At 41.2% G+C, this 57115-nt stretch carries 57 protein-coding genes and 1 riboswitch (2 of these 58 running past the window's edge); of the genes, 28 read left to right on the forward strand and 29 right to left on the reverse strand.

Features of this window, described 5'->3' with window-relative positions; genetic code table 11:
- Positions 1 to 524: the 3' portion of an amino acid permease gene (locus NSQ70_RS01240; protein WP_008343901.1), read on the forward strand. The gene continues 865 nt to the left of window position 1, outside the view; only the last 524 of its 1389 coding nucleotides appear in the window; its start codon lies off the left edge, out of view; its stop codon occupies positions 522 to 524.
- Between the two features lie 40 nt (positions 525 to 564).
- On the opposite strand, the gene NSQ70_RS01245 is transcribed toward NSQ70_RS01240, so the two are convergent.
- The 4 genes from NSQ70_RS01245 to NSQ70_RS01260 all read right to left on the reverse strand — a co-directional run bounded on the left by NSQ70_RS01245 (position 565) and on the right by NSQ70_RS01260 (position 6078).
- On the reverse strand, positions 565 to 1446 hold the full coding sequence (locus tag NSQ70_RS01245; RefSeq protein ID WP_017358710.1) for a glycerophosphodiester phosphodiesterase: 882 nt from the start codon (positions 1444 to 1446) through the stop codon (positions 565 to 567).
- Positions 1447 to 1538: 92 nt separating this feature from the next.
- The gene (glpT, locus tag NSQ70_RS01250) at positions 1539 to 2873 is read right to left on the reverse strand and encodes a glycerol-3-phosphate transporter (protein WP_008343899.1); all 1335 of its coding nucleotides are present in this window, start codon (positions 2871 to 2873) and stop codon (positions 1539 to 1541) included.
- Between the two features lie 218 nt (positions 2874 to 3091).
- A complete protein-coding gene (locus NSQ70_RS01255; protein WP_008359353.1) occupies positions 3092 to 3862 on the reverse strand; it encodes a SurA N-terminal domain-containing protein in 771 nt (256 codons plus the stop codon).
- A gap of 152 nt (positions 3863 to 4014) precedes the next feature.
- Positions 4015 to 6078, reverse strand: coding sequence for a thioredoxin domain-containing protein (locus tag NSQ70_RS01260; protein ID WP_340958651.1), 2064 nt, complete (start codon positions 6076 to 6078; stop codon positions 4015 to 4017).
- Between the two features lie 573 nt (positions 6079 to 6651).
- Here NSQ70_RS01260 and NSQ70_RS01265 point away from each other — a divergent pair.
- Positions 6652 to 7107 carry a hypothetical protein gene (locus NSQ70_RS01265; protein WP_007498491.1) on the forward strand — a complete coding sequence of 152 codons (456 nt, stop codon included), beginning with the start codon at positions 6652 to 6654 and terminating at the stop codon, positions 7105 to 7107.
- 355 nt (positions 7108 to 7462) lie between these two features.
- On the opposite strand, the gene fabF is transcribed toward NSQ70_RS01265, so the two are convergent.
- On the reverse strand, positions 7463 to 8695 hold the full coding sequence (gene fabF / locus NSQ70_RS01270; RefSeq protein ID WP_178896782.1) for a beta-ketoacyl-ACP synthase II: 1233 nt from the start codon (positions 8693 to 8695) through the stop codon (positions 7463 to 7465).
- A 103-nt stretch (positions 8696 to 8798) separates the two neighbouring features.
- On the opposite strand from fabF, the gene NSQ70_RS01275 reads away from it, so the two are divergent.
- On the forward strand, positions 8799 to 9635 hold the full coding sequence (locus tag NSQ70_RS01275; protein ID WP_008359338.1) for a helix-turn-helix transcriptional regulator: 837 nt from the start codon (positions 8799 to 8801) through the stop codon (positions 9633 to 9635).
- A 322-nt stretch (positions 9636 to 9957) separates the two neighbouring features.
- Here the strand turns inward: NSQ70_RS01275 and NSQ70_RS01280 are convergent, their stop codons facing one another.
- From NSQ70_RS01280 to NSQ70_RS01305, 6 genes are all read right to left on the reverse strand, one after another.
- Complete coding sequence (locus tag NSQ70_RS01280; protein WP_008359336.1) at positions 9958 to 10467, reverse strand: hypothetical protein; 510 nt, start codon at positions 10465 to 10467, stop codon at positions 9958 to 9960.
- Positions 10464 to 11132 carry an ATP-binding cassette domain-containing protein gene (locus NSQ70_RS01285; protein ID WP_008359334.1) on the reverse strand — a complete coding sequence of 223 codons (669 nt, stop codon included), beginning with the start codon at positions 11130 to 11132 and terminating at the stop codon, positions 10464 to 10466. Before NSQ70_RS01285 ends, NSQ70_RS01280 begins: the two co-directional genes overlap by 4 nt.
- 14 nt (positions 11133 to 11146) lie before the next feature.
- Positions 11147 to 11959 (reverse strand): hypothetical protein, encoded by an 813-nt coding sequence (locus NSQ70_RS01290; RefSeq protein ID WP_008359331.1) that lies wholly within the window; start codon positions 11957 to 11959, stop codon positions 11147 to 11149.
- A complete protein-coding gene (locus NSQ70_RS01295; RefSeq protein ID WP_008359329.1) occupies positions 11946 to 12752 on the reverse strand; it encodes a hypothetical protein in 807 nt (268 codons plus the stop codon). The genes NSQ70_RS01290 and NSQ70_RS01295 overlap by 14 nt, the downstream gene beginning before the upstream one ends.
- A gap of 106 nt (positions 12753 to 12858) precedes the next feature.
- Positions 12859 to 13296 carry a hypothetical protein gene (locus tag NSQ70_RS01300; RefSeq protein WP_008359326.1) on the reverse strand — a complete coding sequence of 146 codons (438 nt, stop codon included), beginning with the start codon at positions 13294 to 13296 and terminating at the stop codon, positions 12859 to 12861.
- An 11-nt stretch (positions 13297 to 13307) separates the two neighbouring features.
- Positions 13308 to 13883, reverse strand: coding sequence for a hypothetical protein (locus NSQ70_RS01305; RefSeq protein ID WP_017358716.1), 576 nt, complete (start codon positions 13881 to 13883; stop codon positions 13308 to 13310).
- Between the two features lie 147 nt (positions 13884 to 14030).
- Between NSQ70_RS01305 and NSQ70_RS01310 the strand changes: the two genes are divergently transcribed.
- The 8 genes from NSQ70_RS01310 to NSQ70_RS01345 all read left to right on the forward strand — a co-directional run bounded on the left by NSQ70_RS01310 (position 14031) and on the right by NSQ70_RS01345 (position 19160).
- Positions 14031 to 14864 (forward strand): hypothetical protein, encoded by an 834-nt coding sequence (locus NSQ70_RS01310; protein WP_008359322.1) that lies wholly within the window; start codon positions 14031 to 14033, stop codon positions 14862 to 14864.
- A 200-nt stretch (positions 14865 to 15064) separates the two neighbouring features.
- On the forward strand, positions 15065 to 15325 hold the full coding sequence (locus NSQ70_RS01315; protein ID WP_047946117.1) for a metal-sensitive transcriptional regulator: 261 nt from the start codon (positions 15065 to 15067) through the stop codon (positions 15323 to 15325).
- 125 nt (positions 15326 to 15450) lie between these two features.
- Positions 15451 to 15933 carry a DsrE/DsrF/DrsH-like family protein gene (locus NSQ70_RS01320; protein ID WP_008343885.1) on the forward strand — a complete coding sequence of 161 codons (483 nt, stop codon included), beginning with the start codon at positions 15451 to 15453 and terminating at the stop codon, positions 15931 to 15933.
- A 14-nt stretch (positions 15934 to 15947) separates the two neighbouring features.
- A complete protein-coding gene (locus tag NSQ70_RS01325) occupies positions 15948 to 16304 on the forward strand; it encodes a rhodanese-like domain-containing protein (RefSeq protein ID WP_039169331.1) in 357 nt (118 codons plus the stop codon).
- 52 nt (positions 16305 to 16356) lie between these two features.
- Positions 16357 to 16917 carry a sulfurtransferase TusA family protein gene (locus NSQ70_RS01330; RefSeq protein ID WP_024719146.1) on the forward strand — a complete coding sequence of 187 codons (561 nt, stop codon included), beginning with the start codon at positions 16357 to 16359 and terminating at the stop codon, positions 16915 to 16917.
- 15 nt (positions 16918 to 16932) lie between these two features.
- Positions 16933 to 18060 carry an MBL fold metallo-hydrolase gene (locus NSQ70_RS01335; protein WP_327877911.1) on the forward strand — a complete coding sequence of 376 codons (1128 nt, stop codon included), beginning with the start codon at positions 16933 to 16935 and terminating at the stop codon, positions 18058 to 18060.
- Positions 18061 to 18094: 34 nt separating this feature from the next.
- Entirely contained in the window at positions 18095 to 18325 is a 231-nt protein-coding gene (locus NSQ70_RS01340) for a sulfurtransferase TusA family protein (RefSeq protein ID WP_008343881.1), read from the forward strand.
- 58 nt (positions 18326 to 18383) lie between these two features.
- Positions 18384 to 19160, forward strand: a complete 777-nt coding sequence (locus NSQ70_RS01345) for a sulfite exporter TauE/SafE family protein (protein ID WP_144679753.1) — start codon at positions 18384 to 18386, stop codon at positions 19158 to 19160.
- 52 nt (positions 19161 to 19212) lie between these two features.
- Here the strand turns inward: NSQ70_RS01345 and NSQ70_RS01350 are convergent, their stop codons facing one another.
- Entirely contained in the window at positions 19213 to 19389 is a 177-nt protein-coding gene (locus NSQ70_RS01350) for a hypothetical protein (RefSeq protein WP_017358723.1), read from the reverse strand.
- 290 nt (positions 19390 to 19679) lie between these two features.
- Positions 19680 to 21113, reverse strand: coding sequence for a proline--tRNA ligase (gene proS / locus NSQ70_RS01355; RefSeq protein WP_041091701.1), 1434 nt, complete (start codon positions 21111 to 21113; stop codon positions 19680 to 19682).
- A gap of 400 nt (positions 21114 to 21513) precedes the next feature.
- A riboswitch (purine riboswitch) is annotated at positions 21514 to 21613 on the forward strand.
- A gap of 77 nt (positions 21614 to 21690) precedes the next feature.
- Here proS and NSQ70_RS01360 point away from each other — a divergent pair.
- Entirely contained in the window at positions 21691 to 22863 is a 1173-nt protein-coding gene (locus tag NSQ70_RS01360) for an MFS transporter (protein ID WP_173407706.1), read from the forward strand.
- Between the two features lie 53 nt (positions 22864 to 22916).
- Here NSQ70_RS01360 and NSQ70_RS01365 read toward each other — a convergent pair whose 3' ends face one another.
- A complete protein-coding gene (locus NSQ70_RS01365) occupies positions 22917 to 23294 on the reverse strand; it encodes a hotdog domain-containing protein (RefSeq protein ID WP_008343876.1) in 378 nt (125 codons plus the stop codon).
- 138 nt (positions 23295 to 23432) lie between these two features.
- Entirely contained in the window at positions 23433 to 24200 is a 768-nt protein-coding gene (locus NSQ70_RS01370) for a GNAT family N-acetyltransferase (protein ID WP_342473831.1), read from the reverse strand.
- A 207-nt stretch (positions 24201 to 24407) separates the two neighbouring features.
- Here NSQ70_RS01370 and NSQ70_RS01375 point away from each other — a divergent pair, with 207 nt between their 5' ends.
- The 4 genes from NSQ70_RS01375 (at position 24408) to NSQ70_RS01390 (ending at position 27046) form a co-directional block, all read left to right on the forward strand.
- Positions 24408 to 24866, forward strand: a complete 459-nt coding sequence (locus NSQ70_RS01375) for a MarR family transcriptional regulator (protein WP_024719151.1) — start codon at positions 24408 to 24410, stop codon at positions 24864 to 24866.
- Between the two features lie 348 nt (positions 24867 to 25214).
- Positions 25215 to 25676 carry a DUF523 domain-containing protein gene (locus NSQ70_RS01380; protein WP_342502380.1) on the forward strand — a complete coding sequence of 154 codons (462 nt, stop codon included), beginning with the start codon at positions 25215 to 25217 and terminating at the stop codon, positions 25674 to 25676.
- A gap of 29 nt (positions 25677 to 25705) precedes the next feature.
- A complete protein-coding gene (locus tag NSQ70_RS01385; protein ID WP_045034649.1) occupies positions 25706 to 26122 on the forward strand; it encodes a DUF5301 domain-containing protein in 417 nt (138 codons plus the stop codon).
- A gap of 96 nt (positions 26123 to 26218) precedes the next feature.
- Positions 26219 to 27046: an aldo/keto reductase gene (locus NSQ70_RS01390; protein ID WP_268431218.1), complete on the forward strand. Its 828-nt coding sequence runs from the start codon at positions 26219 to 26221 to the stop codon at positions 27044 to 27046.
- Positions 27047 to 27096: 50 nt separating this feature from the next.
- On the opposite strand, the gene NSQ70_RS01395 is transcribed toward NSQ70_RS01390, so the two are convergent.
- A complete protein-coding gene (locus NSQ70_RS01395; protein WP_342502381.1) occupies positions 27097 to 28179 on the reverse strand; it encodes an iron-containing alcohol dehydrogenase family protein in 1083 nt (360 codons plus the stop codon).
- 199 nt (positions 28180 to 28378) lie between these two features.
- Between NSQ70_RS01395 and NSQ70_RS01400 the strand changes: the two genes are divergently transcribed.
- Together NSQ70_RS01400 and NSQ70_RS01405 are read left to right on the forward strand one after the other, a co-directional pair.
- A complete protein-coding gene (locus NSQ70_RS01400) occupies positions 28379 to 29347 on the forward strand; it encodes a rhodanese-related sulfurtransferase (protein WP_342502382.1) in 969 nt (322 codons plus the stop codon).
- 343 nt (positions 29348 to 29690) lie between these two features.
- Positions 29691 to 31310, forward strand: coding sequence for an APC family permease (locus NSQ70_RS01405; RefSeq protein ID WP_342502383.1), 1620 nt, complete (start codon positions 29691 to 29693; stop codon positions 31308 to 31310).
- 33 nt (positions 31311 to 31343) lie between these two features.
- Here NSQ70_RS01405 and NSQ70_RS01410 read toward each other — a convergent pair whose 3' ends face one another.
- Positions 31344 to 31544, reverse strand: coding sequence for a hypothetical protein (locus NSQ70_RS01410; protein ID WP_024719046.1), 201 nt, complete (start codon positions 31542 to 31544; stop codon positions 31344 to 31346).
- 185 nt (positions 31545 to 31729) lie between these two features.
- On the opposite strand from NSQ70_RS01410, the gene NSQ70_RS01415 reads away from it, so the two are divergent.
- The 3 genes from NSQ70_RS01415 (at position 31730) to NSQ70_RS01425 (ending at position 36102) form a co-directional block, all read left to right on the forward strand.
- Positions 31730 to 32566, forward strand: coding sequence for a PRD domain-containing protein (locus NSQ70_RS01415; RefSeq protein ID WP_008343858.1), 837 nt, complete (start codon positions 31730 to 31732; stop codon positions 32564 to 32566).
- A 236-nt stretch (positions 32567 to 32802) separates the two neighbouring features.
- The gene (locus tag NSQ70_RS01420; protein WP_056703117.1) at positions 32803 to 34662 is read left to right on the forward strand and encodes a beta-glucoside-specific PTS transporter subunit IIABC; all 1860 of its coding nucleotides are present in this window, start codon (positions 32803 to 32805) and stop codon (positions 34660 to 34662) included.
- A gap of 18 nt (positions 34663 to 34680) precedes the next feature.
- Positions 34681 to 36102, forward strand: coding sequence for a glycoside hydrolase family 1 protein (locus NSQ70_RS01425; RefSeq protein ID WP_008343856.1), 1422 nt, complete (start codon positions 34681 to 34683; stop codon positions 36100 to 36102).
- Between the two features lie 21 nt (positions 36103 to 36123).
- On the opposite strand, the gene NSQ70_RS01430 is transcribed toward NSQ70_RS01425, so the two are convergent.
- Positions 36124 to 36441 (reverse strand): hypothetical protein, encoded by a 318-nt coding sequence (locus NSQ70_RS01430; protein ID WP_052320704.1) that lies wholly within the window; start codon positions 36439 to 36441, stop codon positions 36124 to 36126.
- 294 nt (positions 36442 to 36735) lie between these two features.
- Here NSQ70_RS01430 and arr point away from each other — a divergent pair, with 294 nt between their 5' ends.
- Positions 36736 to 37152 (forward strand): NAD(+)--rifampin ADP-ribosyltransferase, encoded by a 417-nt coding sequence (gene arr / locus NSQ70_RS01435; protein WP_268383263.1) that lies wholly within the window; start codon positions 36736 to 36738, stop codon positions 37150 to 37152.
- 61 nt (positions 37153 to 37213) lie between these two features.
- Here the strand turns inward: arr and NSQ70_RS01440 are convergent, their stop codons facing one another.
- Genes NSQ70_RS01440 through NSQ70_RS01465 form a run of 6 tightly spaced genes read right to left on the reverse strand, consistent with a single transcriptional unit; the run spans position 37214 to position 44703 of the window.
- Positions 37214 to 39133 carry a BglG family transcription antiterminator gene (locus NSQ70_RS01440; protein WP_319078371.1) on the reverse strand — a complete coding sequence of 640 codons (1920 nt, stop codon included), beginning with the start codon at positions 39131 to 39133 and terminating at the stop codon, positions 37214 to 37216.
- Positions 39130 to 40014: an ROK family protein gene (locus NSQ70_RS01445; RefSeq protein ID WP_024719038.1), complete on the reverse strand. Its 885-nt coding sequence runs from the start codon at positions 40012 to 40014 to the stop codon at positions 39130 to 39132. The genes NSQ70_RS01440 and NSQ70_RS01445 overlap by 4 nt, the downstream gene beginning before the upstream one ends.
- Positions 40015 to 40071: 57 nt before the next feature.
- Positions 40072 to 42735: a mannosylglycerate hydrolase gene (gene mngB, locus NSQ70_RS01450; RefSeq protein WP_342502384.1), complete on the reverse strand. Its 2664-nt coding sequence runs from the start codon at positions 42733 to 42735 to the stop codon at positions 40072 to 40074.
- Between the two features lie 28 nt (positions 42736 to 42763).
- On the reverse strand, positions 42764 to 43882 hold the full coding sequence (locus NSQ70_RS01455; protein WP_342502385.1) for a PTS fructose transporter subunit IIC: 1119 nt from the start codon (positions 43880 to 43882) through the stop codon (positions 42764 to 42766).
- Between the two features lie 36 nt (positions 43883 to 43918).
- A complete protein-coding gene (locus NSQ70_RS01460; RefSeq protein ID WP_007498438.1) occupies positions 43919 to 44248 on the reverse strand; it encodes a fructose PTS transporter subunit IIB in 330 nt (109 codons plus the stop codon).
- Positions 44245 to 44703, reverse strand: coding sequence for a PTS sugar transporter subunit IIA (locus NSQ70_RS01465; RefSeq protein ID WP_024719036.1), 459 nt, complete (start codon positions 44701 to 44703; stop codon positions 44245 to 44247). Before NSQ70_RS01465 ends, NSQ70_RS01460 begins: the two co-directional genes overlap by 4 nt.
- Before the next feature lie 242 nt (positions 44704 to 44945).
- Between NSQ70_RS01465 and NSQ70_RS01470 the strand changes: the two genes are divergently transcribed.
- Positions 44946 to 47612: a S8 family serine peptidase gene (locus NSQ70_RS01470; protein WP_342502386.1), complete on the forward strand. Its 2667-nt coding sequence runs from the start codon at positions 44946 to 44948 to the stop codon at positions 47610 to 47612.
- Between the two features lie 108 nt (positions 47613 to 47720).
- Positions 47721 to 48203 carry a hypothetical protein gene (locus NSQ70_RS01475; RefSeq protein ID WP_007498435.1) on the forward strand — a complete coding sequence of 161 codons (483 nt, stop codon included), beginning with the start codon at positions 47721 to 47723 and terminating at the stop codon, positions 48201 to 48203.
- Between the two features lie 346 nt (positions 48204 to 48549).
- Here the strand turns inward: NSQ70_RS01475 and NSQ70_RS01480 are convergent, their stop codons facing one another.
- The 3 genes from NSQ70_RS01480 to mmuM form a co-directional block, all read right to left on the reverse strand.
- The gene (locus tag NSQ70_RS01480) at positions 48550 to 49170 is read right to left on the reverse strand and encodes a hypothetical protein (RefSeq protein WP_017360397.1); all 621 of its coding nucleotides are present in this window, start codon (positions 49168 to 49170) and stop codon (positions 48550 to 48552) included.
- A 112-nt stretch (positions 49171 to 49282) separates the two neighbouring features.
- On the reverse strand, positions 49283 to 50686 hold the full coding sequence (mmuP, locus tag NSQ70_RS01485; RefSeq protein ID WP_045034642.1) for an S-methylmethionine permease: 1404 nt from the start codon (positions 50684 to 50686) through the stop codon (positions 49283 to 49285).
- 46 nt (positions 50687 to 50732) lie between these two features.
- A complete protein-coding gene (gene mmuM / locus NSQ70_RS01490; RefSeq protein WP_268432003.1) occupies positions 50733 to 51671 on the reverse strand; it encodes a homocysteine S-methyltransferase in 939 nt (312 codons plus the stop codon).
- A 336-nt stretch (positions 51672 to 52007) separates the two neighbouring features.
- Here mmuM and NSQ70_RS01495 point away from each other — a divergent pair, with 336 nt between their 5' ends.
- From NSQ70_RS01495 to NSQ70_RS01510, 4 genes are all read left to right on the forward strand, one after another.
- Complete coding sequence (locus NSQ70_RS01495) at positions 52008 to 52838, forward strand: YitT family protein (protein ID WP_025206673.1); 831 nt, start codon at positions 52008 to 52010, stop codon at positions 52836 to 52838.
- A gap of 689 nt (positions 52839 to 53527) precedes the next feature.
- Positions 53528 to 53845, forward strand: coding sequence for a PadR family transcriptional regulator (locus tag NSQ70_RS01500; RefSeq protein ID WP_025206674.1), 318 nt, complete (start codon positions 53528 to 53530; stop codon positions 53843 to 53845).
- Positions 53838 to 54425 (forward strand): DUF1700 domain-containing protein, encoded by a 588-nt coding sequence (locus NSQ70_RS01505; protein WP_256688970.1) that lies wholly within the window; start codon positions 53838 to 53840, stop codon positions 54423 to 54425. The genes NSQ70_RS01500 and NSQ70_RS01505 overlap by 8 nt, the downstream gene beginning before the upstream one ends.
- Complete coding sequence (locus tag NSQ70_RS01510) at positions 54422 to 54592, forward strand: hypothetical protein (protein WP_170861584.1); 171 nt, start codon at positions 54422 to 54424, stop codon at positions 54590 to 54592. Before NSQ70_RS01505 ends, NSQ70_RS01510 begins: the two co-directional genes overlap by 4 nt.
- Positions 54593 to 54695: 103 nt before the next feature.
- Here the strand turns inward: NSQ70_RS01510 and NSQ70_RS01515 are convergent, their stop codons facing one another.
- Together NSQ70_RS01515 and NSQ70_RS01520 are read right to left on the reverse strand one after the other, a co-directional pair.
- Positions 54696 to 56051 (reverse strand): IS1182 family transposase, encoded by a 1356-nt coding sequence (locus tag NSQ70_RS01515; protein WP_047947312.1) that lies wholly within the window; start codon positions 56049 to 56051, stop codon positions 54696 to 54698.
- A gap of 79 nt (positions 56052 to 56130) precedes the next feature.
- A protein-coding gene (locus NSQ70_RS01520; RefSeq protein WP_024719029.1) for a multidrug effflux MFS transporter crosses the window boundary here: on the reverse strand, positions 56131 to 57115 show its 3' portion. 233 nt of this gene lie beyond the right edge of the window; 985 of the gene's 1218 nt are visible here — the last part of the coding sequence; its start codon lies beyond the right edge, outside the window — the gene reads right to left on this strand; its stop codon occupies positions 56131 to 56133.

The following is a 57115-nucleotide window of genomic DNA, read 5'->3' on the forward strand; positions in this document are numbered from 1 at the left end:
TCATTACAGCAGCGATGTCCGGCTGTAATAGTGGAATCTTCAGTGCGGGACGTATGCTTTATACATTAGGTGTGAATGGACAGGCACCTGCTTTCTTCACAAAAATTTCGAAGAATGGTGTACCGTATTTTGGGACATTTGCTGTGCTGATTGGTTTAGCGGTTGGGGTGGTCTTAAATTATGTTTCTCCGCCAAACATTTTCGTTTATGTGTATAGTGCGAGTGTCCTTCCTGGTATGGTGCCTTGGTTTGTGATTTTGATTAGTCATATTGGCTTCAGAAAAGCGAAGGGGGCAGCGCTTGATCAGCATCCGTTTAAGCTGCCGCTTGCGCCATTTTCTAACTATTTGACAATCGGATTCTTGCTGATGGTGCTTGTGTTTATGCTGATTAATCAGGATACACGAATTTCTCTCATTGTGGCAATTGGGTTCTTGATTTTAGTGGCGCTTAGCTTTTTTGTATTTGGAATTGGTAAACGAAAACCGATTGAAACAGCTTCTTCTGATCAAACGGTGAAATAATCAAAAGCCTTGCGGAGTGGACCCGCAAGGCTTTTGTCGTTTACAGAGAAGCTTTGACACGCTGAAAGACATCTGGAAAGTTGGTGAAAAGACCGGTGACACCGTATTGCAGAAGACGTGTCATGTCTGCTTCGCTGTTTACCGTATATGGGTGAAGGAGGAGTCCGTGGCTTCTGACCTGCTGTACATTTTCAAGTGTCAACGCTCTAAAATTCGGTCCGACCCCCACTGCATACGATTTGATGAAGTCGAGCTGATCATCTGTAATAGACGTCATTTGCGCTCTATCTAATAGCTGTACTTTTGGAAGCCGAGGGGCGAGTTTCTGCAATTTTAATAGACTTTCTTGGCTGAAAGATTGGATGATGACCTGCCCTTTTCTCGTATGTTTTCCAAGAAGATGATGTTTCTTTAAGACAGCCAATAGCTTTTCTTCCATTTGTGGATAGATGTCTGGTTTTTTGGTTTCAATATAATAATTTTCTCGTTTACCGAAGTAGCGTAATACCTCATCTAATGTGAGGACTTGCTGTCCAATAAAGTGGGCATTTTGTTTGTCGGGGTTGGCTTCGTTAAACCATGCACCGGCATCAAGCTGTTTGATTTCGGCAAGTGTGAGGTCTTTGACCCAGCCTGTTCCGTTTGTCGTCCGGTCAACCGTTTCATCGTGCATGACGATGAGGTGTCCATCCTTTGTCATTTGAAGGTCGAGTTCGAGGTAATCTGCATTCATCTTTGTGGCGAGCTTGTAGGAAGCTAGGGTATGCTCTGGGGCATACCCTGATGCTCCGCGGTGTGCAACGGTTAAAATGCGATCTGGAGATAAAAGATGTTCATGTGCCGATATGGTGGTCGGCACCCAACCAAAAGACAGTAAAGCAAAAGAGAGTAACACGAAAGCAAGTAATCTACTTTTCTTCATATTTTATCCTCCTTTTACGGTAACTGCCTCCATCATAAGAAATAGATGTAAAGGGCATGTTGGGCGGAGATGAATCTTTTATGTGATTTTCATTAAGCTTGCTCTACGCGCTTTCCTGTATTCCATGTCATGGCGAGGAACACAATCGCAAGGATACAAGAACCAACTAGTAAAATGAAACCTCCTGTCCAGTCATAGTGATCGACGACGACGCCCATCATGGCATTAGCAAAAGCAGAGCCACCAATATATCCAAAGAATCCTGTCAGCCCGGCAGCAGTGCCAGCGGCTTTTTTCGGAGCGAGATCAATGGCTTGCAGTCCAATGAGCATGACAGGTCCGTAAATTAAAAACCCGATGCTGATGAGGGCAATGTTATCAACCATTGGATTGCCAGCAGGGTTTAACCAGTACACAAGAACCGCAATTAATACGCCAATCATAAAGAGTACGCCAGCAGGTGCGCGGCGGCTTCTAAAGAAGCGGTCACTAATCCACCCGCACAATAATGTACCAGGGATGCCTGCATATTCATAAAGGAAATAAGACCAGCGTGAATGCTCTGGTGAGAATCCTTTTGCTTCTGTTAAATAGGTAGGTGCCCAGTCTACGACCCCGTAACGGACAAAGTACACAAAGACGTTGGCAATGGCGATATACCAAAGGAATTTATTGTTGAGTACATATTTAAATAAAATCTCTTTTACGGTTAATTCTTTTTCTTGATCTTCATATTGTTGTGCCGGATAGTCATTTCGGTATTCTTCGATTGGCGGAAGACCAGCGGATTGCGGGGTGTCCCGTACGAGAAGAATGATGACGAAGGAGACGATAATGGCGATGATGGCAGGGAAGAAAAAGATACTTTTCCACGTCGCAAACAAAACAATTCCTAATGTGATAAGCGGTGCAAGAATTCCCCCACCGATATTGTGAGCGACGTTCCAAATGGACATTTTCGTTCCACGTTCACTCACCGAAAACCAATGCGCCATCGTTCGTCCGCATGGCGGCCACCCCATTCCTTGAAACCAGCCGTTTAAGAACATGAATAAAAACATGATCCATACACTGGATGTCACCCATGGAAATGAGACAAATAGAATATTGATAAGAGCTGATAGAAAGAGTCCAGCGGCTAAAAAGTATCTTGGGTTACACCGGTCTGAGATCATCCCCATAATGAATTTACTAAAGCCATAAGCGATTGAAACAGCCGCCAGTACAAAGCCTAATTCACTTTTTGTGAACCCCTCTTCCTGTAAATAAGGGATGGCAAATGCGAAATTTTTGCGCAGCAAATAGTAGCCCGCATATCCGATAAAGATTCCCAAAAAGACTTGCAGCCGCAGCCGTTTATAGGTTTCGTCTGTTTTGGCATCATCGAGCCTGTCGATATGCGGAGCCGGTTTAAACCATTTGAACATAAACATCCTCCTCTTGTAGATATGACTGAAACAAAAGTACGAGGTCTGTCTTTGATCTTGTACTTTTTCAGAGACAAAAGAATTGATAGCGCTTTCTTTTGTACTCCCATCATATCGGATGGAGAAGATGTTTATGATGAGGCTTTTGTCATTATTTTGGAAAAACAGTTCATGAAGTGATGAAAAAAATCCGCACAATGGCGGATTTTTAATAGTGGTTAAATTGATACATCAATTTTTGCAGATTTCTTTAGTTGATCAATTTCTTTTTGTACTTCTTTTTGCTTTTCTTGAGATTCTAACTGCTTCTTGATTTGTGATTTGACGTCTTTGAAATCAGGTGCTTTTTGTTTTTGTTTTTTCATTTGTTCGGCGTATTGGTCATAGTACGCTTTGACGTCTTTTTCAGACACAGAGGCTGATTTAATTTCTTTGTCGACATATTGGCTGTATTTGATGCTGTCGGCAATATCACTTTTCAGCTGATCCATTGTCAGTCCGCTCTTTTTGAGTGCTTCTTCAAATTGAGCATTGTCTTTAAATTGTTTCTTTTCTTCTTTTAGCTGCTTATCGACTTGCTTGTCAGAGGCTTTATAGCCCTTCTTCTCAGCATCTTGCAGGATGAGCTCTTGACCTACGAGCGCATCAATGGTTTGCTTCTTGACAGCTTTTGCGCCTTCTTTAGATGTTGGGTCTTGTCCTGACTGCTGAAGTTGACCTTGAATGGTCGATAGAGCGCTATTGTATTCACTGCCTGTGATTTTATCTTTGTTGACGGTCGCAACGACCTTTTGATCATCAATTTTTTGTGCGTCTAATTTCTTTTGCATCTCTTCCATTTGCTTTTGCTGCTCTTTTTGGTCAGCCTGTGTTGTTTCCTTGCTTTTGGCTGAATCGTTTTGCTTATCCTGTTTCGCATCGTTTGATGAGCAGGCTGCAAGCCCCACTGATAACAGACAAGCAATGAGTGTATATGATACTTTTTTCAATTATTTTCTCTCCCTTCGGTATGAGAACATCTAGTGCGCATTCTAACCGTTTTAGAGGAAAAATAAAACCGTATAGACGAATTGTTAGCGGATTGACATGTTTTTTATCTGTTTGTCCTCATTTTGTCTTCTCATAGTCATCATATGACAGCTCAAGTTTGGAATAATTGTTCCATCGCTTCGTCGAGATTGGTGATCGGCTGGCGGCAGCTGTAGTTTTCACAAATATAGACCGTCGTGCTGTCGTTGATCGTTTTGTAATCTTTTGCAAAAGGTGCGAGCCTTGCTAATTCTTGCCCTGTTTCGGCAGTTAAAATGAGATCAAATGGCATGAATCGTTTTTGCAATGCTTGTAGAAGCTGTTCTTTTTGCGGATCGCCCTTTTTCCCGAGAATAATGATTTCTCGTTTTACGGCATATTGGCTTAATAGTCCTTGTAAAAAGGCGGTATGTCCGCTTGGATAGGAAGAGACATCGACGTAAAAGGCGCTGAACATCTTCTCTAGTGTCTCGATCCAGTCTTGACGTCCGATCATTCTGCTTAGTTTCAGAAGCTGTTGGAGTGCGGTGCTGTTACCAGACGGCATGGCCCCGTCGTATACTTCTTTTTCACGAACAATAAGCGCTTCTGCATCTGAGCCTGAGAAGAAAAAGCCCCCGATTTGCTCATCCCAAAACAGTTCAAACATATTTTCAGCAACGGCTCTTGCTTTTGTCAGCCAATCTAGGTCAAAGGTCGCTTCGTATAAAGACATATAAGCTGTTAGCATGTGCGCATAATCCTCGATAAAGCCTAGATGCTTTACGTCCCCTTCTCTGAAGCGGACCATGAGGCGTCCCTGTTGGATGAGGTGTGTTTCGAGAAAAGACATTGCCTGTTTTGCCATGCGTATGGCTTCTTCTACATAAAAGACACTTCCTGCTTTGGCAAGTGCGGAAATCATCAGCGCATTCCACGAGGTGAGTACTTTGTCATCGATTAGCGGTGCAGGCCGCTGCTGTCTTACAGTGAGTAAGATGTGTCGAGCGGATTGCAGTTTGGAATGAAGGGTTTTGTCGTCGATTGAAAAAGCTGCTTTGATGTCATCAAATGAGGTGGAAATGGTATGAGGGATGTTCTGTCCTTCAAAGTTCCCTTCCTCTGTGATGTGGTAGACCGCACAAAATAAAGTGCCGAGGTCATCGCCTAAATGGGTCATGATCTCCTCTTTTGTCCAAACGTAATATTGCCCTTCCTTTCCTTCTGAATCGGCATCGATTGCCGAATAAAAAGAGCCGTCACGATTCATCATGTCTCGTTTGATAAATTGAATGAGGTCTTGGACAAGCTTTTCGTACTCAGGGTGTTGAGTGATTTGATAGGCTTCGGTGTAGGCATTTATCAGCAAGGCGTTATCATACAGCATCTTTTCAAAATGCGGCACAAGCCATTTTTCATCTGTTGAATATCGAGTAAATCCAGAACCAATATGATCATAAATACCGCCGTTTGCCATGCCGTTTAACGTTTTTGTGACAGCATATAACGCATTTTCTTGCCCTGTCCATTCAAAATAACGCATGAGAAACGTGAGCATATGAGGCGCGGGAAATTTAGGCGCAGAACCGAAGCCGCCATACAGCGTATCAAAGCTGCTCATGAGCTGATAATAGGCTTTGTGAATCGACTCCTGAGTGAGCGTATTCTCTGTCTGTCCTGCTGCCTTGATTCGCAGATTATTTGTTGCCTTTTCTGCCAATGATTCAATATGATCTCGGTCGTTGTGATACGCATCCAGCAATTGCGTCAGTGCTTCAATGAAGCCAGGACGGCCGTAAGCACTTCTTTTTGGAAAATAAGTCCCCGCATAAAACGGCTTTTGATCAGGCGTGACAAACACGTTGAGCGGCCAGCCTCCTTGCCCAGTCATCATCTGACAAACGGACATATACATCGAGTCAATGTCTGGACGCTCCTCACGATCGACTTTGATTGAAATGAAATGCTCGTTTAGGATGTCAGCGACTTGTTGATCTTCAAAGCTTTCGTGTGCCATGACGTGGCACCAGTGGCAAGTGGCATAGCCGATGCTTACCAGCAAAGGCTTGTTTTCTTTTTTTGCTTTATCAAATGCTTCTTTTCCCCATGGATACCAGTTAACTGGGTTATGGGAGTGTTGGAGAAGGTATGGAGATTTTTCAGTGATTAATCTGTTGGGTTTATTGTTAGTAGACATGGAATCTCCTCCTTTCATATTTATTTATCAAATCTTTTTGAGTGTAAAGGGTGATGGGCTTAAGGAATTTCATTTGAATTTAGATAGTACTACTTCAAAAAAGTTACGTAGGATAATAACCGATAGTTCTTTATTTTGAAACTGAGCAAAAATCAAAAAACTATAATTAGGTCAAAGATTTATAGGGACTGCTGTGGAAATTTTAACTTTCGATAGATTTGTTTTCAATTCTTTTATTCACTTCATTAATTATGAAAACCTATATTAATGCCTTTTAAATGGAATTTATTACTATATTTATCTTGTGTGTATTTAATCATTAATAACAAGCTGTTATAATAGCTTTGTGTTTTTATGAAAATATGTGTTAAAAGTGGTGTTGGAAATAAATATATACTATTCATTCTAGTAATCTCTTCGTTTGGTGGAGAGGCACTTTTAGCACATTTAATTTCAATAGGTCTAGCGGTGACTATTACAGGAGTTACTTATGTTGCATAATCTGAGTTTAAGAAGCATAAAAGAACATACATTCAAAAAATCTAAAAAATGGGTATATGAGAAGGTGTAAATATGTTAGTTATTGATCAAAATCCAAAAGGTGAGCAGTACTCCAAATTAATTGATTTGGCTTTCGAAATTTGTGATGAGTTTCATTTAGTTTTAAGAAAAGATATGGGATCTTTAAAATCTTTTAATCCCTTCCTAAAAAAACTTGAAAGTTCATTGAAAGAGATGAAAGAACAATCAGAATGGGCTAGCACAATGCTATTTAACAATACAGCAAAAGTTTATTACTATTATACAGATGAAAATGCGAAGAGTATTCTAAAAGAATTCGCAAATTCTTTATATGAATGGGAGCAACCAAATTTACCAGAAGACTTGTCCTTCTTCAAAAATGGAGAAGAATGGCTGGTTACATCTTCTCATGAAGAAGAAAGTTATATAGATACGGAAAATGATACAGAGATACAAAGGATATTAAGTATACCAGAATTAAAAGTACATATGGAAAAATGGGATTAATGCTATTTAGTATTCAATAATAGTGTATTGATATAAAAGTAAGGAGGTTAATAAGATAGTTTCCTTACTTTTAAAATGTTATGGGCGTTCTCATCTTTATTTCTTAATTAAGATGTATTGTTTGTGTTCCAATAGAAGATTTGAACTTTAAATGTTTCCCAAATTGTTGAGTCTTGAAATTAATAACTAAATCCAAACTCTCATCCTTATCTTCATCCTCAAAACCGTCTAAACAGGAATATAATTAATATATCAAATAGCTGAGGTCCGTGATCAATTGTCTGTGAGGTATTCCCATCATAAAAAACAAGGGCTATAAACCCTTGTTTTGTCATTATTTCACCTTTTCACTACTTCAATCGTAATGTTTTAACAAGATGGCTGAATTATGTCCTCCAAAACCAAAAGAATTGGATAGCCCATATTTCAATGGAAGCTGTCTCGCTTCTAATACAACATCTAAATTGCAATCTGGATCTTGTTTCTCTACATTAATAGTTGGCGGAATCATTCCTCGTCTCAAACTTTCCACTAAAGCAATCGCTTCTACTCCGCCTGCAGCACCAAACATGTGCCCAGTCATTGATTTGTTTGCCGTTGTTGGAATTTCACCTGAACGATCACCAAATAATTTCTTAATGGCTAGAACTTCTGAACGATCACCTACTTGTGTACTTGTTGCATGAGCACTAATAACATCGATTTCACTTGTTGATATATCTGCACTTCTCAATGCTTTCTTCATGGCTAAGTAGGCACCCCTACCTTCTGGGTGTGAAGCGACCATATGATGTGCATCTGAACTAGCCCCGTATCCCACTACTTCACATAATATCGGCGCATCTCTAAGAATTGCGTTGTCTAATGATTCTAATACTAAGATACCTGCGCCTTCACTCATAACAAAGCCATCTCTATCTGTATCGAATGGACGGCTGGCTCGACTTGGGTCTTGGTTTCTAGTAGACAGTGCATGTGCGTTTCCAAAACTAGCCAAAGATATCTGGTTGACGGCAGCTTCTGCTCCACCGGCAAATATAATATCTGCTTCATCATTTCGGATCGCATTGAAAGCTTCGCCAATAGAAGTGTTCCCAATAGAACAAGCTGTGACTGGTGACAATGATGGCCCTTGTGCGCCTAATTTAATGCTGATTTGGGCCGCAGCTGCATTTGAAATCATCATGGGGACAAGGCTAGGGCTTACTCTCGAGGGACCTCGTTTATCTAATACATTCACCTGATCAACAAGCGATTGTATGCCCCCGATTCCTGAACCAACATATACGCCTAAACGTTCAAGATCTACTTGATCTAACTGTAATTGTGAATGTTCTAATGCTTGTTCGGCTGCTGCTAAGGCAAACTGACTAAAACGATCTAATCGTTTTGCTTCTTTTCTCCCTAATATTTCATCTGCATCGAAATCACGAACGATTCCAGCTATTTTTGTTTTATAATCAGTCGTATCAAAAGAATCAATGAGAGATATTCCCGATTGTCCTTGAACTAGTTGATTCCAAAAGCTATCTATATCATTTCCAAGTGGAGAAATAACTCCCATTCCAGTAATGACAACTCTTTTCATGATCATTCCCTCCTTGTTTTTATTAACTTTAGCCATTGTGTTATCCTATTACAAGTTGTTGTTTATCCTAGTATAATGAATAATATTTTAAAAGGAGACCTTAATGAAACCTGAAACAAGACTTCAAGCATTATCAGAATTTCTAAAGAACCAACGTTCAAAAATCACGCCTCAAATGGTTGGTTTACCTGTAGGAACCCGCAGAAGAACACCAGGACTCAGAAGAGAAGAAGTAGCTCAACTAGCCGGTGTGAGTCTTACTTGGTATACATGGTTAGAGCAAGGCAGAGATATAAAAGTATCTACTTCGGTATTAGATGCGATTTCTAGTGCATTACAATTAAATAACGATGAAAGGAGATATTTGTACGCTTTAGCGTTAGAGGAAGGTGTGAAACAATCCTATATCATTGAGAATGAGAAGGAAATCAGTCCGGCTTTAGTGAAAATTTTGCAGGAACTTCGTTATTGCCCAACAATTATATCTGATAGAAGAAGTCAGATTGTTGGGTGGAATCAAGCAGCAGCTAATGTATTTTTGGACTTTGAACAAATCATCCCGGCAGAAAGAAATATCATACGCTTACTATTCGCAAGAAAGGAATTTAAAAGTTTAGCCGTGAATTGGGAGCATTTTGTAAGAGGATATATCGCCATATTTAGAACGTATTATGGACAGTATGTGGCGGATGACTGGTATGAGCAATTTATAGAAGAAATGGAGCAGGCATATCCTGAGTTTCGTAAAATATGGAATGAAAATGAGATCAGTTATGCACCTGAAGTATTAATTGAATTTCGTCATGCTAAGGTAGGGAAAATGTTGTTTAATCTCACTTCATTACAAGTGTATGGGGATACTGATTTAAGATGCAGTGTCTATACTCCAGTTGAGGATACTGAAACGGAGCTTAAGTTGAAACGTTTAATTGAAGGGTAGCTGTTGTTTGGAGAGAAGAATAGGGCTGATTCAAAGAATACTTCTTTAACTTTGTGTAGATTTTAAAAAACAACTAGTATAGTAGCAATTGGTTATTTGTATTTGGATGAAGGCATTGTGTGTGTGCTGTGCTGAAGGAGGTATGGTGATTTTTCAGTGGAGTGGGGTGGATTTTTGATTGTTTGGCATGAATTCATCTGCTTTCATATATTAATTTCCTTCGTACTTTAACTTTAGTAAAACTTCGCCTTTTTATATAAAAAATCCTCTTAAAGTAGAAGAGGACAAAAGGACGTATTTCTTTTGATTTGAATAGTATATGCTACTTGAAGTAATCAATTTTCACAATGAATTTCTCAACTGATATTCCATCACTCCCGATCATATGGAGTTTAGGCGTTTTTAAATTTCCCTCACCATTATTTGCAAATGTAAAGGTGACGGTACCGCTTATATATTGATGAGGCTTAATATCTTTAACTCTTTTGCCTGTTTTATTATTAATAAAGTCTATGGTCTGGGTTTCTTCCTCTCCCCTCATCATTCTATAAAATTCAGGATGTAGGGGAAGTTTATCGTTTGTTTTATTTTTTAATGTAAATGGTATGCGGTATTCAGTTATTTTATTTCTCATTTCATCAATGGTATTAATTTTCTTAGCTTTTTTAAACGTATGACTTATTTTTAGAAATTCAAACGTTTCATTTGTCGTAAGGTTTTTTTCTGTTACTTTATAGTTGGAGTATTCACTATTCACTTGTTGATAGCGGAACATGCTGATTAAGATAAAAATTATAGTCATCACTGAAATTACTATTACTTTTTTTCTCATTTTTCTTTATCCCTATCAACAATCGTTTCTTTTATAATTTCACCAGATTCAATATCATAAATCGTATCTGAAACCTTTTGAAGAGTTTCTTTATCATGGCTAGCGATCAAAATTGTTTTACCTTCATTTTTTAATGTTACGAGTAATTGATGTACTATTTCGACTGCTTTCTCATCTAAAGCATTAGTAGGTTCGTCTAAAATGAGCAAATCCGGTTTTTCCATAATTGCTTGAGCTATTCCCAAACGTTGTTTCATCCCAAGAGAATACTTTTTAAACTTTCTTTTGTCATTTGGATCAAGCCCTACACGAGAAATCACAGCAGAAATTTCGTTATCGTTAATTTTATTCTGAATCATAGAGAGTAATTTTAGGTTAGCAAAACCAGTATATTCTGGGATAAAACCAGGATACTCTATTAATATTCCAACATTTTCGGGAAATGAGATGTCTCTGTGTAATTGTTTCCCACCTACAGTTACTTTTCCATCACTTGGTTTTACTAATCCGGATAATACACGAAACAACATTGTTTTTCCGGATCCATTAGGTCCACGAAAACCATAAATATTCCCCTTTTGTAATGATAAGTTAATATTCTTAAGGACTTGGTTTTTTTTAATAAATTTGTTTAATGCCTCAATTTTAATATATTCTTCTGACATGAGTTTCACCTCGATTAATATTCTTTTTCATGATCATTGCCGTATTCAGTTAAAAAATCTTGTTTGATAAAAATTTTATATGCTAGAAAAGTAAAAAGTAATCCAAAACCACTAAATAAATAAATCATTCTAGAAAATAAACCTGGTATAAGCCAAGATGTCATTTCTAATGACAGTGAGTCATTAATGAAAGAAAAACCAAAATAAATATTAAGCATTTTATCAAGAATCACAGCAGATGAAATGATAATAAAGCTGTATATATAATTTTTACTTAACAAATAGCAAACCACAACAAATAGTCCGATCAGATGGAATACCAATAAACTTGTAATCAGATATCTAATTAACATGATATTAGATGAAAAGTATTCATCTAAAGGTAGTTGATCGCCATATATTAAGTATGGAGCTCCTTTTGTAGACAGCCAAACGTTGTTCCACCTTCCTGACAGGAAGCCACCCAGAAGGAAACCACCGATTAGGTATATGAGAGTGAATATTAGACAGATCCAAAAGACACGTAATAATAACGATAAAAATACTTTTTCTCTTTTTTGATAACGAACAAAACGAGAAGAGTCGAAAAAAGGTACGATTCCAAATGAAAAAAACATTAGAAAAAGGGGTAATACGGGAAAAATAAATGTATAGGAAGAGAAAAATAAATTTAAAGATTGTGGTATTCCCATTATTCCATGTTGCGGTATACTTTCTTTGACTAAATATAAAATACAGAGCAAATAACAAAAAAACCAGATGAATAATCGCACTTTATAACGGCATATGTCGAGTAAAACGATATGTAGTTCTTTAACGAATAACATTCTTTTTAACCCCTAGAATGTATAATGAAAAACTTAACATAAATCCGATAAACAAGTGTAAAACAAGACTTGCTAGACTCACACCATCTGTAGCCTGTTGTTGCAAGAAGCTTGTTGATATCATTTCCTGATGCCCTAGTGTTGAAAGTACCATGTTTATGACATATAAACTTGCAAAAGGTGTAATTAGAACAACAAATGATTTTTTAATAAACATTCCAAATCCCAAAGCTATACTTGCGAACATACCAGAGAAAATACCAATCAATATGACATATAAAAGCATATGAACAAAGGGATGTGTATAATATAGATCTGGTAAGAAAGTATTATCAGAGTCTAAAGGCATCTCATTGTTAATCGCTCTATCAGGTTTTATATTTGGAAGTCTCATGAAAGACAAATAAATATTTAATAATAGGGGAAAGACAGCTGTGAGCATACCTGCTAAAAAGTTTATAAGAAACAAACTAAAGAAATATTGTTTTTGTTTTCCTCTAATAATTAAAAAGCGAAAAAAACCAGTTGACCGATCTCTTGAGTACAGATCTGAAAATGGGAGTGTTGCCAAAATTGGTAATAAGAACATGTAAAGTGCTGGATAATCTGATATTCCACCGATCCCCATCCATTTTGTATAAGGGGTAAAAGAAATTCCTCCTGTAAGTTCTAAATGTTCTTTGAGTGGCATTTCTTCTGTCCAAAAATAAGCAATCGCTAAAATTGCACCAATGGCTAATGATATGTAAAAAGAAGGGCGCTTTATTAATCGTAATATAAGCAAATAAAACATGTTTCTCTCCATTTCGTTTATTTAAAACTAAATATAGAAGCGACTCAGTTAATTCTGAGTCGCTGTGTCACATAGTTCTCTTTTGAATTTAAAGAGCCTAATAGAATCAAGGGCTTTTTGGATCGTAATCGGGACTCCATTTGCCATTAGCATGACCAGCTGCATTCTTCTTAGCACCTATCGAAACAGGCGGATATCCTATTCCCAAGAATGTTTTTTCAACTGCCAAATTGTATAGGAGTTGTACTCCTTTATAATTTTTCTTAATTGTATAATAGTGGCCATCTGAAACATCTTTTCCTTTAGATCTGGCCCAGGCTACATAAGAAGTATTATTCTTTTCACTGTTCATATAATACCAAGATTTAGTAAATTTTGTTCTAGATGTTGTCTCATCATATGGATTTCCTTTTAGAAATCTAAAATTATAATTAGTATCTTTATAGTTGCCACTTGGTTCTCCTGCATAGACATGCACAATTCCTATAGTAGAAAAGGTTACTCCTAGAATTAAAGTTAGGCTAATGATTATTTTGTTTTTCAACTGTCTTCACCTCATTGTTTACTTACAATTAAGTATTTATCTGCGACACCTATGCAATTATTATCTTTATTTAGCCAAATCATTCTTAATGCTATTTCTGCTTTCTGACCTTTGAATGTTGGTAAATTAATTAAATAATCGTGATCTACATCTGATCTATCATAAGGTTGTTCCCATTGATGAGTAACTCCTCTATCATCTTTCAATTTTCCCAAGATTTTTGATGGGGGAGGTTCTTTTTGACTAAAGGTCATCGCTAATTCATAATTTTTAGGAAGTGGTCCAACTTCAATGTCCTCTCCTTTGAAAACATTTTCAATTGCCACATCATTATTCTTTATCTGACCTTGATAATAATGATCCTCTTTCAACTTTTCCCAAAATATAACTTTAAAAAGACTTTGCTTTTGTTCGGTATCAAAATAGAATATTTTAGAATCATCCTTTGTGCTATTATCCAAATCTTCTATACTTACAGAAGGATCTGGAGCTTTGTCTTTTATGGTGTTATTGAAATTATTTGATTGACAAGCACTAATTAAAGATATCATTATTAAAATTAAAAAAAATGTAAATAACTTTTTCACTATTTTCCCCACTAAAACCATAATTTGTACCGGTACGTGAGAATTATACAATAAAATAAAGAAAAATACACCTTTTTTTGTATTTTTTTATTTAAAATGCTATGTTATGCTATGTTCTAGTTAGTTGATAAGAGAGGGCTTTTTTACATGATTGGTTTATTATTACTTTTTAAAAGAGATATGATTCTTGGGTTTCATAGAACTACAAAAACTTTTATCATTATATCTATTCTAGGGTTGTTTAATTTCCTATACTACCTTTATTTTCTGCATATTAGTTTAACTAAAAGTAATGTTGCATTTTGGGATGTTATTGGTAAAACCTTTGCAGGTGTTCCCTTTGAACTTGTCGAACAACAAACAATTGAATTTCCTTTTGGATGGATTATATTTCAATTAAGTGGTGCAATATTGGTCAATACTTTTATAAAAGAAGATCTATTTGCCCATAGTGCCTTTATTAGAGTTAGAACAAAGTCAATATTTAAAATGTGGGTAAGCAAACTATTATTTTGTTGTGCCGCAATATTTATCTTCTACATATTAATATTGTCCCTTACCTGGTTTGTTTGGAAATTGAGTGGGGGGACAGTAAATAACTTGACAGATTACGGCGAAAGTATTTTAAGATATTCGTCCTTTCAATTCTCTTATAGTCAAATTATTGTTTATTCAATTCTCTTAAATATAGCTGGCACATTTCTTTTTACTTTTATCTTTGCTTTTTTAACATTAATTTTTAAAACAATTTATAGTTTCATAATTTGTATCTGTATTTTATTTCTTTCCATTTTCTCAGATAATCCAATGCTACTTGGGAATGAATTTATGCTGATTAGGCATCCTATGTTTGGTTTACCTCCAGTTGTCTCAATTATTATGACACTAATTATAGTTCCTATTCTCTGTATTGTTTTTTCGATAGGTGGGGGAATTTATCTATCTAAGTATGATTTAATAAGTGATATGGAAAAGGAATGAGATTTTATAACCCAATAGTATCCTGTAGATTTTGAAATCTAAATTTACCCGATCTTTGGAAGAATAAAGTACTTAAAATTGAGGAACTGTTGTGATATTTATATCAATAGTTCTTCTTTTTAATACCATCATCATGTTTGACTAAATACCTATCAGGGTATACTATCTGATCATAGGGAAAAGAGAAAGGAGTGTTAAACGTGGAGTATAATCAGCAGATGAAGAATCGTCTTCGCCGGATTGAAGGGCAGATTAAAGGAGTTCTTGCGATGATGGAGCAGGGAAAGGATTGCCGCGAGGTGGTGACGCAGCTATCTGCATCTCGTAATGCGATTGATCGGGCGATGGGTGTGATTGTGAGTACAAACCTTGAAAAGTGTGTCCGTGAAAGTCTTGAGCAAGGCAAGGATACAGAGGGGCTTGTCAAAGAAGCGGTTGAGCTCTTGGTGAAAAGCCGGTAAGAAATTCCTCAGCCTTTGGAGGTTGACGAATTTTTTTACTTGTTATAATATACCCTTACCGGTATGTGTATATATTTTTTTGTTTTAGTATACCCCCATGGGTAATTAAGATAAGGAGGATCATGATGGAGGAACAGAAAAAACGAACGACAATTGTTTTATTTAGTGGAGATTATGATAAAGCGATGGCCGCTTATATTATTGCAAATGGCGCAGCAGCTTATGATCACGAGGTGACTATTTTTCATACTTTTTGGGGGCTGAATGCCTTGCGTAAGGAAGAGATGGTGCCACTGAAGAAGGGATTTTTAGAAAAAATGTTTGGCAAAATGATGCCTCGTGGCGCTGATCGAATGGGGCTGTCAAAGATGAATTTTGCAGGAATGGGACCGAAGATGATCAAGCATGTGATCAACAAACACAATGCCATGACCCTGCCGCAGCTCATTGATATGGCAAAGGAACAAGAGATCAATCTCGTGGCATGTACGATGACGATGGATCTCTTAGGGCTACAGGAGAATGAATTACTAGCAGACATTCAATATGCCGGTGTGGCAGCGTATTTAGCAGAGGCAGAAATCGGGAATGTGAACTTATTTATCTAGGGGGGTGTCCATACATGATTCAAATGCTTTTGCTCATTATTGTGATCGCTTTGCTTGTGAGCCGTTTTCTTCCCGTACGGGGTGTGAAACAAATGGACGCAGCTCATCTGAAACCTAAATTGCATAGTCGGCATCAACAGCTGATAGACGTGCGATCACCTTTAGAGTTTCAAACAAATCATATAAAAGGCTTTCAAAATATCCCCTTACCACAGTTAAGGAATCGATCGCATGAGCTTGAGAAAGACAAAGAAGTGTATGTGATCTGCCAGAGCGGGATGAGAAGTATGCAGGCGGCTAAATTGTTAAAAAAACAGGGATTTACCCACATTACGAATATCAAGGGTGGCATGAATGCTTGGCGATTATAGGTATAAATAGGCTTTAAAATATACCCCCACCCCTATAAAAGGAGGAAAAACAATGCAGCAACCAACAGCAATTCTAGATGCAAAAGGATTGGCATGCCCAATGCCCATTGTCAAAACGAAAAAACAAATGAATGAGCTCTTGCCAGGAGATGTGCTTGAAGTGCAAGCAACCGATAAAGGGTCTACAGCGGATTTAGCAGCTTGGTCAAAAAGCGCCGGTCATGAATTTTTAGGAACAAAAGTAGAAGGACAGGTGCTTCATCATTTGATTCGTAAAGGCGGAGCGAAACAGGAGGAGGAGCAGTCAATGATTTCGGAAATGTCGTTGAACATGTTTCAACAGAAGGTAAAAGAAGATCAGTCATTGTTTATTTTAGATGTACGAGAGCCGGATGAATATGAAGCGGGTCATATTCCAGGAGCTGTTCACATTCCTCTCGGTGAGGTGGAACAACGTGCTGAAGAATTGAACCGAGAGACGCTCATTTACCTCATCTGTCATTCAGGCAGAAGAAGTGAATTAGCCGCACAAAAGTTAAAAGAAAAAGGATTCCATCAATTGATCAATGTAGTGCCAGGCATGAACAGCTGGACAGGAGAGATTGAAAAATAGGAGCTGAATGAACCAATGACTGTAAAAGCAATGACAGCAGAACAGTTAACAAAAAAGATCATTAACAAAGAGCCGATCTTTTTGTTGGATGTACGAAACGAATCAGATGTGCAGGACTGGAAAATTGAAGGGAAAGCCGTTGAATATTTAAATGTGCCTTACTTTGAGCTTCTTGATGGCGTAGAGGATATGGTGGAGAACATACCGGATGACCTAGATGTACTGGTCGTTTGTGCGAAAGAGGGCTCTTCTATTATGGTGGCAGAGATGCTGTCAGAGGCAGGCAGAACGGTCCATTATTTGCAAGGCGGCATGAAGGCATGGAGTGAGCATTTAGAGCCAGTGAAGATCGGTGATTTAACTGGCGGTGGAGAGTTGTACCAATTTGTGCGAATGGGCAAGGGGTGCTTGTCCTATATGATCATGTCGAATGGGGAAGCTGCGATTATTGATGCGGCTAGAATGACGGAGGTCTATACGCAATTTGCTAAAAAACATCAAGTCACAGTGACGCATGTGTTTGATACGCACCTTCATGCGGACCATATATCTGGCGGGAAAAAGCTGTCTGAACAGACTGGTGCTATCTATTGGCTACCGCCAAAAGACGCCGAAGAGGTGACATTTGATTACAATCACCTTGAAGAAGGACAGCGTGTGACGATTGGAGCGACGGAGATTGATATTCATGCTCTTTATTCACCGGGCCATACGATTGGTTCAACCTCTTTTATCGTAGACGGCCGTTATCTCCTTTCAGGTGATATTTTGTTCATTGATTCGATCGGAAGACCTGACCTAGCCGGTATGGCGGAGGACTGGGTAGGTGATTTGAGAGAAACCCTTTATACACGATATACGGCGCTTTCGGCAGAATTGATTGTGCTGCCTGCACATTTTATGATCGTGGATGAGCTGAATGAAGACGGGAGCGTTTGGAAGGAGCTAGGCGCTTTGTTTGAAGAAAATCACGGGCTGAACATTGAAGATGAAGACGTATTTAGACAAATGGTCACGCAGCATCTCCCTGCACAGCCAAACGCTTATCAAGACATTCGGTCTACCAATATGGGGAAGCTGCATCCAGACGAGGAAGCGCAGCGAGACATGGAAATTGGTCCAAACCGTTGTGCGATTCGATAATGTTCAATAAAATAAAGAAGCGAGGGATGATCAGATGACATCAGATCACATTTTAGACGTAACCGGGCTTGCATGCCCGATGCCGATTATTCGGACGAAGAAAAAAATGAACGACTTGGCAGAAGGTCAAGTATTAGAAATACATGCAACAGATAAAGGAGCCAAAGCTGATTTGGCTGCATGGGCTAAGTCAAGCGGACATGAATTGATCACGCAGACGGATGAAGGACATGTGCTGAAGTTCTGGGTGAGAAAAGGGTCCTAAAGGGGAGAGGGGTATCTATGAGGGAGCCCCTTTTCCTTTTGCAAAGGAGGAGACCAGCGTGGATTTTGCATTTTTCATTACTTTATTTATCATCGGATTTATTGGTTCCTTCTTATCAGGAATGGTCGGAATAGGAGGATCGGTGATCAACTATCCCATGCTGCTTTATATCCCGCCTCTTGTCGGAGTGATGGCATTATCGGCACACGAGGTTTCAGGGATTGGTGCCATTCAAGTACTATTTTCGACACTCGGCGGTGTGCTGGCGTATCGAAAAAGCGGATTTTTACATCGACCATTGATTTTATATATGGGGAGCAGTATATTGGCAGGGAGTTTATTAGGCAGCTATTTATCACATTTCCTTCCAGAGAAAGGCATCAATGTAGTCTATGGTCTGCTTGCCATTGTCGCTGTCATTTTAATGCTTGTTCCGAAAAAAGGTCAGCAGGCAGAAGCGGATGGAGAGGTGACCTTTCATAAAGGACTGGCGGCTGGTATTGCCTTTGTGATCGGAAGTGTATCGGGTGTATTAGGTGCAGGCGGTGCCTTTATTTTAGTGCCGGTGATGCTATCGATTCTCAAAATCCCTGTGCGGATGACGATTGCGTCGTCTCTGGCGATTACGTTTCTCTCTGCAATCGGCGCATCGGCTGGGAAAGTGCTGACTGGTCAAGTCATGTTCTTGCCTGCTCTTGTCTTAATGGTAGCCAGTTTGATGGCCGCGCCGATTGGGGCGAAAATTGGCCAGAAAATCAATGCCGTTTATTTGCAATGGGCGCTTGCCGTGATGATTACAGCCACAGCGATCAAAATCTGGGTGGATTTATTATAAGAAAAAGACCAACAACTGAGAGCAAGGGCTCTTTTCCATGTGTTGGTCTTTTTTATTTCATGTCATCGTGCTCGATATACGTTTCAAGTGCAGGGTGGTACTCTTTTTGATAATGAAGATTGGGGCATGTTTTCACGACTTTGCCTTGCAAGGCATTGGACTTCGAGACATCTAATGCTGTTTTACATTTTGGACAGCGTTCGTTAAAAATTGAGAGCCAGCGCTTCATAGATCACCACTCCAGTTAAAGTCTTAAAAACCGATTATATTAATATGAATTATAGGGGATTGTGTGAAGGAGGTCAATGGATATTTGGCTCTTTTTAACAAAAAAAAAGCATCGTATAAGATGCTTCAGCGTGTAGACAAATCCTCGCATTCTTTGTCAGCCCTGCATGCTGGCGCTCATGATTTTTAATTTCGCTTCGCAAGAGTCCGAAGGCTTTCCGTCACGCTGAAAAGAAGACAAAGGGCTAAAATAAAGTTCATTTTAGCCCTTGTCAACAATTTGAAGCATGATTAGTAGGCTTTTGCCCAGAACACCATATCAGAAGCAGGTTTCCCGCAGCAGACACATGTGTCAGAAACGGATTCTTGTTCAAACGGGATACAGCGTGATGTCGCCCCTGTTCTCTCTTTGATGTCGTTTTCGCAGTCTTCATCACCGCACCACATGGCTTTGATCAACCTGTTTTCTTCGGCAAGAAGCTGCTCGATGTCTTCGATTGTGTGGGCGTTTGATGTTTTTTCATGTAATCGTTCTTTAGCTTTTTCGTACATCGTCTGCTGAATGTCTTCAAGCGTGGACGTGATGGTTTGTTCAAGCGCATCTAACGTGACGGCTTGCTTTTCACCTGTGTCTCGTCTTGCGAGCATCACCTGGCCTTTTTCCATATCCTTTGGTCCTACTTCTACGCGTAATGGGATGCCCTGCATTTCGCATTCGTTGAATTTCCAGCCTGGCTGTTTATCACTTGCATCGATGTCAGCGCGTGCGATGCGGGCGAGTCGATCCTTTAATTCATAGGCATGATCGAGGACACCTTCTTTATGGGAAGCAATTGGCACAACACGTACTTGGGTTGGCGCAATGTTTGGCGGCAGGACAAGTCCTCTGTCATCGCCATGCACCATGATCATAGCGCCAATGATTCTTGTGGTGAAGCCCCATGATGTTTGCTGGACATGCTCTAATTTTCCTTCTCGATTTAAAAATTCAATGCCAAACGCCTTGGCAAATCCGTTGCCGAAGAAGTGAGAAGTGGCGGTTTGCAGGGCTTTTCCGTCATGCATCAAGCTTTCAACCGTATAGGTGAAGCGAGCGCCAGCGAATTTTTCTTTCTCTGTTTTTCTTCCTTTAATGACAGGGATCGCTAGAAGCTCTTCACAAATAGACGCATAGACATGGAGCATTTTTTCTGTTTCTTCAATCGCTTCTTGCTCAGTCTCGTGACAAGTGTGCCCTTCCTGCCAGAGGAATTCAAGGGTTCTAAGGAATGGACGTGTTGTCTTTTCCCAGCGGACGACATTGGCCCATTGGTTATATAACTTCGGTAAATCACGATAGGAGTGAATGATGTTTTTATAATGCTCGGCGAACAGCACTTCAGAGGTTGGTCTGACGCAGAGTCTTTCTTGTAATTCCGAATCACCGCCATGTGTCACCCACGCCACTTCAGGAGCAAAGCCTTCGATATGATCTTTTTCCTGCTGGAGAAGGCTTTCTGGGATAAAGAGCGGCATATAGACATTCTCGTGACCCGTTTCTTTGATTTGACGATCAAGTTCGTCGCGAATATTCTCCCAAATTTTAAAACCGTATGGCTGAATAATCATACTGCCTCTAACGCTTGAATAATCGACGAGACGCGCCTTTGTGACAACATCTGTATACCACTGGGCAAAGTCGTCTTCCATGCTTGTAATTTTCTCAACAAATTGTTTCTTTGACATGGTCTTTTTCCTCCTTTTAAAAAAACAAAAAAGCTGTGCTTTAAGTTAGGGACCATTCCTGGTGGTACCACCCTAATTTAAAGCACAGCTTTACACTCGATCATGATAACGGTATGAACCGCTGTATGAAACAGAACTAAATCGGCAGGTTCACTTGAAGATGTCAGTAGGAACTTCTCAGCACCGTTCCCTCTCTGGTAAAGATCGATTCAAGCTACTATTCCAGATCTACGTTGATTCTTGTTCGTTGATTTTTCATCAGTTTACCTGTAAATGGGGGAGAAAGCAAGTTGGTCCGCAAGTTCATTTCATGCCTTTCTGAGGTCGTTTATGTCGAAGAGCCATTGGCAAACATTTTCTGTTTTTGCAGCTTGCACGTTATGGAAGGCTATGCTAATATATTTGAAGAAAAAAATAGACTTGTATAACCTCAATAATATGGTTTGAGGGTTTCTACCAGGATCCGATAAATCCTGATTACAAAAGCGCGCTTTCCTTTTTTGTAATCAGGGTTTTTTTGTTTGTCTGCACCCTGTATCAAAAGTGAAAGCCATGATATAGAGAAGGGATGTTAGACATGAACTGGAGAGTTTATTTATTAGCTGTTTCTACTTTTGCGGTTGGATTAGTTGAGCTTGTGGTCGGGGGCATTTTGCCAAGTTTAGCAGAGGATCTCAATGTGTCTCTTGCGACAGCTGGGCAGCTGATCACGGTATTTGCGATTGTGTATGCTATTTCAGCACCGGTGCTACTGACCGTCACAGCCAAAATCGAACGAAAGCGTCTTTATTTAATCGCATTATTGGTCTTTACATTAGGCAATGTATTCACATATTTTAGTTCCACCTTTGCCCTTGTCATGATCTCTAGGGTCTTGATTGCCATGAGTACAGCGCTTGTTGTGGTGTTATCATTGACGATTACGGCCAAGCTGGTGGAACCGGCGCATAGAGCGAAAGCATTAGGTCTGATTTTTATTGGGATTAGCTCATCACTTGTTCTCGGTGTACCGATCGGTATTTTTATTACAGAGAGCTTTGGCTGGAGAGTGATGTTTTTAGGAATCAGTATTCTGTCAGCCATATCTATGGTACTCATTTATTTTCTATTGGAGAAAATGCCTGTTGAAAAAGTCACGCCGCTTAAAGAACAAATTCGTTCTTTAGGGCATCCGAAAATTTTCAGTGCACATTTGATTAGTTTGTTTATGCTTGCTGGTCATTATATGCTGTATTCTTATTTCACGCCATTTCTGATGGAAGTTCTCCATATGACTCCGTTTTGGATTAGTATTTGTTATTTGGTCTTCGGGCTTGCGTCGATTGGCGGGAATGGGTTTGGCGGCTGGCTGAGTGACAAACTAGGATCAGGGAAAGCCATTTTGCTGGTGACAATCGCGTTTGCCATTGTGATGTTTATCCTTCCTTATACAGCAGGAGTGTTTATGCTCTTTATGGTGATGGTTGTCCTATGGGGTTCTCTTAGCTGGGCACTGACACCTGCTTTGCAGAGCTATTTGATTCAAACAGACCCTGTGACGTCTGATATTCAGCAGAGTTTGAATACATCCGCTTTGCAAATTGGGATTTCCATTGGATCAGCAGTGGGCGGCGTCATGTTTACAATGACTGGTTCATCCGTTGACTTGGCTAAATTCGGCGCTATTTTTGTGCTGATTGCCTTTAGCTGTGCAGTGATTTCATTAAAGAGACCGCCGCTTTATATGGATCGTCAGCATCAGGCTGAATAGAAGAGAATAAGAACGTTTTCGTGTTAGTTAGCTGCCTCATCATAGGCAGCTTTTTATTTTTTGAAAACCACACCTTCACTTTTACCAGTAATGACTTCTTCTCCATGCTGATTGATATAACGGGAAAAAAGGTGGACACGATGGTATTTTTCAAGGGGTTCTACTTTGGTGACCGCCATCTGACAGGTAATCGTGTCACCTGTATAAACAGGGCGTATGAAGGTACATGTCATCTCTTGACCGATAAAATGAAACTGACCGCCAAGCTTCGTGGCTAGACTTGCTGTGAGAAAACCGTGTACCATGAGCCTGCCTTGATCATCTAGCTCGGTATGATGTTTGCCGAGATCACCTGTCATCTCGCCAAATTGAATCACATCTTCATGCGTATAGGTTTTGCTTGTTTGAAATTGATCGCCTGGTCGAACCATCTGTTTTTTCAGCTCCTTTTTTTAAATGTACCAAAGGAGTGAATGAATGTACATTCATTTTTGTGGTGAGATGTTGGAAGCAAAGAAGAGACAGGATGCCTTTCTTTGCCCTTGATAAGTCAGGAAAAATGTCATCTTCTATTCAAAAACTACCATTTCTCCAATTGGTTGAAATCCGGCACGTTGATAGATATGTTTGCCGTCATTTGAGGCTTGTAACATCACACACTTTTGTTTGTTATCTGTCTGGGTCAGAAGGTAATGAAACATGTCACTGCCAAGTCCTCTTCCGCGGTGTTCTGCCTTTGTGATGACATCATAAATACCGTAGCTGTCTGCTGTTTCGATCAATAAGCCCGTTGTGACCGGTTTGTTGTGTTCATATCCAACGAACATGCGGGTACTCGGGTGTAATCGTTCAATCGAAAAGCGCTGGAAATAGCTGTTTAAAGAGATTGCCTCAGGTGATCCTTCGAAAAGTTCGGTAAATAAATGTTGATAATCGAGAAAAGTTTGATCGTCAGTCACTTCCTTGATCGTAAGCGATTGAGAGGTCCTTTGATCGATGTCGTTTGTATGTTCAAGCATCATGATGGTATTGCGTTCCACTTCTTGAAGCCCATATTTCTGCATGATATTCGACCAATCGGGGTGGAGCAGGCTTTGAGTGATCCATGTGCTGAATGTTAGTTGCTGTTGCTGCATTTGTTCGATGGCAGCTTCCACTTTTTGTTGATCTTGTATGTGCGCTGAAATGGGTAATAACAAATTGAACGTGTCAGTTGATATATGCGTGTTTGATAGAACGAAATCTTCCGTTGATAGGAACGATCCGTTGACAACAGAAGAAAACAAATTTATTTTTTCTTCTAACTGGCGAATGGCCATTTGCTGCTCTGTTTTCATTCTCTCACCTTCTTTTTTTGATTGAGGGTTACCTATCATAAATAATAGCAAAGAAAAGGAAATTGTGCGGTCTCTTGTAATCTAGTAAAAAAGTTCTCTTATTTATCAGGTCTGATGACCCATTCTTTTCCTCATGCCCACATTTCTTTTGACTCCTTTATTGATTATTAGTACCATTTTATTAACCAGTTAAGAGTGGAGGTTCAGATGGAAACAAACGAGCAGATTGTCTTAAAAGCGATTCAAGATTTGATTATGCATAGGGAAAAGAAACGGAATGATCCAACAGATCCACTGATTACCACGACTGATACACTCAAGCAAGATTGGACACTTACACAGCTTCATATTTTATCTATGATTCAAGCAAACCCTAATGAATCCAATAATACATTTCTTTCACAACAACTAAAACTATCAAAACCAGCCATTACAAAGGCTGTGAAAAAGCTCATCGAAAAAGGCATGGTCGACTATTGCCACCGGCAAGGTGACAAGAAATCCGTCTATTATTCACTGACAGAGGAAGGCACACAGCTTGCGGCACTGCATGATGAGCTTCATGAACAGGCAGTCTCCTCCTATTTAGAATTCCTCCATGAATTTAATGAAGACGAGCTACAGGTTATTGAGCGCTTCTTAAAGGCTTGGAAGGAAAAGATATAAATAACGGACCGAAAGCTTTCTATAAACTAGATGCTTTCGGTTTTTTTATGGTAAAATTAACATATATTGACGTTATTCGTGAGGATGATTGAGGGAGGGAACCGTGTTGGTGGAAGAGATGATGGAAAATTTCAAAAAATATGTATTTATCATGCCGTTCGTCGGATTGTTTGTCAGCTTGCTATTATTTGTTTATTTTTTTGGAGTGACAGGAGTTGAAGGGTCCATGTGGGCGGCTGTTTTGTATTGTGCTCTGCCCTTTCTGATGTACACGATACTCTGTTTGCCTTTATGGATTTATTTTAAAGTTAGCAAAAAACGTTCAATACATAGAAATGAGGAACATACATGATCGTTGTCAGCGCTTGTCTTGCGGGATTAAAGGTCCGTTATAATGGCAGCCATCGATTAGATCAACGTATCGAGGAGCTTGTGCAGGAAGGAAAGGCGGTAACAATTTGCCCTGAGCTGCTTGGCGGCTTTTCTACACCAAGATCTCCCGCAGAAATTATTGGTGGAGATGGTCATGATGTCTTACGTGGGCAGGCTGCTGTTGTTGATGTTCATGGAACAGATGTGACAGAGATGTATGTAAATGGTGCACAAGACACGCTTAAGCAGGTTCAGACTCTTGGCGCAACATCCGTCGTGTTAAAAGAGTACAGCCCTTCCTGCGGAAGCCGGATGATCTATCGGGGAGAGTTTAACGGGAAGACAAAGGCTGGGGACGGTGTGACGTCTGCCTTGCTGAAACAGCATGGGATTCAAGTATTCTCTGAGGAGGATGATTGGACCTCGCTGTTTGTGTAGGGATGGCGTGAATTGAAGGAGGAGTTAGGTTGAAGAAGTGGATCATTGGTTTAGTAGTCGTTATTTTCATCGGAATAGGTCTTTATTTTATGATTAATGCCAAAACATATGCTTTTGATGATGTGGTCTCGATTGATAAAGATAAAGTGACTTCCATTCAAATTGAGCATGATGATGAGCGCGTTGTGGTGGATAAGAAAGAGGATATTCAAAAGCTGCTGAAGAAATTTTCGGGTATTCAATTAAAGAAAATAAACGAGGCTAAAAAAGCCTCAAAAGAATCTTATTGGATCAGAGTGTACGAGAACGAAAAGCAAATGTATGGTCTGACTTTTTATGACCAAAGCTTTTTAGAGACGTATGATGGTTCTAAAACAAAAAACCGAATCAGTGAATACCAAATCGTTGATGCAAATCAAGTCGATATAGGACAATACATCAAATAAGATCATTCAGTCTATGAATGGTTTATCTTCATGCATGATCTTTCGCACATTCGGGTATAGTGCATGGTAAGCAAAAATGAAGCGGAGGTTTGTTTGATGAGTGGATTAACAGATACAGTCACATTAGCAAACGGAGTGAAAATGCCGAAGCTTGGCTTTGGTGTATGGCAAGTAAAAGATGGGGATGAGGCTGTAAATGCAGTCAAAGACGCACTAGAAGCGGGCTATCGCAGTATAGATACAGCAGCGGCCTATCAAAATGAAGAAGGTGTTGGCAAAGCCATTCAGCAATCAGGCATCTCTCGCGATGATCTGTTCATTACGACAAAAGTGTGGAATAATGATCAAGGATATGAGTCAACGCTTGAAGCTTTTGAAACAAGTATGAATAAACTTGGTTTGGATGTATTAGATCTTTATTTAATCCATTGGCCTGTTGAAGGCAAATATAAAGAAACGTGGAAAGCGCTAGAGAAGCTGTATAAGGACGGCCGCGTGAAAGCCATTGGCGTGTGTAACTTCCATCAGCACCATTTAGAAGATTTATTAGAAGAGGCAGAAGTGGTACCAATGGTCAATCAAATTGAGCTGCATCCGAAGCTGACGCAGGAGCCTTTACGTGACTACTGCAAGGCAAAAGGCATTCATGTAGAAGCATGGTCGCCATTAGGCAGCGGGAAACTTCTTAACCATCCGGTGCTTCAAGATATTGCGAAAAAACATGAGAAGTCAGTGGCGCAAGTCATTCTTCGATGGGACTTGCAGCATGGCATTATCACCATTCCGAAATCTGTGACGAAGAGCCGAATCATCGAAAACACAAACGTATTTGATTTCGAGTTGTCCGCCCATGAAATGAGTGTCATTGATCAGCTCAATGAAGATGAGCGCACGGGTCCAGACCCAGATAACTTCGATTTTTAATATAAGAAAAGCACGGGCGGGATGCCTGTGCTTTTTATTTGCCGGTATGTTCAGACCGTTTTTTGAGGCTGATAGGTCTCAATGATTTGAATGGCGTCGACAATTTGCTCTTTCGTATAGTCTCCAATCAAACAAAAGGTTTCATCTTTACGTGCAGCATGGTTTGCCACTGTATGTGCTGCTTCCTCTAGCTGAGCTGTGATGCCAAGCTCACGCATCGTTCTAGGTAATCCGAGTGTTTGATAGAGCTCAAGTAATTCTTCTACTTCCGTCATACGGTTTTCTGCGGCAAGCTGAACGAGAATGCCATAGGCCACTTTTTGTCCATGTAACACATGATGTGTTTCATCAATAAATGTTAATCCATTATGAACAGCATGGGCTCCTGCCATTCTGCCATAACGTCCTCCATAGCCGCCGACTGTTCCGGCTAACGTAATGATCGTATCTGTTACATCTGCAAAGGCTTGAGAAAGCTGACCTGTTTTTAAACTCCTAACGGCTTCTTCACTATGAGTCAGAAGAATGTCACGAACGTACACTGCCTGCTTTAATGCAGCATGTACCATGAGCGGCAAGGTGCTTTTTGTGTTACGAATAATGGCTTCCGCTTCATACCATTTTGCCAGCGTATCCCCAATTCCGCTTTGGAGATAGGAAAGAGGAGATGAAAGCAAAAAAGTATGATCAATTAACGTGAGATAGCTGGACCGCTTATGATAGTCGACCCTCATAAAATTTCCCTTGTCATCATAAATGACGCTGAGCGGTGTAGAAGCCGCACATGTCCCAGGAATCGTCGGCACCATGATCACTTCAATTTGGAGAGCGTCGGCAACAGACTTCGCTGTATCTAAAATCGTGCCGCCACCGATTCCGATGATCACGTCTGAACTCTTGAGTTCTTCCGCAATTCGTGTGATCGCATTTGGTGAACTGTAACCTTTATGCTGAACAACAGGCCACTCGGATGGAAGCTTTGTGTACTGTGAAAAGGCTTGATATGAGTCATATCCTGTCACTATAGCTGGTGACTGAAAGGGAGTAACAAATGACTCGATTTCATGATAAATCCCCTTTTGAGAAATAAACTGGTTAGGACCGCTTCTGACGATCTCTTCTGGCTGGATCATTGACTTATGCTCCTTTACGAAATCATATAGTTCTTAAATCATCTCATTTTACAGAAAGTTCTGTCAAATAATCGGACAATATGAGACCATAGACCCTTCCGTTTTATGGAATTGAACTGCTGACATTGCCTTAAGGTATGTATTTCCTGTATGATATAAAATGGTATGTTTTGATTAAATTTAAGAGGTGTTTATATATATGGAAAAACAATATCGTGTATTACTTTACTATCAATATGTCCCCATTGAGGATCCAGAAACGTTTACAGCAGAGCATCTAGCATTCTGTAAGGAACTTGGTTTGTTAGGTCGTATTCTTGTTTCATCTGAAGGCATAAACGGAACCGTTTCTGGTACCATTGAGCAGACGGACAAGTACATGCAAGCATTGAAAGAAGATCCACGCTTTGCGTCCATGCCAATTAAAATTGACGAAGCAGATGGTCATGCGTTTAAGAAAATGCACGTCCGCCACCGAAATGAATTGGTGAATTTAAGTCTTGAAGATGATGTGAATCCGCTAGAATTAACGGGGAAACATCTCAGCCCAGTTGAATTTTACGAGCAAATGCAATCACCTGATACGGTCGTGATTGATGCACGTAATGATTATGAGTTTGATGTCGGTCACTTCAGAGGTGCTGTGCGCCCTGACATTGAGACATTCCGTGAATTACCTGAGTGGATCCGTGACAACAAAGAGATTCTTGAAGGGAAAAAAATTCTGACGTATTGCACAGGCGGCGTACGCTGTGAGAAATTCTCAGGATGGTTAAAGCGTGAAGGCTTTGAAGATGTATCCCAGCTTGACGGTGGAATTGTCACATACGGAAAAGACCCGGAAGTTCAAGGAAAGCTATGGGACGGTCAATGTTATGTGTTTGATAACCGCCTAACGGTTCCAGTCAATCAAACAGAGCACGTCGTGGTAGGAAAAGATTTCTTCTCTGGCGAACCTTGCGAGCGTTATGTGAACTGTGCGAACCCTGCGTGTAACCGCAAAATGATTGCAACAGAAGAAAGCGAGCATAAATATATGCGCAGCTGCAGCCATGAATGCCGCACAAGCGAACGTAACCTTTATGTGAAACAACATAATTTGTCTGAAGAAGAAGTTCAAGAAAGACTAGCTGTCATTGAAAAAGAACAAGCAATCTCACAAGGATAAGAGGGTTTCCCTTTTATCCTTTTTTCTTTGAATGATACGTGTTCAGAGGGAAGAGGAAGTCATTTCCTCTTTCTTTTTTGTTTTGTTTTTTTCAAAATAAGGGTAAAGGTAGTTAATCAGTCTAATAGATTGAACAGTTGAAAAAGCGCTTTCTTTTGAAATAAGCATGTTCGACTATTTCAGAAAATGGAGAATTAAGAGATAATATAACAGGCAAAAAAATGAACAAAGATAAAAGTTCAGATCAGAAAGTATTTGCCAATGGAATGAAAGGTGAGCTGCTATAAAAGAAAGGCGCTTGCTCGACACATGCTCTGTATTTTAATCGAAAGGTGTTATGAACATGAATCATTTGCATCGTAGGATGGGAACTTTCGCTTTAATGATGGTAGGTCTTGGCTCAATCATTGGTTCAGGATGGCTCTTTGGTGCGTGGCGGGCTGCTCAAATCGCCGGCCCTGCTGCTATTTTGTCATGGTTGATCGGGATGGTTGTTATTTTATTTATCGCATTGTCTTATAGTGAACTCGGGTCGATGTTTCCAGAGGCAGGCGGAATGGTCAAATATACGCAATATTCACATGGCTCTTTTATTGGATTTATCGCCGCTTGGGCAAACTGGATCGCCATTGTATCAGTGATTCCTGTTGAGGCAGTGGCCTCCGTTCAATACATGAGCTCATGGCCTTGGGAGTGGGCAAAGTGGACAAGCCATTTGGTCACAAAAGGGGTTTTGACGACCGAGGGGCTCATGGTGGCAAGTGTGCTGCTGGTGATTTATTTTCTGCTCAATTATTGGACAGTTGGGTTGTTTTCAAAGGCGAATACATTCATTACGGTTTTTAAAATCGTCATTCCAGGATTAACAATTGGTGCGCTCTTATTCGTAGGTTTTCATAGTGAGAATTTTACTTCTGGAACAAGTATTGCGCCGAACGGCTGGGCGAGTGTGCTCACAGCTGTGGCAACATCAGGGATTGTGTTTGCTTTTAATGGCTTCCAAAGCCCGATTAATATGGCAGGAGAAGCGAAAAATCCAGGGCGTTCGATTCCAATCGCCATTGTTGGATCGATTTTGATTGCAACGGTCATTTATGTGCTGCTGCAAATCGCTTTTATTGGGGCTGTCGATCCATCAATGATAGTGAATGGCTGGGGGCATTTGAATTTCAACTCGCCATTTGCTGACCTTGCCATTGCGCTAGGGATCAACTGGCTTGTCCTTATTTTATATGCAGATGCGTTCGTTTCTCCTTCTGGAACAGGGATTACGTATACGGCGACGACGTCTCGTATGATTTATGGGATGGAAAAAAACAAGTACATGCCGAGTGTACTTGGTCGTCTGCACCCAATTTATGGTGTGCCTCGTCCAGCGATGTTTTTTAACTTAGGCGTATCGTTTATCTTTCTGTTTTTGTTTAGAGGATGGGGGGTTCTCGCTGAAATTATCTCTGTGGCGACCCTGATTTCCTATTTGACAGGACCTGTGACAGTAATGACGCTGAGAAAGACGGGCACAGATTTATATCGTCCACTGCGAATTAAAGGACTCAAAATCATTGCCCCACTCGGTTTTGTCTTTGCATCATTGACACTGTACTGGGCGAGATGGCCGCTGACGGGTCAGGTGCTGTTCATTATTCTTATCGGTCTGCCAATCTATTTTTACTATCAAGCAAAAGCGAAGTGGAAGGGCTTTGGCCGTCACTTTAAAGCAGGTGCTTGGATGGTTGTGTATTTGCTTGTGATGATGACGATTTCTTGTCTCGGCAGTGATAAATTTGGCGGGTATAACGTCATTCATTATGGCTGGGATATGGCGCTCATTGCAGTTGTGGCGTTGTTATTTTATATGTGGGCACTCAAAAGTGGATTTGAAACAGAGTTTTTAGAAGATGCGAAAAAAATTAATGATGAACTGCGTGCTTCTCAGAAAGAAGCCGCCTCATCTAAGGAATAACGGAAGGGCTGCCTGAATACTGCGGGCAGCCTTTTATTTGGATGAGTGATGCATGACATGCTGCTTTAGCCAAGTGGTAACACCGTGTAGAACGGTGGCTGTCACAAGACAGATAAGCGCATATCTCCATAGCTGATCTAAGCCTTGTCCACTAAGCCAAAAAACAATACCTAGAATAAAGAGAGTCAGAATGAACATGAATAAAAAAGATGCTGACCAGAAAAAAGCCTTCATCGAAGGTCACCTCCTCGGGGTATTGTATGCAGGCCGAGGGAGGATCAGACCAGCAAGAAAGAAGTAAAAATATCGTGAAATCTATTTCAAAAGTCAGATAAAAACGCCAAGTGATTTGACAGTTGTGTTAAGATGAGAGCATATTTTGAGTGTAGATGGCTGGTTATAGACGGAGGTGTTTGGAGATGCAGATTCAAAAGGTTCTAAACAATAATGTCATTAGTGTGATAGATGAACAAGGAAAAGAAATCGTCGTCATGGGCAGAGGCATCGCTTTTCAAAGACGTCCCGGCGACCCGGTGGACGAGGCGTTAATTGATAAAGTGTTCCGCCTAGAAGATCATTCCGTACATGAGCGGATGAAAATGTTGCTTCAAGAGGTTCCATATGATGTCGTCAAGGTGACCGAGGAAATGATCCAATACGCACATACAAAGCTGAACCGAAGATTAAACGAAAGTCTGCATGTATCGCTGGCAGACCATATTCATTACGCCATCGAACGATTAAAGAAAAACCACTTGATTGAGAATTCGCTGATTTGGGAGATTAAACGTTTATACAAAGATGAGTTTCTCGTGGCGAAGGAGTGCCTTGAGATGATTGAAGATCGTCTTCATATTGAACTGCCTGAAGATGAAGCGGGCTTTATTGCCATGCATATCATTAATGCAGAGCTCAATGAAGACATGAATACAACGGTTAATATCACAAAAGAAGTGAATGCCATACTGACCATTGTGAAATATCACTTGAACATGGAATTTGATGAAGACTCGCTCAACTTTTATCGTTTTCTCACACATTTACGCTTTTTCGTACAGCGTCTCATCAACGAAACGTTACTTGTCAGTGAAGATCAAGATTTATATCAGCTGATTAAAGTGAAATATCCGAAGGCGTACGAATGCGCAAAGAAAATCGCGGAATATGTGTATCAAACGTATCATCGCGACCTGACATCAGAGGAGATGCTCTATCTATCGATTCATTTGAATCGACTCATCAAACGAGAAAAATAAAGATAGAATTTTAAAAGAAAGCGTTGACATCATAAAAAGTGAGTGGTACTATTTGCTCATAAACATAAAAGAATACGGTTTCACAATGATCGTCTTAGAGGATTGTGACTGTTCGGCAGGCAAAACCTAAACGTTCACTGAAAAAGCGCAATAGCAAGTTGCGACTATTTTTGGTGCCCGTTTAGGTTTTTATTTTGCCTAAAAACGTATTTTTTTGAAAAAAAGGGGGTTTTTGTATGAGTCATCGTCAATTAGCAGAAGACATTATCAAACATATCGGGACAGAGAAAAATGTTCATTCATTGGTTCACTGTGCCACAAGACTTCGCTTCACATTAAATGACAGATCAAAAGCAGATAAAGCGGCCATTGAAAAATTAAATGGTGTGGTGACTGTCATGGAAAGCGGCGGCCAGTTTCAGGTGGTCATTGGCAACACCGTACCAGAGGTATATCGAGAGATTGGAGAGTTTACGAATCTATTAGAGGATTCCACTTCTTCATCTGCTAGATCAAGTGAAGAAAGTACAAGTCTTTTCGGAAAATTCGTCGACATTGTTTCTGGAATTTTCACACCGCTTCTAGGTGTCATGGCGGGTGCCGGTATTTTAAAAGGACTTCTAGGCATCTGTATCAATGCAAAATGGTTATCTCCTGAAGATACGTCGTATCAAATTTTATTTGCCGCATCAGACAGCTTGTTCTACTTCCTGCCGCTGCTACTCGCATTCACTTCTGCTAGGAAGTTTAAAGCGAATCCATTTGTCGCTGTGACGATTGCAGGTGCACTGATCTACCCGACTATTCAAGAGCTCACAAAAGGCGGCGGAGATGTGTCGTTCTTCGGCATTCCGGTTGTCTTAATGTCTTATACATCAACGGTTATCCCGATTATTTTGGCAGTGTTTGTGATGGGATATATCGAACGTTTCTTTAACAAAGTCATTCATGAAAGTGTGAAAAACTTTATTACACCACTGATTTTACTGGTCACGGTCGTTCCACTGACACTGATCGTATTTGGACCATTTGGTGTGTATGCAGGGAACGGAATTGCAGCCGTCCTGCTGAAAGTATTCTCCTTTAGCCCTACACTTGCCGGTGCTTTAATTGCGATGGCATGGCAGGTTCTTGTCATCTTCGGTATCCATTGGGGGCTTGTGCCAGTCATTTTAAATAATATTGCGGTTCATGGAAAAGATCATATTAAGCCGGCCACTGCGCCAGCTGTATTTTCACAAGCCGGTGCTTCAATCGGTGTTATGCTGAAAACAAAGAACAAAAAGCTGAAATCATTAGCTGGATCGACAGCGGTTTCTGCTGTATTTGGAATTACAGAACCTGCTGTATACGGCGTCACACTTCGTTTGAAAAAACCATTTATTGCAGCGGTTATCTCTGCCGGTGTCGGTGGTGCCATTATCGGTTATTCACAAAGTATTGCGATCGCGTCAGGTCTTCCGAGTTTACTGACACTTCCGATCTTCTATGGTCAAGGGTTTACAGGATTCTTAATCGGAATTTCCGTTTCATTTGTCCTTTCAATCGTCTTAACCTATTTGATTGGATTCAAAGATCCTGTGGATGAAGAAGATGCCCCTGCAACTAGTTCTGCACCAGCATCTGAAAATGAACATGGTGTCAAAGCAGCTCATGTGAAAAGTCCTTTATCTGGCGAAGTCATCAAGCTAGAAGAGGTGCAGGATAAAGCCTTCTCATCTGGCGCATTAGGTAAGGGTGCAGCCATTATTCCATCAGAAGGCAAGCTGTTTGCACCAGTAACTGGAGTCGTGACAACGGTATTCCCAACAGGACATGCATACGGTCTCACCTCTGAAAGCGGAGCAGAAGTACTCATTCATATTGGACTGGATACTGTACAACTTGGGGGCCGTCATTTTACGCCGAAGGTTGAGCAAGGCCAAACCATTACAGAAGGTGAACTGCTTGCGGAGTTTGATATTGAGGCCATTCAAGCAGCAGGTCTTTCTGTCACAACACCTGTGATTATTACCAATTCCGGTGAATTTAGCGATATCATTGAGACAGAAGAAAAACAAGTGACACCAGGACAATCATTTTTACACTTAGTTTAAGAAAGGGAGGACATAATCATGAGATATTCAACACTAGCACCATTTCCAAAAGACTTTTTCTGGGGCGGATCGACTTCCGCCTATCAAGTAGAAGGTGCATGGAACGAGGATGGCAAGGGACCTTCAGTCATTGATATGAGAGAAAGCTATCCTGAAGGAACAACTGATTTTAAGGTAGCCAGCGATCACTATCATCGATATAAAGAGGACGTGAAGATGTTTGCAGAAATGGGCTTGAAGGCTTATCGTTTCTCCATTGCATGGACACGTATCATTCCAGATGGAGATGGGGAGATCAATCAAAAGGGAATTGACTTCTACCATTCTCTCATTGATGAATTGCGCCGCTATGACATTGAACCAATTGTGACGATGTATCACTTTGATTTACCTCATGCGCTTCAAGTGAAAGGCGGTTGGTCAAATCGTTCGACAGTCGATGCGTTTGAACGTTATGCGGAGGTTTTGTTCCAGGAGTATGGCGAGAAGGTAAAATATTGGCTGACCATTAATGAACAAAACATGATGATCTTACATGGATCAGCTCTAGGTACACTGGATCCAAATTTAGAAAATCCGAAAAAAGAACTATATCAGCAGAACCACCATATGCTTGTGGCACAGGCGAAAGCCATGACGCTTTGTCATCGTTTGCTGCCTGAGGCAAAAATCGGACCAGCGCCAAACATCGCCCTTATTTACCCGGCATCTCCAAAACCTGAGGATGTCATTGCTGCGGCTAATTACAACGCGATCCGCAACTGGCTATATCTTGATATGGCGGTATTCGGTCGTTATAACAACCTTGCATGGGCATACATGAAGGAAAAAGACATTCTTCCTGTGATTGAAGAGGGAGATATGGATATTTTGAAAAGTGCAAAACCAGACTTCATTGCCTTTAACTACTACACATCTCAAACGGTTGAAGCGAGTAAAGGAGATGGTAATGATGAATTTGCCCGCGGCGGAGATCAGCATTTAAAATCTGGTGAAGATGGCGTCTACAAAGGCGGCAACAACCCGTTCTTAAGTAAAAATGCATTTGGCTGGGAGATTGACCCTACCGGTTTCCGATCAACGATGCGTGAGATTTACGACCGCTATCAGCTGCCTCTTATTATTACGGAAAACGGGCTAGGCGCTTTTGACAAGTTAGAAGCGGATGGATCGATTCAGGATGATTATCGAATTGATTATTTAGAAAAACATATTGAACAAATCAAATGGGCGATCACTGACGGTGTTGAGGTATTCGGGTACTGCCCGTGGTCAGCCATCGACTTAATCAGTACACACCAAGGCTGCTCAAAACGCTACGGTTTTATCTACGTCAATCGTGATGAATTTGACCTGAAAGACCTGAAGAGAATTCGGAAAAAGAGCTCCTATTGGTATGAAACATTGATCGAGCAAAATGGAGAGAACATCGGGAAGTAACAATATCACACTAAAAAACCCCTAATTTTTAGGGGTTTTTTTCTCTTCATGACTTGTAACTATATCAACTGGATGTATCAAGTTTTCATCATCATTATCCTCATCAGTGTAAGGCATAATAAGTGAATCCAACTCTTCTTTATCATTGACTAAAGCAACGTAAGTTGTATAATCCTCTAAATCTGATGGAAACAATTCAGCTTGACCAACATTACTTTTCAATGCTTGGTCAATAGCACTCTTTAATTCAATTAAGCCCTCACGATTACCAATAATATAAGAATCCATATGCCAACTTTTTTGAGCATATATATGACAAATCTTATCTCTATCTTTCATTCTCTCATTACACCCTTCCTGAAGAATTTAATTGATTATGTGCCAACACGCCAACCACATAAAACGTCAAACGTCTCTTTGGCTTTTATGGCGTCTAACAGCTTTTTATCTCTTTCAAGAAGACTGCTTTGTATGTATGCTTGCTGTTTTTTCAACTTGCTGGAGTTTACCGATCACATCGTACTCTCTACTATCATTATACCCCGAATTTCATCTCATTTATAGACTGTTTTCCGCCCGCATCAGCCCGTATACTGTTATACGCAAGTCAAAAACGATAAGGGATGTGGCTGTATGAATGACAAGAAAGAAGTTTTAGATCCTGGGCCGTTTTTTCATGGGACGAAAGCGGAATTGAAGATTGGGGACCTGCTTGAGCCGTTGCATTTATCCAATTATCAGGATAAACAATCGAACCACATCTATTTCACCGGAACATTAAATGCAGCCAAATGGGGAGCTGAATTAGCCCGGTCTGATGCAAAAGAGAGAATTTATGTTGTAGAACCGACAGGCGAGTTTGAAGATGATCCGAATTTGACGGATCAAAAATTTCCCGGTAACCCGACCCGTTCTTATCGATCGAAATCCCCTTTGAAAATTGTCGCAGAATTAGGCGCTTGGGAAAGACATTCCGATGAAGAAATCAACCATATGCTGACGTCGTTGAAAAAGTTAAGGGAAGAAGGAAAAAATGTCATATACGATTGATTCGTATGTGAGGAATAGATGAATAAAAGGCCGCCCGATCTCACTTGGGCGGCCTTTTGTGCTATTGAAATAGGACATGCATTAGCTCATCAAATGTCCTTGCATGTGTCAAGGATTGAAGGCGGTCAGGACTGTCTAATAAATCGACAGCTTGTTCAAAAAATTGATTCATGCAGGCAGCGTCATCTTTCTGAATAGCTAACAAGAAAATCAGAGATACTTGATCGCCCTGCCAATCAATTGGCTGTTTCAATCGTGCAATTGCCACGCAGGAGGTGCCTTCATTTGTGATGAGCGGGTGAGGCATCGCAATCCCCTTGCCAAGATAAGTAGATGACATTTGCTCCCGCTCCAGCACGGAGGAACGAAAAGAAGATGAAACAAGCTGATGCGCCTCCAACCGGCTGCAAAGCGTATCTAATACCTCTTCTTTGCTTGAAAGGTTCACATCCAACAAGGTCAATCGTTCTTGGAAAAAAGCCATCAGCTCCTGCGAAGGGGCACCGTGTCCGTTTAACAGGTGAATGACCTCACTCACACGCTGGACATCATGATGTTCAAAAAAAGCATTCACTTGAATGATTGGTTTCCCCTTTGGTGCGAGAGGTACGGTTGTAATAATTACATCACATGGCAAAGTGGTGCTAAAAGCGTAATCCTGATAAGAATAAAGCTCAACAATCTCAAGCTCATGTTGAAAGGCCGCCTTCAATTTAATTTCAAGCAGACGTGCCGTTCCTAGTCCAGATCCGCATACAATAATGGCCCTCTTTTTTTGCGAGGTGTCAAGATGACTTCTTTCAAATGAAGCAGCAATATGTAAGGCAACATATGCCGCTTCATCTTCATTTGGCGTCCGTACCAGCTGTAAGGCATTGAGTCCGCTGACAGCCAAATCAAACGGATAAGGGTAAGATGTTTTGATCTCATGCAAAAGCGGATTTTGTAAAGACACACCGTATTGAATTCGATTTAATAATGGCTTCATATGCAGCATCAAATCTTGACGCAGGATATCGTCATCTACAAAACGATGACCGCTTATTTTTTCAATGTGCTGGAGAAATCGTGTCACTGCCTGACGTACTTCTTCTGTTGTTTGGTGCTCATCGATTTCTTTCCACGTTTGATTCGCTAAGAGATGCATCACCAAGTAATCTGTTTCATCCTCTGATAAGGTGACATGAAACGTGTCGCTTATTTGATGCGTGATCTTTTGAGCGATTCTTGTTAACACTGGCGGTCTTTGTGTGTGAGTAGTACTGGCGGGTATCCGCTGTTTTTTTTGCGTTTGTTGAATGGCAATCGCTAAGTGAATCACTAAATTCTTTAGGGCAATATCTTTAATGAGCAGTGATTCTTGATATAGATTTGTCAGCACAATGGATCGAATGGTTTCGAGTGAAATGTCAGGGAAATGAAGCTGTTCCCGCTCAGTTATATGAGATAGGGCGGGTTCTTCTTCAAGCAGTAAGTCTGCGTAGCACGTCCTTTTTTGCAATTCGTCTCCGTCTACTTTTAAGCCAAATCCAGGCTTTGAGACAAGGGTCATACCGTAACGGGCTAACAGCTCCCGTCCTTTTTTTAAATCACTGCTGACCGTCATACGGCTGATGAACAATTCTTCTGCTAATTGATCAATTTTTAAGTAGTCTGATTGAAGCAATAGTTTTCTCATCATAAATCGTATGCGCTCTTCTGGCATGACGGGTACGAGAGAGCGGGCAGGAAGCTTTTGCTGATGAAGCCAAAGCAGGAAAGCGTCTTGGTCACTTGTTAAGAGCGTATACCCTTTCCCGCGGATGGTCTTGATCATGGCTCCAGCTTGCGTTAACAGCTCGTTTGCTTCTTTGATTAAATTGCGGATGGAGCGGTCAGATAAGCGAAAAGAGGCAGTGAGCTCCTCCAGCTTCACGAACCCTTTCGTTTCAAATAGCCGCTGAATGAGCTGGTAGGTTCGAGTATCTGCCGTCATCATCATTGCGCCGCTCCTTGTTCCTTTAAGGCATCAGCTCCAAGGGCGATGGCTCCCATTAAACCAGATAATCCGTCAAAGGAAGGCTTTGTGACGATTTCATTTAATGGCTTTGGTAATTGTAAGTAACCATGAAGACGTTTGTCTGTTTCTTCAAGGATGAGCGGCAGCAAGGCCGGCTGTTTCATGACACCTCCACCAAAAATAATGCGTTCTGGTGAAAGGGTGAGTAATAAATTTGCGGTCATTTGCCCAAGATAATAAGCTTGAAGTGACCAGGCCGGATGCTCCTCTGGCAGCATTTGTGCCAATGTATGATAGCGGCCTTCTATGGCAGGTCCAGATGCCAATCCCTCTAAACAATCATGATGGATCGGGCAGCAGCCCCCATAGGTGTCATGAGGGTGGCGCTGAACAGTGATATGTCCCATTTCTGGATGAAGCAGTCCGTGAATGAGGCGGTTTTCAATATAGGCACCGCCACCGATTCCCGTCCCAACCGTGATATAGATCAAGGAATTTGGTCTGTCTGTTTCCGTTGAAAAACGAGCTTCACCGAGCGCCGCACAGTTCACATCCGTATCAAGCTTCATAGGGAGACCGAGTGCTTGTTTTAAGGTTGAGAGTAAAGGGAATTGGCGCCAAGCTGTTTTGGGTGTTTCGAGAATCGTTCCATAGCTGGGGCTGTGTTCTTTTACATCGACAGGTCCGAATGCGCCTATGCCAATCGCATCAACTGGATGCTCTGTAAAGTATTCGATCACTTGCCGGCATGTTTCTTCTGGGTTCCCTGTTGCAAAGGAAGTCATATGTTCAATCGTTCCGTCTGTTGTTCCGTAGCCGCAGACAAATTTTGTACCGCCTGCTTCGATGCCTCCAATTCGCATGATCAATGCCCTCCATTAAAGAGAGGCGGAATCCAAATGGATCCCGCCCCTACATGTTCATTTTTTCTTTACAATGTAGGTTTGTACCTGACAAGGTGTGAGCGGTTCAATGTGTAATGATCCATGTTGTGCTTTCAGTATATGTCCTTCAGGTGTTTCGCCTAAATTCGCTGTTTCTCCATGTTGTAGAGATGAACTATTGATTGAAGCGGCTGTTTGACGTGTTAAATATGGATTGAAGAGACGAATGACAATGCCTGTTCCATGCTCTTCCTTTTTCAAAGCGCTTAGAACGGCCCCGTCTGTTTCAATGTCAAGCAGGCTATAAGTAGATTGTAAGTCTTCTTTTTCATCTCGGAAAGAGAAAATTAAACGACCGTTTAAAAAGTCTGCCCGCTCGTAGCACTGAACCGGGGTGGTGTAACGTTTAGCAAGCTGAGCCAAGTGTCCTTCACTTACCGCTTCTTGGCTATAGTGCATGCCAAAGGAGAAAGATAGCGATCCTTGAAGCTGGGCGTCAGGTGTTTCCACGATTTTTTCTCCAGAAGCCCGGCCGGGACGGTAAAGAAGGTTTTCTTTCCCCATTTTTCCGAAACAGCGGAAGAGTGTGTAAGCAATGGTTGTGTAGCCCGCGCCTGTGATTTGGTATTCTCTGACGCAGTCCGTCAAAAGAGAGACACCATATGCTTCATCGCGAAGTGCAACAAATGATTGCATGGGTTCAATGGTAATCGGTTTTTCTTCCCAATGTTCATTGTTCCACCATTCAAGCTCTTGCGTCAGCTCCGTTGGACGTTCGATGGTGCCAAACTGTTGATCGCTGAGTGATACGTTTGATGCAATACCAGTATCAAAGAGTACCCGTAGACGGTGGTCTAGTGCATGGTTGTCCACATTCACATGAAAACGGATGACCGCTTCATCTTTATTTAAAGCCACCTTCGCTGTGATCGGGAGGGAAGTCGTCCCCTTTTGCTCCGAACGTTCCTCTAAATCATACGGGACAGTCAATTGAAGCTTGATGGTGAGCTCTTCCTGTAAACTGCTTTTAGATACGGTAATGTCTGCTGATGAGATATCTTTAGATGATACATAAAGATCCTCGCGCGGCGGGGAATAGTTGTAGGAATCCCCATCATCTCCGTTGTCTTCAAAGATCATTTGCTCAGAGAACGTTCGTCCAGTCTGTTTATCCGTGATTTCTAATGACCCATTGTCATTTGCTGTAATGTGGTAAAACGTATTTTCAATGACACGGCCTTCTGTTTTTTCCAAAATGGATTCACTAGATTCATCGAAAACCATGCTGACTTGTGTATAACCAACGGATGGCAAGTCGACTGCTTCAATGAGTAAAACAGCTTTCCATACTTGCTTTGGCATGTACACTTCTTTGCTTGGGTTAAGTGAAATCTGCTGTGCTAAGACATAATCTGTCACATCGGTTTTGCTTTTGACTGTGTAGTGAAGCGTTCGTCCATCAGCGTCTTTTAGTGTAAATGGACGTTCTGTGATAAAGGTTTCGACTTCAATGACTTCAGAGCGCTTTGAAGGCAGTGTGTTAAATAAAGTGAACGTGATTTCTTGCTCAGTTTGAAGCCGGATGGCGATGAGACGCATGTGTAAGTCCACAAGATTCTCGGCGATTTCCTTTGCCTGTTTATAGCGGAAGAAGACATCTTGATTCGTCGTATCACTGTTACAGCCGCCAATGCTGTCATGCGCTGCATTTTCAAACATGAGGTACCAAATATCACGCACCGTGTCATGCGGATAGTCATGTCCGAGTGAATAGCTGATTGTAAGGATCGGCTCCATCACATTGACAAGATAGTTTTCAATTTGGTTGTTTAAGATTTTCAAATCTGCTCTTGTTGAAAAAATAGACTTATGAATTCGCATATGCTTGGCATGAATGAGCTCTCCTTCTAATGTCTCAAAAGAAGTCCGCTCTTTTTTCACTGCTGCAATGTAGTCTTCTAAACTGCTGATTTGATAGTGGTGCTCGTCTATTTCATTGGCTTTTTCTAATAAGTCAGGCAGGTTTTTACGAATAGGCGCTTGGTCAAAGCCATTTGGGAAATAGACATTCTTGGTCGTAGCTTTTGCTTGCAGCGCCCCGATTTTTTCAGAAAGAAAGGCTTGCAGGTCTTCATCCTTCTCAGGAATATTTCCTCCGTAGTAGTAGCCAAATGGCAGATTCACTGCAAACACTTCACTGCCATCCGCCCCGCGCCAATTAAATTCTGTGTGATTCGTCATATGATCAGAAACGCCGCGCCAAAAGGCTGTATCGACAATTCCAAAGCCTTGATAAATTTGAGGCATTTGTGCAGATTGACCGAAGGAATCAGGGACATAACCGACCTTCATGACATGTCCAAACTGCTGACAGCGCTCAATCCCATATTGCAGATTCCGTACAATCGATTCCCCAGAAATAACGAGCTGATCCGTTTGTGTATACCACGGACCGATGATGAGGCGTTTTGCTGTGACGAGCTGTTTGATTCGATTTGCATCCTCTGGGCGCCATTTCAAGTAATCATCTAGCAAGGATGCTTGTGCATCGAGCATGAAGTAATGGAACCGTTCATCTGTTTCGAGGGTGTCCAATATGTCCATTACGCTTTTCATTAAGTAGATACGGGAGCGGGAGGTGGTAAAATACCATTCCCGGTCCCAGTGAGTATGTGGAATCACATGTACATTGACAGTCATTGTGTAACGACACCTTTCTTTGTTCAAATTATCCTTCTAGCACAAGGTCAAAATCATCTTCTTCTTTCTGCTTCTGATCATGTTCTGTCTTTTGGGGTTCTTTTTTCTCAGAGAAGTTCACAAGTAGGTTGGCGCCAATTCCAATAACAAGTGCGCCAGTTAGTGCGCCGATTAAATACGCCCACCAGTTTCCTACTGAGAAGAATCCGTATAGTCCACCAATTGGCGGCATGATGTCATGGACACCTAATAAGGCAGCAACCCCGCTTCCTGCAGCACAAGCGACGACATTCAGCGGAATCAATTTCAAAGGATTGACGAGTGTAAAGGGAATGGCTCCTTCTGTAATCCCGATAATCCCCATCACAAGGCCGCCTCGTCCGGCTTCTCTGAAGGTAGGAGAGAAGTTGCGTTTTCGAATCAATGTCGCAAGCCCGTATCCTAGCGGCGGAATGACAATCGCGATATTGACGAGAATGGCAGGAAGATAGACACCTGATAGGAAGAGCGCGTTACCAGCCATCCAAGCTGATTTATTCACTGGGCCGCCAAGGTCAAAGCCAATCATTGCACCTAGAATGAGAGCAAGTGCGAGTGTGCTCGTTCCATCTGCGACCATGCCTTTGATCCATTCAATTAATGCGGTGTTCAAAGCTCCTAATGGACCGCCTAGCAGAACGGACATGAGAAGTCCGGTTAAGCCAACAGTAATGAGCGGTAAGATGAGCAGAGGGACGAGTCCAGCTGCAGAGCCTTGAATTTGAATTTTTCTTTTCACAAAGAGAGCGACATATCCGGCAAAGAAACCTGCAATGACGGCGCCGATAAAACCAGCATTTGTTGAGCTGGCAAGAGCTCCGCCGATAAAGCCGGCCGCAAGACCAGATTTATCCGCAATCGAATAGGCAATAAAGCCAGCGAGCAGTACGTTCATTAAGCCAATGCCTGTCCAGCCAACCTGTTCCATCAAATAGGCACCATGTAAAATGCCGCCTGCATCTTTATAGGCGTTTAAATCTGACACACCAAAACCTAACCCGACTAGTTTGGCTAAACCAACGATAAGTGAAGCTCCGATGATCACCGGAAGAATATAAGAAATACCGGTCATGAGGTGGCCTTCAATGACTTTTAATTTTGCTTTCATTCTGCTTTGCTCCTTTCTATATGGCATTGCTCTTTTTTATTGGGATTCAGATTTTTTCTTTTCAACCAGCGCAACGGCTTTTGTGATGATTTGCTCGGCATTTTTTAGAGCGCGTCCGATTTCGACACGAACAGTAGGAATACCTGAGAAGCGTTCAGCGTCGTTAATGTGCTGATTGGAGGCAATGATGCAAAGGTCTGCCTGCTTGGCTTCCTCTGCTGTAATGCCATTCACCTGTCCCATAATTCCTTGTTGTTCGATTTTAATCTCGTGTCCAAGCTGTTTACCCGCATTCTCTAATGCTTTTGCTGCCATTGGTGTATGAGCTAAACCTGCTGGGCATGAAGTGACACCGACAATTTTCATTGTGTAATCCCCTCTTTCAATTGTTGTTCAATGACTTCGTAATAATAGTCTGCTGTTTGACCGGGTTGAATCTTTTCGATGAAAGCAGGCTCCATTAAACTTGTGGCAATGCCAGACAGTAATTTGAGGTGTGTGACATTGGCCTCTTCAAGTGGAACGAGCAGTGTAAATAAATAGCTTGTTGGCAAATCGTCGAAGCTTCCCCATTCAATGGGTTGTTCAAGTTCTAAAAAGAGAAGTGAAGCCGTTTGAACAGCAGAGCTTTTTGTATGAGGAATCGCAAAACCTTGCTGAAGTCCTGTTGAGACTTCGTCTTCGCGTTTCAACAAATCTGTTAATAACCCTGACTGATCGTTTGTAATGTGAAGGTCTTCAGCTTTCTCGGAAATGTATTGTAAAATCTCATTCTTTGATCGACCGTTTACTTGTGTAAAAACATGATCTTTTTGGAACAAGCTGATCCCTTCTCTCTTGTTTGTTAAGCGCTTACAATTTGATTGTAATGTACTTTTCGATATGGTTAAATAGCATCATTTTCCGTTTGAAATGGCAAAAAGTTTATGAAGCGAACAGACTAGTCATCTGAATATCTCAAATCCTAGCTTAAAACGAGTTTAATTATGTCAAAAATAGATTCTACTAAAAAGGATTCTGTGATATTCTTCCAAGGTATTGTAAAAGATAAGGGGGTCTTTTCATGTTTAAAAAGCAGGTCAAATCCTGTGTGGTTGTACTCATGGCCATCATTCTATGTATGGCTGCATTACCTGGGTACGAGGCATCAGCTGTTAGTAAAGGCACAAGTGTCAATGAAGCCATTGGGTTGAAAGATGGTGAAGTCATCTCAGGTACATTACAGAATGAAAAAGAAGAGTCATGGTACCAAATTACGCCATCTGCAGATGATGTGGCAAAACATACACATATGCAAATTTCTGTCAAAAGCAAACAAGTGTTATCTGTATCGGTCTACCCAAGTAAGGATAGAGCGATAAAGGATGACACTTATTCGAGATATCGTGTGGACACAGCAAGTGGAGAGACAGAAATCAACTTCCCGCATGCATGGTCAGGTCCTTACTATGTCAAAGTGCTGTATTTAGGTTCAGAGGAAGACAGCCGTGATGAGGAAGAGGATGCAGCATATACAATCGGGTATAAAGGTGCGAATCTTCCGCCATCTGAACCGATTTTCCCTGAAGAAGAAGAGCCAACGATCATCATTATTGAGAAAAAGCATGGACGTGAAATTCTTCAATCCATTCGTACGATCGAAGACAAACGATTCAATGAAACAGCCGATGGTCAGAAGCTGACACGTCTGCTACAAAAAACAAAGCCGTTTCTCAAATCTAAACTCATCAACAATCAAAAAAAGCAGCAAAAGGTGTACAATCATTTGCTGACATTAAAATCATTGCTGAATGACGTAGAGAAAAATGGTGCATTCAGCGGTCATATCGTCACAGAGAAAGAGCAACAGGCGATCCGTTCCCTTTTTGATATGCTCAAAGAGGCAAGTCCAGCCTATTTAAAAAAGGAATTAGAAGCAGTGGGGCAAAAAGTAGGAATCGATCAGCTTGAAGGAAAATCGATCGGTTATGTATTAGAGAAACAAAAGCTTGTTCCAGAAGAAAAGGTCAACACAAACAAAATCATCTTTAAATTAAAGGATGGACAAACGCTTCAATCCGCAAAAAAGAAAATGAAAAGCTACGGAATTCAAGAAAACCGTGTGACATCTCAGTCAGTAAATCCTTTATTTAAAGGAATGTATGTTTATGATGTACCGGCAGGGAAAGAATCAGCAGGCAAAACGCTGAAAGCAGGCAAAGCTGTGATCAAAAGCACGGCGAGAAAGCTTTCTAGTATGCCGAATGTTGAATTTGCAGAGCCTGTACAAACGTATCGTGCGCTCAGCAATGACGCGCAGTATGGTTACCAGTGGCCGCTGAAAAACAGCGCCCAAAACAGTGGGAAAAAAGGCGCTGATGTGAAGTTTGAACAAATGAATACATTGATTGGTACAAGCAAAATGAAGCAAACGTTAATCGCTGTTGTGGATACAGGTGTCGACAGCCGTTTGTCTGATTTAAGCGGAACGGTTCGTACAGACTTAGGTGCCAATCTGATTGGCCGTAATAAAGATGCAATTGATGACAATGGCCACGGTACCCATGTGGCAGGTATCATTGCAGCAAAAGCCGATAATCATTACTCCATGGCAGGGCTGAATCAACATACAGGAATCATCCCAGTCAAAGTGCTGGATGCGTATGGATATGGAGATACAGAGCATATTGCTCTTGGCATTAAACATGCAGTGGACAAAGGTGCAAAGGTCATTAACATGAGCCTTGGCGGCTACTACAGCAAGGTCATTGAATATGCGATGAACTATGCTGCACAAAAAAATGTATTAGTGGTAGTGGCGAGCGGAAACGATGGCATTCCAGAAATGGGTTATCCTGCGACTTCCAAGTACGCCATGGCAGTTGGTGCAAGCAATCGCATGGATATTGCCGCTGAATTCTCAAGCTATGGGAAAGGGTTAAGCATGTCTGCACCAGGATCTGATATCCCAAGCTTAATGCCTGATGGGAATGTTTCATACCTGAGCGGGACATCAATGGCTACACCGTATGTTGCAGCAGCAGCAGGATTACTGCTTTCTAAAAATCCAACCCTGAAACCAAATCAAGTGAGAAATATTTTACAAAATACAGCGGATGATATTTCATTTAAAGCTGTTGATGGAACAGATGACATTTTCTATGATGAATATGACGAGCCTGTTGTTGATCCGAAAATTCCGGGTATCGATTGGATGACAGGACATGGCAGACTCAATGCTTTTGCCGCGTTAAGTGCTGTTGAATTAAACGCATCAGTTAACAAAGTAGAAGATCAGCATCAAAAGGTGACAGGAAAGGCGAAAGCCGGCGCTGCCATTTCTGTGTATAGAGGCAAAACCCTGCTTGGAAAAGGCACGGCAAGCAAAAAAGGAACCTTTAGTGTGAAGATCAAGCATCAAAACAAAAATAAAGTGCTTCACATCAAGATATCAAAAGGAAAGGCTGCGACTTCGCTCAAAACGGTCGTGAAAAAGGGCAAAGCGCCAGCTAAGCCAAAGGTGAATCGAGTAACAGTGAAAAGTAAAACGGTCAAAGGAACTGCGGGTGCAGGCTTGACAATCAAGGTGAAGAACAAATCAAAGAAAGTCATTCAAACGGTCAAAACGAATAGCAAAGGCGCATTTACGGCTAAAATCAAGCCGCAAAAAGCCAAAATCGTCTTGTATGTGACGGCTTCAGATGTGAGAAAAAGAGAAAGTAAAGCAGTGAAAGTTGTTGTGAAAAAATAGTCTTGCAGCTTCCCTTTTGAATAAAAAGGGGAGTTTTTTGTTTTTTACTGGAAAAATGACAATAACTGTCGATAGTAATATAGTAGGAAAAAAAAGGAGGATTTATCGATGAAAAAAATCATGTTTGCTTTCTTTCTATCATTGCTTCTCGTTTTCCCAAGCTTTGCACATGCAGAGGAAACAGGAGCAGTACCAGCATCCGTACAAGTAACAGGCGTCACAGCAGCAGACGGTGGTATGGTCAATTACGGTTCTGGCAGTAAATATCGTGTAGGTTCATATTATCCAGCTACTTTTAAAGGAACATTAAAGGACACAAGTGGTCAACTCATGGCGAATCAGCCAATTCAGCTTTATTTTGAAGCAGCAATCAAATCATATGCTCAAACAGCGACAGGTACAACAGACGAGAATGGACAATTTTCACTAACGATTCAAGTTCCTGCAGGTGCAGGCTACCGTACATACAATAATGCAGGCTGGTCTACACATTACTACGATATCGTTCCAGTGACTTTCACTTCAAACGACATCACGCTATCTTCAAATGTGACAAGTGTGTACCATTTGGCATATACATCACGTTACTAATCTGCTAGAAGATGCGACTTGGCGCAAGCCCTGTCGTTTTCATAGAAAAAAAGGATGTCAGCTAGTGACATCCTTTTCTTTTTGTTAGCAAACCTGCTGGGCGGCAACCGAAAGAGTCGCTAAACAAACACTCATGAGCCGTTTCTCCCAGATTCGATCGAGCATTGAGCTTTACATCTTGAGCTTTGATGGATAAGAACTTTGAATACTTGAGCTTTCAGCTTTGAACGTTCAGCTTTGAGCTTTTATCATGGATCATCCTAAGATGATCATCAGATGAGGAGGGAATGACCTTTCCCTCGGAGGTGTTTAGTCCTATCGATTTTCGGCTCACTAACAAAATCGACTAGTCGATCTGTATTTTTGTCAAGGTATTGCTTTCTGATAAGGAGAAATCCACTTCCATTTGGAAATCTTCAATCTCTTTCGAAAGCTGTTCAATCTTCACTCGAAGACGAAGAGGGTCAATGATCGCCGCCTCATTTTCAGCTAGGAATGACTTGACGATCTCTTGGTTGGCAGCGGCTTGTGTTTTTCCGTCTTTCCCAAATAGTGTTTCTAAATGTTGATCCAGTCTCTTTTTCACATCTTCATTGATTTGTTCTGACCGGTCAACCAGCTCTGTGTAGACCTTTTTTAATTTTCGTAAATAACGAATATCGTAATCTATGGATGTCTTGCGTTCAATGGCTTCTGCTACGGTCATGCTAACACCCGCCACCTCAATCGTTGTCGTAGCATTCGACACAACGATGGCTGATTTAATGGCATTTCGGCGTTTGATTAATGCTTGAATCGATTGGTCATCTGCTTTTGCCTTTTTTTCTACTTCTTCTTGATTTTGAAATCCGTTCTGTATATGTTTCCCGATGACCAAGCCACCGAGTACAGCTTCATCAATCGTTCGGTTGATTCTTTTATCTAACATTTTCAGTTCACTTAATGCTCTTGTAATGGTCATTTCCATATTAACGACAGCTCCCTTGATTCATCCTGAAAATCATAGATTCCTATCATATACCAAAATGTCTTTGTTTTGCTAGTGATATCCTTTTTTGGAACAAACAAAAAACCTGGTGCTATACACCAGGTTTTTCTCGTTTTTTCTGAATCCATGTTGTCATGTAATAGGCAGCATAGCAGAGTGCGATAAAAGGGATACCGCAGATAAGAGCAATACGCTGATTTGGATCAAAAGCAATGCCGATCACAGATGCAAGGCATAGGAGGAAGGCAGCAATCGGAACCACCGGATAGAGCGGGGTTCGGAAAGATAAATCATGAAGCTGTCCGCCATCCTGTAAGAATTTTTTGCGAAACATGAACTGTGAAGCTGCAATTCCCATCCATACAACAACAACGGCAAGTCCAGAGATTGAAACAAGAACCAGATACACCGTTTCAGGTGCGATGACACTCGATAGCAAAGAGAGAATGCCCCCAATCATACTCAAAATGAGTGCATTCAAAGGAATTCCCTTTGACGTCAATTTTGCCAGCTTTTTAGGTAATGTTCGTTCTTCAGAAAGGGACCATAGCATGCGAGATGAGGCGTATAGCCCTGAGTTTGCAGCAGATAAAATCGCTGTCAGAATGACAAAATTCATGAAATCTGCCGCATACGGAATACCGATGCGATCAAATACCACAACGAAAGGACTTTTGATCACCCCGGCTTCTTCTACTGGAATTAAGCCGGCTAAGACTACGATCGTTCCGACGAAAAACAGGACAAGACGTAGCACAGTCGTGCGAATCGCCCGGGGAATGGTCTCATCTGGATTGACACTTTCGCCCGCAGCAATCCCAATTAGCTCAGTACCCGAAAAAGCAAAATTAACAGCCAGCATGGTCATTAAAATCGGTAAAAAGCCGTTTGGGAAGAGACCCCCATCTCCAGTGAAGTTAGAGAAGAACGGAGCGGCCTCACCGCCTTTTAGTGGAATCAATCCAAACATCGCCGCTCCGCCAAGAATAATAAAGAGAATAATAGCCATGACTTTAATGCTAGAAAACCAAAATTCCGATTCTGCAAAAAACTTAACTGTAAAAGCATTGAGTAAAAAGATGAGAAGCGCAAAAACACCGCTCCACATCCAAACCGATGTGTCCGGGAACCAGCGCTGCATTAAAAGACCTGCCGCTGTAAATTCTGAACCAAGTGCCACGGTCCATGTCAGCCAATAAAGCCAAGCCACTGTATAGCCAGTGCCGGGCCCAATGTATTTTGTTGCATATGTGTGAAAAGCGCCTGTAACCGGCATTGCGACAGACAGTTCACCTAAACAGAGCATCACGAGGTACACAATTAATGCCCCAACCAGATAAGCCAAAATCGTTCCCGCAGGTCCGGCCTGATTGATCGTATATCCTGAACTTAAAAAGAGTCCTGTGCCAATCACGCCACCTAAAGAAAGCATGAACAGGTGACGGCTTGTCATTTTTCGTTGATATTGTTGTGACTGATCTTTTGCTTGTTCCATGTCTTCCCGCCCTTTTGCTTAGAAGTATGTGTGTTGAGTCATGATGCTACGATGTTGCCTGTTTTAAGATATCGGTAATATCCTCTGGTGTCGTCCGGCAGCAGCCGCCGATGATTTGTGCACCGTCTTTATACCATTGCTGCGCACATTCACCAAATGTATGGTGAGACGTATCTCCGCTCCAAACCTTTTCTTCAGGATCATATAATTCCCCTGAGTTCGGATACACGACAATCGGTTTGCTCGTCCCTTTTTTCATCTCCTGAATAAGAGAAGACATATATTGCGGCGGTGTACAGTTTACGCCAACAGCAGCGATCTGCTCATATGGCTCGAGCGTTTGTACACAGTCTCTCAGCAGATCCCCTTCACTAATGTGCTTGCCATCCTTTGCGCTAAACGTGATCCACGCATACACACCGCTGAATTCGTCCTCCAGCAGTTTAGCGATAGCGATTGCTTCAATGAGACAAGGGATGGTTTCACAAGCGAGAATATCTGCACCAGCCTCTACCAATGCTTGAATTCTTGGTCTGTGAAAATCAATGAGCGCCTGCTCTGTGAGTCCGTAATTTCCCTTATATTCTGAACCGTCAGACAAATAAGCGCCGAAGGGCCCCACAGATCCAGCGACAAATGGTTTTGCCCGCTCTTTATGTTGTGTCTCATCCTGCCAAAACTGCTCGCATGCTTCTTTTGCTAACGTGACAGATCGTTTCATTAATTCGATGGCTTCTTCTTTTGTATAGCCTTTTTCAGCAAAGCCATCAATTGTCGTTTGGTAGCTGGCTGTTGTTGCACAGTCAGCACCTGCTTGGAAGTAGTCCAAGTGTACTTGCTGAATCAATTCTGGCTGTTCAATGAGGATTTTGGCTGACCATAAACTGTCGTTTAAATCACAGCCCTTTCGTTCAAGCTCTGTTGCAAGTGCACCATCTAAAATCAAAGGTGTGTGAGCCTGTAAACGGCTTTGAATAGGATTCATATAAATCAAACAGCCTCCTTTGTCGATCGGAAATAATGGATATGATATGAGGCAGTAGTTTAAATGACTAAAGTGTTTTTGTCAAGGAGAGGAATAAGCATCATACGACGGAAAAACCCTGATAACATGCGGGTTTGAGTGCATAAACATACAGTTGAAATAATAGAAAACCAAGTCATTGACAGCCTCTAAAAAGAGATATATATTATGGAAAGGTTCATTTCAGAAAGCTTCATCAAAAGGCGCCGTCTTTTGATTTTTATTTTGTCCAACGACTGTCTTCTTTCGTGCAGAAAGAGGGTTTTTTATATGCTTAAAAAAGGAGGAAAGAAGAAATTGAAAAAATGTGTAAAAGATATTGCAATGATTCTCGTTGGTTCTTTTTTATTTGCTGCAGCTGTGAACATGTTTGTCATTCCACTTGAGTTTGGTGAAGGTGGCGTAACGGGGCTGTCCATCATTTTCTACTATATGTTTGAGATTGCGCCATGGCTGACAAACCTTGTGTTGAATGCGATTTTATTACTTGTGGGGTATAAATACTTGGACAAGAAGACCACGATCTACACAGTGGTAGCTGTCGCAAGTAACTCTCTATTTTTACATTTGACCACTACATGGGTGGTGAATGTCCATGAATTGATCATTGGTTCTATTTTCGCAGGGATCATCATTGGTATTGGCATTGGTCTTGTTTTAAGAGCGGGCGGTACAACAGCGGGATCTGCCATTCTTGGGCGAATTGCGAATAAGTATCTAGACTGGAACGTGAGCTACGCCATCTTGTTCTTTGATCTGATCGTTGTTTTTGCTTCTTATTTTATTATTGGTGCGGAAAAATTAATGTTTACGATTGTGATGCTGTATGTGGCGACTAAGGTGATGGATTTCGTCATAGAAGGGCTTAACACGAAAAAAGCGGTCACGATTATTTCTTCATGCAAAGATGATATTGCCGAAGAAATCAATCATACCTTGGATCGAGGCGTGACCATTTTAAACGGTCGCGGTCATTATTCGAAGGAATCGAAGGAAATTCTCTATGCGGTTATTCAAAAGCAAGAGCTTATGCGTTTAAAGAAAATCATTAAGAAAATTGATCGAGACGCATTCGTTGTTGTCCATGACGTACGGGATGTGTTTGGAGAAGGATTTGTGAATATATAAAAAGTGAAAAAAGACACCTCCACTATAAAGTGGGGGTGTCTTTTCATATGTTGAGTGATCTTATGTTTAAGGGACTATTTTTTCAAGGTATCATCTTTTTTCTCGTTACTTTTCAGAAAGAAAAAACGTATACACTCAGCAATGGCCGCTCCCACCACAAACAGGATGATGGGTGTAATGGTAAAAGGTTGTTTGAAGATGAACAAATACACGATATAACACAAAGTTAGTGTAATGACTAAAGTGAGATAATTACTCCACATTTTTTTCAAGGTCATCAGCTCCTCGTTTTTTAAGGTCTACCATTATTCGGTATTGGTTGGGTTGAAAAGAACTAGCCACTTTCAGCCGTTCTCATCACTTTAATTCGATTTGAGTGTTCGTAAAACTTAGTATGAAGTTCATAAGGATAAGCCATTGTGAATGAACTTCTTAATTCCATACAATTCAGCTTATCCCTTTAAAATAAAGAGATTAAATGAGTTGTTTCCTATGATATTCGTTCCTGTGTATGTTTGTTGTCTACAATAGACACACGCTAGATTTATCTTGATCAGGTGAAGCCTTGAAGAAAGAGAAACTTCCTGTATGAAAATTTATAGCGACGTTGAGAGTGAAAAGTTGCAAAAGATACCTCTTGTCACATCATACTATGTATTGTATAGTATAAATAGTTAGGAGTTGTAAACATGAATGCACAACTAAAAAAAGGATTACTGGAATTCTGTGTACTGGCGGTATTAAAGAAAGGCGATTCCTATGGTTATCAAATGATTAAAGATATGTCCCATTGTATTGAGATTTCAGAATCGACATTATATCCGATATTAAAGCGGTTAGAGCAAAACAATTATGTGGAGACCTATTCACAGGAACATAACAGTCGATTAAGAAAATACTACCGGATGACAAAGAACGGACGGGAGCATATCGCGCAATTTTTAGCGGAATGGGATCAAGTGATGGCGATTTACGACTTTATTTCTGGAGGACAGAGCAATGAATAAAAAAGAATTTTTAGCCAGCTTAGAGAAGCACCTGCATCGTCTAGGCGAAAAAGAAAGTGATCGGTTCATCGAGTATTACGATGAAATGATCGAGGATTATCAGGAAGATGGCTACAGTGAACAGGAAGCAGTTCATCAAGTCGGTCAGCCTGCCATTATTGCTGAAGGGATTTTAAAGGAACAAGGAATCAAAACCATTCAGGTGCCGACGTTTGGAGAAAAAGCCACAAGACTCTCCATCCTCATTTTAGGCTTTCCGTTATGGGGCAGTATTCTAGCAACAGTCTTCCTGCTGTTTCTTTCTGTGTATATGGTGATTTGGTGCATTCCACTCGTGACAGGTACAATGACGCTAGTTGGTCTGCTCGGCGGTTTTTGGAGCATCATTGGTTCTCCGTTTATCTTTCAAGACGGTTTGCATGTGGTGGTGACACAGATCGGAGTTGGTATTCTTCTATTAGGTGTCGGATTATTAAGCGGCGTAGCCACGGCGTATTTGACAAAGCTATTTGTGCAAGGGACTGTTCAAACCACTAAGGCATTCATGGGAATGTTTAAAAAGAAGGTCGTGAGAGTATGAACGTGAATGATTTAAAAAAGCAATGCATCAAATGGGGGATCATCTTCACCGTTGTTGGAGGCATGATCATGGCAATTGGTTTTGGACTTTCAGGCTTTGACCTAGATGCATATCAAAACAATGACCAGAACAATGTGTTCCGCACGATCAATTGGAGCAAGCCATAAATGAAAGACCCGCTTATGCGGGTCTCAGACCGTAGACAAACCCCACCTTTACTTCAAGTAAAAGTGGGGTTTTCACTTATTTTGATAAAATTGATCAGTCGCTTTACGCTGGACATGGCTCTTTCCATGTCCAGTTTGCTAATTTCTTAAGATTCATGGCAGCGAAAGTAAGCATCGCCTGCATCGAAACTTTTTTCAATCCTCGAAGTTTCGTCCATCGCATTCCATGCTTTTCTTTTGCATCCGCAAAAACGCGTTCAATCGTTTCTTTCCGTTTTGCATAGATGTTCTTATTCATTTCAGTGAGTCTCAGATGGTCTGCTTCGTCTAGGTAGTCCTGCCAAATATGTCGGTGAATCTGTTTGGTGTGATTTTGACTTTGTGTACAGTTATCTAGAAACGAGCAGGATTTACATACCTCTGAATCGGACGCATATTGCTTATATCCCTCTCTAGTCGTTGTACGATAAGAAAGAATTTGCCCGTTTGGGCAAATGTAACAATCAACATGTGCGTCATATACGTATTCATTCTTTTTCAAGTAACCAGCTTTTGTTTTCGGGCGAGTGTAAGGCATGACAGGTCTTATCTCTTGATCCATTAAAAACTTGGCGATATAAGGTGTTTTATATCCAGCATCCACTGCGACTACATTGGGTTTTCCGACTTTCTTTGTCACCTTTGATACAAGTGAATCTAACATACGACTATCATGAACATTTCCACCAGTGACCAGTGTTCCTAAAATAAATCCTTTTGAATCACAAGCCGTATGAAATGAATAAGCAAATAACTTTTCACGTTCATCCTTTACATAGTAGCCACTCTCTGGGTCAGTTGTACTGACCTTGATTTCTTTTTTCTCTTCTTTATTCTGTAGGGGTAACGGCTTTTTTCCATGTTCCTCACGATCAACATTGATCTCCTCATGAAGCTGATTTTGATAACTTCTCGTTTCTACTCGAACAATTTTCTTTTCAAGTTTTTTCTTATTGGCGTTCGCTTTTACATGAGTTGAGTCAATGAAAGCGATAGATGGATCAACGAGACCTTTTTTCATCGCTTCTCTTAAGATTCGATAAAAAATTTGTTCGAATAAATCTGTATCATGAAAGCGTCTCACGTAGTTCTTACCGAAGGTAGAAAAGTGCGGAATTTTCTCTGAAAACCCATACCCAATAAACCAACGATAAGCAACATTGGTTTCAATTTCTTTAATGGTTTGACGCATAGAACGAATGCCAAATAGATATTGGATCAAAACCATTTTAATAAGAACAACGGGATCCACACTTGGTCTACCGTTATCAGAACTATAATGATCTTTGACAAGATCATAAACAAAATCAAAATCGATCGCTTGATCAATTTTTCGTACAAGATGATCTTCAGGCACTAATTCATCTAAGGCCACGACTTCTAATTGATTTCTTCTTTCTTCTTCACGTTTCGATAACATGTTCATCCCCCACAGAAATGTGTTATTGCCCTTATTATACAAAAAAGCGTGTAGACTTTGTCTACACGCTGAGACCCGCTTATGCGGGTCTTTTTTTCGCTCTGGCAACAAAGAAAAAATAACAGCAGAGTGCGCCAAGGTCACAGAGCATAATAATCAGCCCCATGGGAAAGGCAGTCTGGCTTCCAGCTAAGCCGACAAGGGGTGTCATGCAAGCGCCTAGCAGCATTTGCGCCACACCGATGAGGGCAGCGGCACTTCCAGCATGTGCGCCGTGATGCTGCATCGCAAGAGATGGTGCAGAGGTGCCGACAATCCCAACGCTTGAGACCACAAAAAAGAGCGGAATGAGAATGCCATAAAGCCCTGCATCAATAGAGATCATCACACACAAGGTGACGCCTCCTAAAGCAGCTGTCAGCAGCCCGATGCGAAGGACTTTCTCCTCACCAATTTTCGCAGCAACGCGGGCAAATACTTGTCCGGCTGTGATGATGCCAAGACTATTCACCGCAAAGGCAGCGCTGAAGCCCTGCGGAGAAAGGTTGAAAATTTCCTGCAATACAAACGGTGACCCAGAGATATACGCAAACATGGCGGCGAAGACAAGCCCTTGTGAGAGAGCATATCCGACAAAGAGTCGATCGCTCGCTAGAATTTTCATCGCACCTAGGATCTGTTTGAAGCCTCCAGTCTGTCTGCGTTCCACAGGTAAGCTTTCTTTCAATGAAAACATCGATCTTAGAAGCATGAGCGCCCCGAGGATTCCTAGCAGAACAAACACACCCTGCCACGTCGTGAACCGTAACATTTGTCCGCCCACGATCGGTGCCGCTGCTGGAGCCACTCCGTTGACTAACATGAGCAAAGCAAAGAATTTCGTCATTTCTGAGCCTTCATAATGATCTCGTACGATGGCTCGTGCAATGACAATGCCTGCTGAACCAGCAAGTCCTTGAATCAGCCTTAAAAGAATGAATGTCCAAATTGATGTGACAACTGTACATAAAAGAGATGCCGCAATAAAAATGATTAATCCAACCATCAGCGGCTTTCTTCTGCCG

The organism is Bacillus sp. FSL R5-0397 (assembly GCF_038593395.1).
Lineage (GTDB): Bacteria > Bacillota > Bacilli > Bacillales > Bacillaceae > Bacillus > Bacillus altitudinis.

What these genes read in the sequence shown, in the direction of transcription:
- arr (WP_268383263.1), top strand. Translation starts at nt 36,736, where the DNA reads ATGAATGACAAGAAAGAAGTTTTAGATCCTGGGCCGTTTTTTCATGGG.
- NSQ70_RS01335 (WP_327877911.1), top strand. Translation starts at nt 16,933, where the DNA reads ATGACTGTAAAAGCAATGACAGCAGAACAGTTAACAAAAAAGATCATT.
- NSQ70_RS01320 (WP_008343885.1), top strand. Translation starts at nt 15,451, where the DNA reads ATGGAGGAACAGAAAAAACGAACGACAATTGTTTTATTTAGTGGAGAT.
- NSQ70_RS01455 (WP_342502385.1), bottom strand. Translation starts at nt 43,882, where the DNA reads ATGAAAGCAAAATTAAAAGTCATTGAAGGCCACCTCATGACCGGTATT.
- NSQ70_RS01470 (WP_342502386.1), top strand. Translation starts at nt 44,946, where the DNA reads ATGTTTAAAAAGCAGGTCAAATCCTGTGTGGTTGTACTCATGGCCATC.
- NSQ70_RS01375 (WP_024719151.1), top strand. Translation starts at nt 24,408, where the DNA reads ATGGAAACAAACGAGCAGATTGTCTTAAAAGCGATTCAAGATTTGATT.
- NSQ70_RS01330 (WP_024719146.1), top strand. Translation starts at nt 16,357, where the DNA reads ATGCAGCAACCAACAGCAATTCTAGATGCAAAAGGATTGGCATGCCCA.
- NSQ70_RS01480 (WP_017360397.1), bottom strand. Translation starts at nt 49,170, where the DNA reads ATGGAAATGACCATTACAAGAGCATTAAGTGAACTGAAAATGTTAGAT.
- NSQ70_RS01245 (WP_017358710.1), bottom strand. Translation starts at nt 1,446, where the DNA reads ATGAAGAAAAGTAGATTACTTGCTTTCGTGTTACTCTCTTTTGCTTTA.
- NSQ70_RS01410 (WP_024719046.1), bottom strand. Translation starts at nt 31,544, where the DNA reads ATGAAGGCTTTTTTCTGGTCAGCATCTTTTTTATTCATGTTCATTCTG.
- mmuM (WP_268432003.1), bottom strand. Translation starts at nt 51,671, where the DNA reads ATGAATCCTATTCAAAGCCGTTTACAGGCTCACACACCTTTGATTTTA.
- NSQ70_RS01415 (WP_008343858.1), top strand. Translation starts at nt 31,730, where the DNA reads ATGCAGATTCAAAAGGTTCTAAACAATAATGTCATTAGTGTGATAGAT.
- NSQ70_RS01395 (WP_342502381.1), bottom strand. Translation starts at nt 28,179, where the DNA reads ATGATCCAGCCAGAAGAGATCGTCAGAAGCGGTCCTAACCAGTTTATT.
- mngB (WP_342502384.1), bottom strand. Translation starts at nt 42,735, where the DNA reads ATGACTGTCAATGTACATGTGATTCCACATACTCACTGGGACCGGGAA.
- NSQ70_RS01325 (WP_039169331.1), top strand. Translation starts at nt 15,948, where the DNA reads ATGATTCAAATGCTTTTGCTCATTATTGTGATCGCTTTGCTTGTGAGC.
- NSQ70_RS01365 (WP_008343876.1), bottom strand. Translation starts at nt 23,294, where the DNA reads ATGGTTCGACCAGGCGATCAATTTCAAACAAGCAAAACCTATACGCAT.
- NSQ70_RS01505 (WP_256688970.1), top strand. Translation starts at nt 53,838, where the DNA reads ATGAATAAAAAAGAATTTTTAGCCAGCTTAGAGAAGCACCTGCATCGT.
- NSQ70_RS01430 (WP_052320704.1), bottom strand. Translation starts at nt 36,441, where the DNA reads ATGAAAGATAGAGATAAGATTTGTCATATATATGCTCAAAAAAGTTGG.
- NSQ70_RS01420 (WP_056703117.1), top strand. Translation starts at nt 32,803, where the DNA reads ATGAGTCATCGTCAATTAGCAGAAGACATTATCAAACATATCGGGACA.
- glpT (WP_008343899.1), bottom strand. Translation starts at nt 2,873, where the DNA reads ATGTTCAAATGGTTTAAACCGGCTCCGCATATCGACAGGCTCGATGAT.
- NSQ70_RS01260 (WP_340958651.1), bottom strand. Translation starts at nt 6,078, where the DNA reads ATGTCTACTAACAATAAACCCAACAGATTAATCACTGAAAAATCTCCA.
- NSQ70_RS01310 (WP_008359322.1), top strand. Translation starts at nt 14,031, where the DNA reads ATGATTGGTTTATTATTACTTTTTAAAAGAGATATGATTCTTGGGTTT.
- NSQ70_RS01285 (WP_008359334.1), bottom strand. Translation starts at nt 11,132, where the DNA reads ATGTCAGAAGAATATATTAAAATTGAGGCATTAAACAAATTTATTAAA.
- NSQ70_RS01460 (WP_007498438.1), bottom strand. Translation starts at nt 44,248, where the DNA reads ATGAAAATTGTCGGTGTCACTTCATGCCCAGCAGGTTTAGCTCATACA.
- proS (WP_041091701.1), bottom strand. Translation starts at nt 21,113, where the DNA reads ATGTCAAAGAAACAATTTGTTGAGAAAATTACAAGCATGGAAGACGAC.
- NSQ70_RS01340 (WP_008343881.1), top strand. Translation starts at nt 18,095, where the DNA reads ATGACATCAGATCACATTTTAGACGTAACCGGGCTTGCATGCCCGATG.
- NSQ70_RS01350 (WP_017358723.1), bottom strand. Translation starts at nt 19,389, where the DNA reads ATGAAGCGCTGGCTCTCAATTTTTAACGAACGCTGTCCAAAATGTAAA.
- NSQ70_RS01380 (WP_342502380.1), top strand. Translation starts at nt 25,215, where the DNA reads ATGATCGTTGTCAGCGCTTGTCTTGCGGGATTAAAGGTCCGTTATAAT.
- NSQ70_RS01445 (WP_024719038.1), bottom strand. Translation starts at nt 40,014, where the DNA reads ATGCGAATTGGAGGCATCGAAGCAGGCGGTACAAAATTTGTCTGCGGC.
- NSQ70_RS01425 (WP_008343856.1), top strand. Translation starts at nt 34,681, where the DNA reads ATGAGATATTCAACACTAGCACCATTTCCAAAAGACTTTTTCTGGGGC.
- NSQ70_RS01390 (WP_268431218.1), top strand. Translation starts at nt 26,219, where the DNA reads ATGAGTGGATTAACAGATACAGTCACATTAGCAAACGGAGTGAAAATG.
- NSQ70_RS01280 (WP_008359336.1), bottom strand. Translation starts at nt 10,467, where the DNA reads ATGAGAAAAAAAGTAATAGTAATTTCAGTGATGACTATAATTTTTATC.
- mmuP (WP_045034642.1), bottom strand. Translation starts at nt 50,686, where the DNA reads ATGGAACAAGCAAAAGATCAGTCACAACAATATCAACGAAAAATGACA.
- NSQ70_RS01405 (WP_342502383.1), top strand. Translation starts at nt 29,691, where the DNA reads ATGAATCATTTGCATCGTAGGATGGGAACTTTCGCTTTAATGATGGTA.
- NSQ70_RS01360 (WP_173407706.1), top strand. Translation starts at nt 21,691, where the DNA reads ATGAACTGGAGAGTTTATTTATTAGCTGTTTCTACTTTTGCGGTTGGA.
- NSQ70_RS01295 (WP_008359329.1), bottom strand. Translation starts at nt 12,752, where the DNA reads ATGTTTTATTTGCTTATATTACGATTAATAAAGCGCCCTTCTTTTTAC.
- NSQ70_RS01370 (WP_342473831.1), bottom strand. Translation starts at nt 24,200, where the DNA reads ATGAAAACAGAGCAGCAAATGGCCATTCGCCAGTTAGAAGAAAAAATA.
- NSQ70_RS01515 (WP_047947312.1), bottom strand. Translation starts at nt 56,051, where the DNA reads ATGTTATCGAAACGTGAAGAAGAAAGAAGAAATCAATTAGAAGTCGTG.
- NSQ70_RS01475 (WP_007498435.1), top strand. Translation starts at nt 47,721, where the DNA reads ATGAAAAAAATCATGTTTGCTTTCTTTCTATCATTGCTTCTCGTTTTC.
- NSQ70_RS01510 (WP_170861584.1), top strand. Translation starts at nt 54,422, where the DNA reads ATGAACGTGAATGATTTAAAAAAGCAATGCATCAAATGGGGGATCATC.
- NSQ70_RS01400 (WP_342502382.1), top strand. Translation starts at nt 28,379, where the DNA reads ATGGAAAAACAATATCGTGTATTACTTTACTATCAATATGTCCCCATT.
- NSQ70_RS01290 (WP_008359331.1), bottom strand. Translation starts at nt 11,959, where the DNA reads ATGTTATTCGTTAAAGAACTACATATCGTTTTACTCGACATATGCCGT.
- NSQ70_RS01440 (WP_319078371.1), bottom strand. Translation starts at nt 39,133, where the DNA reads ATGATGATGACGGCAGATACTCGAACCTACCAGCTCATTCAGCGGCTA.
- NSQ70_RS01500 (WP_025206674.1), top strand. Translation starts at nt 53,528, where the DNA reads ATGAATGCACAACTAAAAAAAGGATTACTGGAATTCTGTGTACTGGCG.
- NSQ70_RS01265 (WP_007498491.1), top strand. Translation starts at nt 6,652, where the DNA reads ATGTTAGTTATTGATCAAAATCCAAAAGGTGAGCAGTACTCCAAATTA.
- NSQ70_RS01275 (WP_008359338.1), top strand. Translation starts at nt 8,799, where the DNA reads ATGAAACCTGAAACAAGACTTCAAGCATTATCAGAATTTCTAAAGAAC.
- fabF (WP_178896782.1), bottom strand. Translation starts at nt 8,695, where the DNA reads ATGAAAAGAGTTGTCATTACTGGAATGGGAGTTATTTCTCCACTTGGA.